Here is a 57671-nt window from a genome sequence, read left to right on the forward strand (position 1 = left end):
TAAAAAATAAATCTGAATACCATCTCTTAACCAATAATCTTTTCGCGGATTAGTGAGTAGGGTGTTTTCTAGGTAATTATTTAAAGCTGTTTTGAGGAGCTTTAATTCGTATTGAAAATTGTCAGGAAAAGGACGAATAAAGTTTGGTAATTGATTTAAACCATACAATGGATCTTTCTTGTAATCATTTTTGGTAATTAAAAGACGTTCGTGCGGATAACTTCCTAAATGGGTTGTAAGGAACCGCGTAATTTTATCGGTAATGAGGGCTTTTTCTTCAGGAGCAACACCATCGGTTGATAAGTTTGAATATATGGTAAAATCATCGGTTTGTACAAATTTAAAATCCGATAATTTAGTAAGTATCAAATGGGTGTTCACGCGGTCTTTTCCATGTAAGTAAAAGGTTTGCATGGCCTTAGTTTGTTTAATATCTAAGGTGTTGAGTTCGGATACCAACTGATAATTCAACGGAAATTCAATTTGAAAGGTCAAGTCGGCTTTCGGTATGTATAAATCATCAAGATTCTTATTGCTATAATACTGCCATTCTCCGTCGTAAACAGCAGGTGTGATATACCAGTATTTCAGATTGAAATCTTTTTCCGGACTAATACCATAACCTGTAAAGCTATCGTCTGGAAGCACCACATTGTAATGTAATGAAAGGTCGTAAAAATGCTGTGGTAATAGTGGTGTTTTTAAATCGACTTTGATTACATCAGGATGTTCCTTTAAGGTTGTAAATGGTAGTGCGTTAGTGTTATCATCTTCTAATTTGGTAATGATGGTAAAACCACGTTGTTCACTCTTGGCAAAATGAAACTTATCATTAAACTCTTCGGTAAAGCGTTTGGCTAAAGGAGTACTTTTTGTAGAATAGGCATTATTCCAATCGTTGAGATATATTGTAGTTAAGGTATCATTACTTGTATTTTGGTAGGTAATACGCTGACTAATTGTTATGGTTTTGGTATACACATCCACTGTAGCACTGAGGTCAATTTTGTTTTGACCAGACAGCACTAAGCTCCAAAAAAAGAGATGAATACTTAAAACACGACTCAGTTTCAATGCGCAACTATGAATTTTAATGGTTTAAACTGAAATTTTGAACTTGTAATATAATAGATGCCGTTTGCAAATTGCGAGGCATCTAAAGATATTAACGAATTATTAACGTCAACAGTTTTAACCAATTGCCCAATGTTATTAAATATATGTAATGTTAGGTTATTAATGAGGTTTGCTTTGGTTTGAATTTGAAGCTGGTCATTGACGATTGTTGGTCCTAAAATAGCAACGGATTGTTCGTTGTTAATTTCAGTAATACTAAGCGATTGATTGGTTTGTAGTTCTAAAATTACAGGAAGATGATCGCTAAAATCGTGAAGAGCATCTCTAATTTCAAAGGTATAATCGGTACCAGCACAATTATTCGAATTAATGGCATTATTAAAACAATTGGAGTTTAAGTTGTTACCATAGACTTTATAGCTATCTGGAATAAAAAATAATTCAGGATTATCAATCATATGAGTCGAGGTCATAATAAAGTCGAAACGATCGTCAAATCCGCCAGTACTTCCGCCAAAACCCGATGCTGTTCTGGTAGATTGTGTAAATACGTCGATATAGTCAGGGTTGGTATGCCAGCTTCCAATGCGGTTTGCAGGATCTTCAAATTTGATAACATTTTCAGTGTCAATTAGCTTTTGAAAAGCAGGTTCATTACTCGTATAGACATTAAAATCACCTGCTAAGATAATATTGCTATCAACATCAAACGTATTTAAATAGGATGTTAAGTCTTCAACCATTTCCAAACGGAATGCTTGATTGTCTTCTCCTTGTGACGCTTTTAAATGACAAACAATAACGTCTAAAATCACGGGATTGGTCTCTTGATTTACAGCATTGAGTTTAAGTGTATAATGGTTAAAGTCTCTAAAAATTGTAGTGACAATAGCCTGGCTTTCTAAAATAAACTTAGAGCTATCATAAAAAAGAAGCTGTTGTAAATCATTTTGATTACCTGCCGTATCATCAGATGTGTTTAATTGAAATGCAGCACTTTGATAATCCGAATTTAAAAACTGTAATACACTTAAAATGGAGTTGGCGCCATTTTCATTGTTTAATTCACAAACCATAAATAAATCGGGTCTGTAATCATCCAGAACAAGTTGTAATTTCTCCAGACGATTAGGAACAGCATTCTCTAACGGAAAATTAAGTAAGTTGTAAAACATGAGTTTTAAGTTTTCTTGCGCTGTTAGCGACTGAAACATAAAAACGCACGCAAAAGCGGTTAGCGTTAATTTCTTAATCATAGCGGTAATCTTGAAATTATGTTAATATGTGCGCGTTATGCGACTTAGAAATTAGGGCTTAAGCCGTATTCCTTATAGAATTTATCAAGTATGGTGATAACTTCTTCAGCTGTATCAACAACATGTATTAAATCTAAATCCTTAGCACTAATATTTGAAAATCTGTCAAGAAGTGTACTTTTTACCCAATCCATTAAGCCTTCCCAAAACTCTGTACCAACAAGTATGATTGGAAATTTTTCAATTTTATTAGTTTGAATCAATGTGATAGCTTCAAATAATTCATCTAAAGTACCAAAGCCTCCAGGCATGACAACAAATCCTTGTGAGTATTTTACAAACATGACTTTTCTAACGAAGAAATAATCAAAATCTAAGCTCTTATCATTGTCAATATACGGATTATCATGTTGCTCAAAAGGCAATTCAATATTAAGTCCTACCGAAGTTCCTCCTGCAATATGTGCTCCTTTGTTACCAGCTTCCATAATTCCAGGACCTCCACCAGTGATGACACCATAACCATGATCGACAATTTTAGTAGCGACTTCTTCAGCTAATTTATAATATTTGTGATCAGGCTTTGTTCTAGCAGAACCAAAAATGGAAACGCATGGACCAATTTTACTCAGTTTTTCATAGCCATTTACAAATTCACCCATAATCTTGAAAATTGCCCAAGAGTCGTTAGTTTTTATTTCATTCCAGCCTTTATGGTTTTGTTCTTTTCTCATATATAATATTGTATTTTAAAACTTGTCAAAGTCACAAAAATAAGTGAAATAGAACTAAAAATGATGAATTATATTCTATTAGTTGGCAGACTTATAAACAAAAAAGCAATCCTAATTGGATTGCTTTTTATGATTTAAGTGTTATTGTCGTCTATAATGGTTTACGACCTGATATAATGTTATAGAGGATTACGATAATGGCAATTACTAATAAAATATGAATTAAACTACTTGTTCCTAATCCTGGTATAATGTTTAATAATCCTAGTAACCAAGCAATAATACATATTACAGCTACCAGCCAAAGAATACTTTTCATAATAGTTTGATTTTAAAGTTATACTCTAATATAGTCAAGTATTAAATCATAAAAAAATTTTTTGATTGATAGAACAAACAAATTAATTGATAAAGGACAAATTTGAGCTTTTGTCGGAAAAAGTAGATTGTTATGATAGCTCTTTCTTTAAGAATCGCGCTGTATGGCTTTTCTTGTCCTTAATAACGTCTTCAGGTGTTCCTTTGGCCACAACTTTTCCTCCGCCTTGTCCGCCTTCGTATCCAATATCGATGATGTAATCACACATTTTAATTACATCAAGGTTATGTTCTATGATAAGCACTGTATTACCTTTGTCAACTAACTTATTTAAGACAAGCATAAGCACTCTAATATCTTCAAAATGTAAACCAGTAGTAGGTTCATCTAAAATGTAAAAGGTGTTTCCTGTATCGCGTTTACTTAATTCTGTAGCCAGTTTAATACGTTGCGCTTCTCCGCCTGAAAGAGTCGTGCTTTGTTGACCAAGAGTAATGTAGCCTAAACCAACATCTTTAATGGTTTTTAATTTTTTATGAATCTTCGGAATGTGCTCAAAAAAGTCTACAGCTTCAGATATTGTCATATCTAAAACATCGCTTATCGATTTTCCTTTGTAACGAATTTCTAAGGTTTCTCTGTTAAATCGTTTACCTTGGCAGGTTTCACATTCGACATATACGTCTGGAAGAAAATTCATTTCAATAACGCGCAATCCGCCACCTTGACAAGTTTCACAGCGTCCGCCTTTAACGTTAAAACTAAAGCGACCAGGCTTATAACCTCGAATCATCGCTTCAGGAATTTTTGCAAACAGACTTCGGATTTCACTAAAAGTACCAGTGTAAGTTGCAGGATTACTTCGTGGAGTTCTTCCAATTGGCGACTGGTTAATATCAATCACTTTATCACAATGCTCTAAACCTTTAATACTTTTGTAAGGCATCGGTTTTTTAACGCCATTAAAATAGTAGGCATTCATGATTGGATAGAGTGTTTCGTTGATAAGTGTTGATTTACCACTTCCCGAAACACCAGTAACACCTATCATTTTTCCCAGCGGAAATTCTACAGCTACATTTTTTAAGTTGTTTCCTGTACAGCCTTTGAGTGTTATGGTTTTACCATTTCCTTTTCGACGTGTCTCAGGTACCGGAATTTTTTTCTTTCCGTTTAGATAGTCTGCTGTTAAAGTATCGTGTTTTAATAATGCTTCAGGTTTGCCAACACTTATAATTTCGCCTCCGTATTTTCCGGCTTTCGGACCAATATCAATCACATAATCGGCACGTTCTATCATATCTTTATCATGTTCAACTACAATAACCGAATTTCCAATATCTCGAAGTGAAATAAGCGAATTGATTAATTTTTCATTGTCGCGCTGATGCAATCCAATGCTGGGTTCGTCTAGAATATAAAGTACACCAACCAATTGTGATCCAATTTGAGTCGCCAGTCTGATACGTTGTGCTTCACCACCAGATAAAGATTTAGAACTTCGGTTAAGTGATAAATAATCTAAACCAACATCTAATAAAAACTGAAGTCTCGTTTTAATCTCTTTGATAATTTCTTCAGCGATTTTAAGTTGCTTGTCACTTAGCTTATTTTTGATGGTATTGAACCAATCGGCTAAATCTACAATATCTTTATTGGCCAATTCAGCGATGTTTAAATCGTTAACTTTAAAGTTTAATGATTCTTTTCGTAACCTTGAGCCTTCACATGTTGGGCATTTCACCTTATCCATGTAGGCTTTAGCCCAACGTTTAAGCGATGTCGTTTCGGCATTCTTATATTGGCTGTCAATAAAATTGGCCACGCCTTCAAAATCAATTTTATAATCGCGCGTCACACCTAAGGTTTTGCTTTCTACTGAAAACTTATCGTTGCCACCATACAAAATCATGTGTTTGGCATCTTCAGGGATGGATTTATACGGATCATTAAGGCTGAAATCAAAACGTTGCGCAATGGTTTCAAACTGTTTGAAAATCCAACTGTTTTTTTGTTCACCATGAGGCGCTAAAGCACCAGCTTTTATAGATAATGAATCGTCTGGGATAATTTTTTTCTCATTCACCTGATACAGCGTTCCAATTCCATTACAAGTAGGGCAAGCACCTTTAGGAGAATTGAATGAAAAGTTATTGGGCTCAGGATTTGGGTAGGAAATACCAGAAGAAGGGCACATTAAATTTCGGCTAAAATAACGTGTTTCATTCGTGTCGTGATCCAAGACCATTAGCACATCATCACCATGATACATGGCTGTATTTATAGTTTCTGAGAGACGCTTATCATGGTCGGCAGTATCTTCAATTTTAAGTCGGTCAATAACAATTTCAATATCGTGAGTTTTGTAACGGTCAAGTTTCATGCCTTTAACCAAATCACGAATGTCACCATCGGTTCTAACTTTTACAAAACCTTGTTTTGCAATTTGCTCAAAAAGTTCGCGATAATGTCCTTTACGTGAACGAATAACAGGAGAGAGGATATTTATTTTTTTGCCGTTATAGCTGTTTTTGATAAGTTCTTTGATTTGTTCGTCATTGTAACTTACCATTTTTTCTCCGGTGTTGTAGCTATAAGCATCACTGGCGCGAGCGTAGAGTAAACGTAAGAAATCATAAATTTCGGTAATAGTACCTACAGTAGACCTTGGAGATTTGCTGGTTGTTTTTTGTTCAATTGCAATTACAGGAGAAAGCCCATCAATTTTATCAACATCTGGTCGTTCTAATCCGCCTAAAAACTGACGCGCATAGGCAGAAAAAGTTTCGATGTAGCGACGTTGCCCTTCAGCATAAATTGTATCAAAGGCTAGAGATGATTTTCCGCTTCCCGATAACCCGGTAATCACAACCAGCTGTTCACGTGGGATGGAAACATCAATATTTTTTAGGTTATGCACTCTGGCACCTTTGACCTCAATAGCGTCTTCGAATTTGTTCATAAATCGTACTCCATTTCTTGTTTGGATAGCAAAGTTGCAAAGGTACAATTTTTAGTTGTTAATTTAGAGTGAAGATTACAAGCGAAAACGATATTAGATGGATTCAATTTTAAGGCTTACAAACAAAAAACGTGTTGAATTTTCAACACGTTTTATTTAATATTTAGTTATTTAAGATGGTTATTTTGATAACTCTCCAGCGTCAATAGCTTTTTGGTAATTGGCTTTTACTGTTGTTAAGTAGTTGAAAAATTTACTACCATCTTGTTTCTTTAAGATGACATAGGTTGTACCATCATCTTTTGTTTTTATTGCTTCAACAACCACTTTATTGCCATAAACACTATTGTAGTTGGCAACTTTTCCACGTTTTATTAAAATATTTTGTTTCGGAAAGTTGATATGATTAAATGATTGGGCATAAGGTTCACTTATTTCCAAAACATCACCAACTTTCGGTTCGTTTTGAGCTGTAGCGACAAAACAAAATCCTAAAAAAAAGGCTGCAAAAAATAGGTTTTTCATAATTAAAGACGTTTAAATTCAGAATATTACAAATTTATAAAAAAAACGGTTCAATCAAAAGCAATTGGATTAACTCGTACACATGAAGTATCTACTTGCTGCATAGGATTATTTAAAAATGCTACTGCCATTTGAAAAAAGCAAGCATTCATCGGACAATGACCTTCGGAAGGAAATATAACATGAATAGAATGTTTTAACGATTTTGCCACTTGTTTTCCATTTGAAGGAGGTGTAATTGGATCCCATTCACCACTGATTAAAAGTGTAGGAATTTCTGAAATTACAGCTTTCATTTTGGTGTAGGAAGTATCTTTTGAAGGCCAAAATTTTAAAACATCAGGATCTGAAGCAAATAAGCTGACGCCATTGGCGAGGTATGGATATTTTTTTTCGTCATTGGAAACTAGTGTTTTGTTTTTAAAAGCACCTTCATCTTTAAGGTTTACAGACCAATAAGCAGCAACATTAATAACTCCTAATCGGGATGCAAAAGCTAAAATGCCATTTTGAATGGCTTCAACATTATTGGTGCTAAATGCCATTATAAAAGATGGAACATTGGCAATCGTATTTCTATTGTATAGCATTTGCTGGATAAGTAAAAGAAAATCTTGCTTATTGATAACAAAATCATTGTTTTGAATTGAAAAGGTTTGTCCTTTAGTGTCTAAATTTTCACAAACCGATTTAAAGTTTTTTCTTAAGTTAGGATATTTGGCTTTGCAATTGGTGTCACTATTACAGGATTCAAAAAGTTGCTCTAGTGAACGATTTAAATTGGTGTAAATATTTTCATAAAGCCTTGTTTCAGGAGAGAATAAGCCAGAAAGAATAGAAGACCGTATACTTGTAGGATACATTTCCATATATTTCAATCCTAATCGTGTTCCATACGAACCACCAAAAATATTGAGTTGTTTATATCCTAAATGCTGCCTTAACGCTTCCAAATCTCTGGCACTTTGATAAGAACCAAAAGCCGTTTTAAAGTTGGTGTTGTTTAGTGATTTGATGCAATCAGAACTAAGCTTTAAAAGTGCTTCATCTTCTTTGTCTAGGGCTATATCTGAGGCCATGACTTCTAAAAATGTCAAACTTAAACCCGAACAAATCTCATCAGAAAACCCTATACCGCGTTGATCATACATAATAAAATCACGATCTGGATCTATAGCTAGCCCAGCAAACACATTGGCATAAGGTAATACACTTCCACCAGGACCTCCTTGAAGAAATATTAAGGGATCTTCTTTGCGGTTTTCAGATTTTGATTGAATCACGGCATAAGCAATTCTGGTGTTTCCATCGTTCTTATTATCCCAATTATTAGGAACTTCAACGTAGCCGCAACGGTCATGTGCGATAGTAATGGGATTTTCTAAGCTACAATTATGCTGTTCCTGAGATTGACAGATTCCTATCACCAAACTAGTGATGACTAATAAGGTGTATTTGAGTTTCATTTTAAAGCGATTTATTGGTAGGAAACACAAGCGTAAATTTTGAGAGGCTATCTCATAAAATTAGTAAATATTAAGCATTATTAGTATACTTGTTTTACTAAAACATCAATTAATCAATTTATATATGCAATTACTAGGAATCGGTTCAAGAATTAACCACAGCGAATTTGGAAAAGGGGTTGTTACTAATGTAACCTCAAAACATTATTGGGTCACATTTATGGACAATGGATTAGAAACTATAGATATTGACAGTGAGTTTGACGTTATTGAAGCCTGCGAAGATGAAGTTGATACCGTTAGTTTTGCTGAAGTAGAAAGCAGTCTTGTTCATATTTTAAAACGTTGGAGTGATGTGACTGAAATAGTTCCTATTGCTGAAAAATGGAAAGGCGGAAAGCTTATTTTGGAACCTGTTGATACAAATCTTCAAGGCAAAGAATTACCAATAGATAATTTCTTTCATAAAATAACAATGGTGCGCGACCGACTGCGAGTTATGGAACAAAAGATTAATTCGAGCAAAAACTTGGATGAGCAAGAAAAGATAGATTTGCAACAATATATCACCCGAAGTTATGGGAGTTTAACCACGTTTAATGTACTGTTTAAATTGAAATCGCAACAATTTGTTGGGCAGAGAAGTTAGTGTTTTACATTGCGGTAATAAATAGAAATCTTGAACTCAGGATTAGTTCTTTAGAAAATTATTTATTTTTAAAATATGCCCTTCTGATGAGCAACCCGTAAATTATAAGAGGTAGTATCAAGCATATAATGACCGATGTTGTTATATAATTGCTTCCGATGCTATCAAAGCTTCTGAGGAAATCGGCCGACGTATCAAACAGACTATTTGAAAACGCTGAAAAATCTGCAATTAGTACAAGTGTCAGTAGACTTAGTGTTAAAAAACTGATTTTAAAGTAATGCTTGCCTTTAATTTTGTCTATAAGGATTGTCCATGATAAAGGGATAATAATAAACCAAATAATGATATTAATTTCTTTATAACTAAATCCTGTAAGATTAGCTAAACCCATGAGGCAATCGTACGTAAGGTTAAATAGCTCTTTCATACAAAGCGTTTGTTACTATTTAGAACGATTAAAATACGACCTCCAATTTGGAATCATCACTTTCATTGATTGCTGTCTGTTCAGTTTTTATATCCTCAATTTCCAGTCCCATAAACAAGAATTTATGAAAGCTAGGAAGTTGGGCGCCTGTACTAGTCGTTATCCAATCACTCCACGAGGCTTCTAATCCGTTAATGGGTAAAATATCTACCCACATTTGAAAACTTTTAGGTGTTCCGTTGGCGTCAAAATGCCAGAGATAAGAATCGCCAGGTGTGGAACCTCCATTAGTATAAGTCACTAAAAGCGCTTCTTTGTTCGCTTCAGTTTTAACTAATCTACGTTCGACACCAGGATCAAATACTTTGTAAGGTGCTACCAGCCAAAAACTGTCGTTATTAAAAAGGTCTATTGCTTTTTGAATATAGTTTGCTTTATCATCTTCAGTATATTCGTTTTCAGAAATATAAACACGCGCATCCTTAGGATTAGCTAAATTTAATGCTACTCGAATATTTTTCCAGTAGACTTCACAAGTATTATTTGCTTTATTCCATTTAAAATGGTGTCGTTTTTTAAAAGTGAATTCAATATAATCGGTTGCTTTATAAGCCTCATAATCCAGCTGGTTTAGCATTTGAATGGCTAATTGATCGGCTGCTTCACCTTGAGTTCCTAGAGGTAAATCTTCATCGTACTTGAGATACATAAACGCAAAGAATAGAAGTGTAGGTAAGGTGAAGAAAACGATGATTCCTCCAATGATTTTTAAGATTTTTTTTGGCTTTGGCACTTTCAATTATTTTGTTTCAAAGGTAGGGAAAAATGTGGTGTATTTCTGAAGCAAATTCAGAATGAAACTTCGTTAGTTTAATTTTGATTTAACGCCTTTTGCTAAATATAATGCAGCTTCTTTATGGTATCTAAACCATAATTCGGGTTCAATAAGTTCTAATTCTGAAAGCGCAATATGTCCATTGTTATCTTCAAAAATATCAACTCTGGCATAAATTGGTAATTCGATACAAGCTAAAACGGCAGCTTCAGCAAAAGTAATTTCATGAGCTGTAGGTGTATAGTCTTGAATACTTCCGCCAAAATCATCTTGAACTCTAAAATCACCTGTCTTAGCTGTTTTTAAAATTGCATGCGTAAAAGTTCCGTTGAACACCATCATAGAAATTTCGCCTTTGGCAACAATATTATGCTGAAAGGGTTGTAGCATCATGGCTTCTTCTTGTATTAACTCCTGAAAAATGGGTTCGTAAGTGTTTAAATTTTCTAAATTTAGTTTATAGGTATGTCGTGCCGCTCCAGAAATACAAGGTTTTAAAACGGTTTCGTCCCAATTGAGTATGTGATGCAATTGCTCAAGTGTGACCTTTGCGCCTTGTTCTATAAAATGACTTTCAGCTATATGAATCCCTTTGTTTTGTAAATCTAAAAGGTAATGTTTATCGATGTTCCACCGGATTATCGCTTCAGAATTTAAGAGTAAGGTTTGTTGTGATACCATTTCTAACCATTCTGAAAATTCATTAAACCGATCAAAATAATCCCAGGTTGTTCTAAATAATACGGCTTTGGTAGATGACCAGTTAAAAAACTGATCATCCCAAGCAAGTCTCAATGTTTTGAGTCCGATTTGTTCTAAAGCATGATAGACTAAACGATCTTCATAGTAAACGTTGTGTTTGTAAGCGTCGGTTTTAGAATCATTGAGATAGCGGCTATCTGTCAAGATCACCACGTCATATTGTGTATTCAAATTAGTTGTCGTTTTTATAGCCTTTAGGTCGCATTGATCGTATTGGTGCTTCAGGTTCAGGCATGAGTTCAAATTCGTTATTTCTAAGTTGTTTCATCGCTTCTTCAACAGCACGTTCGAGTTGAGGGTCTCTACCTTCAGTAACTAGTTTTGGGTGTTGAATCACTTCTATATCTGGTGCAATACCTTCACCTTCAACTGCCCAATTACCGTCAATGTCATAAAACCCACCACGTGGTGCTACCATTCGTCCGCCATCAATAAAACGCGGTGTGTCCCAAGTACCTACGAGTCCGCCCCAAGTTCGGGTACCGACTAAGGTTCCAATATTAGCCATTTTAAACATATATGGTAATAAGTCACCTCCAGATCCGGCGCGCTCATTAATAATCATCACTTTAGGTCCCCAAATTCCAGCCATAGGTGTGGTCCAAGGTCTGTTGGTTTCAGTTTTACTATTAAAATATCCGAAGAGTTTACGATTCATAATATCAATCATATAATCTGCGGCAGAACCTCCACCATTATTGCGTTCGTCAATAATAGCGCCTTTTTTATCTTGTTGTGAAAAATAGTAGCGGTTAAATGAAGTAAAACCACCGCCACCCGTATTGGGTACATAGACGTAAGCTAATTTTCCGTTAGATAATTCATCGACTTTCCGACGATTGCTTTCAACCCATTCTACATAACGTAAATTACGCTCACTGCTCACAGGTTTAATTAAAACTGTTTGCGCACCATCCATTGAAGGTTTGCTGTTAAAAGTGATATTAATTTCACGACCTGCAGTTTGTTCTAACAATTGATATGGATTAGTAGTTGTGGTTAGTTTTTGACCATTGATAGCCACAATGTAATCGCCTTCGTTTATATTAATTCCTGGTTGTGCAAGCGGAGCATTAGTGCCAGGATTCCAACGTTCACCAGTGTATATTTTCGCGATTTGATAATTGCCATTTACTGATTTGATATCGGCACCCAATAATCCCACAGGAACAAAATCTACATTTGGCATATCGCCACCAGACACATAGGAATGCCCAACTGCAACTTCACCACTCATAATATCAACCACATAATTTAAATCGGTTCTGTGTCGTACATGGTCAATCCAAGGCGCATACCATTTATAAACATCGTCCCAAGGTGCGCCATGTACATTATCAACATATAAGAAGTCACGCATAAAACGCCAGCCTTCTTTAAAAATTTGGTGGTATTCTTCTTGGGGATTGATTTTTATTTTAAGGTTTGTATCAATTTTATCTTTAGAGAAATTAGGTTTTCCTTTGGTTGAAGAAATAGCCCATTGTCCGTTTTTATTAATTAAAGCCGATTTTCGGTCTTCGGAAATAATTAAATTTGAAATCCCCTCAACAAATACTTCGGCTTCATCTTTTTCGGTATCAAAATCATGAATTTTGAGTCCGTCATCACCAACTTCAGCCACAAAGACATGTCCTTGCGGTGCTTTGGCAAGACCCACATAATTGCCATTAGGAAGGCTTAAAGGAACGGCTCTATCAAAGAGTCCTTTGGCATCAATAGTAACCGTTACACTTGAGGTTTGGTCATCTTTTTTGTCTTTAGACTTATCTTTATCAGCATCATCTTTGTCCTCTTTCTTTGCTTCGGAAGCTTCTTCATCAGATTTAATATGATTGGGTGCTTTGTCTTTTGAATTTAACACAACGGCATATAAGCTACGCGTTGTTTCTGGATCATAAGAACTCATATCTAACCAGCCCGTTGCTAATCCGTAATCTGTACTAGCTAAGGTGTAAAGGTATTTTCCTGAAGCATCCCAAACCGGACTAATCGCATCGGCTATAGGATCGGTAATCGCTGTGATTTTTTTAGAATCTATATGGTAGGCATAAATAGATTTAAAACTAGAATTATTTTGCTTGGCGTAGGCAATCCATTTGCTATCTGGGGACCAGACAGGATTCATGGATCGTGTTGGATGTGCATAACCTTCGGTATCCACTTTGATTGCTTTTTTAGACTCTAAGTGAATGACCCAAATATTGAAGTCGGTATCGGTATAGGCTAAATGTTTTCCGTCAGGAGACCAATCTGGTTGAAAATAAAAGGTGTTATTAGGGAGTTTGATAGACGATTGATTTTGTCCATCCTGATCAGCAATGACCAATTGGTATTCACCACTTTGATCAGAAAACCAGGCAATTTTATCACCTTTAGGTGACCAAATTGGAGCTCTGTCTGCAACACCAGAAGTATGGGTTAGATTTCTCCAAGTACCATTTTCTTTAGGAATTGTAAAAATGTCGCCACGATGTTCAAAGATGGCGCGCTTCCCGTTTGGCGATATATTAGGATTTGATAATTGTCTGCCTGAAACATTTTCCCATCGGGTACGAGAAAAATTCAAATCGGCTTTAACTTCAATTTGTAATGTTTTTATACTACCATCAGCAGGATTTAACGTGTGTAATAATCCGCCTTGTTCGTATACAATCTTATCCTTACTAGCATCTAAACTTTTGACATCAAATTTTTTATGAAAGGTAAGTTGTTTTTCAGTTTTTGTTTTAGGATCGAAGGACCAAATATTACTGGTGTAATCACGTTCAGAAAGATAATAGACCGTTCCGTTGAGCCAAACAGGATAAAGGTGACGCTCTTTATCAGCTTGAGGCGTGGTTATGAGTTCTTTCGTTTTTAAATCTACAATCCATATTGGCATGGCTTGGCCACCACGATAATTTCGCCATTCGGCATCCCAAGAGGTAATAGGCGTATAGGCGATGTGTTTACCATCGGCAGAAATTTCACCATAAGCCGCACGTGGAATATTGACAGCTTCAGGTAAACCTCCTTTAGTAGATACGGTAAAAAATTTATTGGTTTGTGTTGGTTTTGCTTCGCGATTGGAACGGAATAATATAGTGCCTTCAGGTGTCCAGCCTTCTACAAAATCACCTGCAGAATGATAAGTTAAACGCTTAGGTTCTCCACCTTCACTAGGAATGATAAAAACGTCAAAATTCCCATCATATTGAGCTGAAAATGCAATCCATTTACCGTCGTTAGAGAAATGCGGATTCAATTCGTAACCATCGTCGCTTGTAAGTCTAATAGCAGTGCCACCGTTGACCGAAGCTTTCCAGAGGTCGTTGGCATAAACAAAAACAACATCGTTGCCGTGTAAAGTAGGTTGGCGTAATAATTTGGTTTGCGCAGAGGCAATAATAGAAAATAAGCCCAGAGCGGCTCCTATTAATCGTTTCATATTTTGGTTGGATTGATTATCTTCTAAAGATACAAAATAGATGAAATGATTTTTTTAAAGATGTGTTAAAATGAAATTCTCAACGTCAATCAGGATTAATCATAATATTCCAAAGTAAAGAAGCTACCATCATCTAAGTTATATTTTGTGACGTAATTATCAGTATCATATTCAAAAGTATACGCATAGGTTGTGCTGTCTGATATAAGATTTAGACAATTATTATTGGAAAGGTAAAAACCAGGAAGACTAATAGCATCCCAAGAAAACAATCGTTCGGTTACTTGTTTATCGTCATCCCATTGAGTAATGCTGTTATGGTATTCATATACCACTTCGTTGATTGCTGAGTCGTAAGATATTTCATTAAAGGTGATAAGATTTCCATCAGAATTATGCGCATACTCTTGAACAAAATGAATATTGCCATTGAGGTTGTACGTTTTATAGGATTTCAGTAAGTGTCCTGAAAATGTATACTCAAAAGTCTGCTCCATATAAGTATCTCCTGAATCTGTGAAAATAGTTCTCGTTCCGGTAGCGTTATTTGATGTAAATTCAAGAAACTGTAATTCAGAGTTTACGATTTCATCTCCCGATTGCTCTCGCTTAAGTATGTTTGAGATTTTGTCATTTTGATAGCTTATAAAAGTGCTGTCATTGGCTTCTTCATTAATAAAAGCAATATCACTATGAACGATTAACTCCAAACGATTTGATGCGTCGTAAACATATTTTTCTGAATAGCCATTACTCCATGAAATCTGTTTTAATTGCTTGGTAACCGTTGGGTCAGTTTGATCATTAGGATTGTCGCTATCTGAAGAACAAGCCAAAATCATTAATGCCATTAAAATTCCTAGGGTGAATTGTGATAGTTTCATTTATTCAAATTTGTCTTGATTGAAATTGTATTTTTTACAAATATAATTTTTTGATTGATTTAGCAGTCCTGAAAGTAGATTTAAAAGCCAACAGCTTTATCGTCACCTCGATAGTCGGCACCTCCTTCTAAAGTTCCATTTTCTAATATAAGAATCGCATCTACTTTACCAATGACTGGTGTGCGTTTTTCATTGATGGTATAGCCTTTGGCTTTGAGTTGTTCCAGTAATATAGCATCAAAACGTTTAGGTTCAATTCTAATTTCTTCAGGTAGCCATTGGTGGTGAAAACGAGGCGCGTCAACAGCTTCTTGCATGGTCATTTTATATTCATGGACATTTAAAATTGTTTGTAAAACTGAGGTGATTATGGTAGAGCCTCCAGGGGTTCCAACAACCATATAAAGATCGCCGTTTTTTTCAACAATCGTTGGTGTCATTGCGCTTAACATTCGTTTTTGTGGTGCGATGGCGTTGGCTTTTCCGCCAAGGAGCCCATACACATTAGGAACACCAGGTTTACTACTAAAATCGTCCATTTCATTATTGAGAAAAAAGCCTAATTCGTCCACAAAAAGCTTAGAGCCATAAGCGCCGTTTATAGTTGTAGTAACGGCAACGGCATTACCAAATTGATCGACTATGGAATAATGCGTCGTTTCTTCATGTTCTTGATACTGAACACCTTCTTTTATGGTCATGGTGTAATTAGGTAGTGTCCCATACGTTATCGCTTCAGAAGGGATTGCCTTTTCAAATGAAAAGTTAGCCATTCGGTTTTGTAAATAGGTGCTGTCTAGTAAATCGGTTATTGGAATGTTCACAAAATCGGGATCACCTAAATAATAGCTCCGATCAGCATAAGCTTGTTTTTCGGCTTCAACCATTATTTGAATAGCTTCCAGCGAATTTTGACCGTATTGCCCAACATCATAAGGTTCAATCATTTTCATAATTTGCGCAAGGCAAAGTCCGCCAGAAGAAGGAGGTGACATTGAAATAATTTTAAGCTCATCATAATTGAAACTAATCGGTTCACGCCATTGAGCTTCGTATTGCACTAAATCTTCAATAGTAACAATTCCACCTTTTCTGTTTAAATAATCAACAAGTTGCGTTGCTGTTTGTCCGGTATAAAATTCGTCACGACCATGTTCAGCAATACGTTTTAAGGTTTCGGCGAGAGCAGTGTTTTTAAAGGTTGAATGGGCTGCAATCTGTTTGTTAATAAGCGTTTGTTTGCCGTTTACAGCTGTAATGATACTATCATATTTCTGAAAACGCTTGTGTTGTTTTTCGGTGACTATAAATCCGTTTTGAGCAAGTTCAATAACGGGTTGTAATAGCGTTTTAATAGGCAAACTTCCAAATTTTTCATGAGCAGCAAAAATACCAGCAACGGTTCCTGGAACACCAACGGCGTAGGCACCTACGGTACTTTTATTAGGAATTACATGACCAAGAGAGTCCAAATACATGTCTTTACTTGCGGCCAAAGGTGCTTTTTCACGATAGTCGAGCGCGCCAGTTTCACCAGTATTGAGGCGATATATCATAAAACCACCACCGCCTAAATTTCCAGCATAGGGATAAGTGACAGCCAAGGCCATTTCTGTAGCAAACATTGCGTCAAAAGCATTGCCACCTTGTTCGAGAATGGCACTTCCAATTTTAGAGGCTTCTTCACGTGCCGAAACAACCATGGCATGCTGAGTTGTGAGTCCGCGTTTCGATTCAACATTTTTCTTGCAGGATAAGATGCTTAAACCGATTATGATTAATAGATAGTTAATCTTCATGAGCTAATTGAATTTCAAGGTCTTGTAAGGTTATTTTTGAAAAGGCGATTAATTCTTTAAAAAATGCGGTGAATTCAGTGTCAAATTCGGTGTAAAATTCTTTGAGTTCTACTGTGGCTGTATCCATACCAGATTTATTCTGTGTTCTTCTATTCATTCCATCTAAAACCTTTTGAATACCTTCAATTTTCGCATAACTCAACAACCAGTTTCCGGCAATCATATGCGGCATCATTTTTTGAATCCGTACAGGAAGAATTTCAAAATGCTTTCCGAGTAAATCATAGAAACTATCAATATATTCAGCAAGAGGAATTTCAGAATAATTAGCCCAATTTTTTGCAAGAAAATGGTCGTATAAAATATCGACAATTACACCACTGTAATGCCCGTAATTTTTGTGTAAACGTTTGGTGCTTTGTCTTACTATTGGATGCGCATCGGTAAAGGTGTCGATTTGACGATGGAGCAGGATGCCTTTTTGAATTCCGATAGGAAATTTTTTGTAACGCTTTCCTCGAATTCCATCAGCAATAAAATTACCAATTGTGATTTGATCGTCGTTGTTAGATAGATAAATATGGGCTAAAAAATTCATTGGTGTAATTTACGAATTGTGAGTTAAGAATTACAGTTTTGAAATAGTATATTTGCACAAAATATGAACATCTTATGACACTTATAAAATCAATTTCAGGAATACGAGGAACCATTGGTGGTCAGGTTGGAGAGAATTTAACTCCAATTGACGCTGTGAAATTTGCATCAGCTTATGGTGTGTGGATTAAGCAACAACGCAACAAAGATAATTACAGAGTTGTTGTTGGGAGAGATGCTCGAATTTCGGGAGAAATGATTCAGAATTTAGTCATGAACACCTTAGTTGGTTTAGGAATTCATGTGATTGACTTAGGCTTATCTACAACACCAACCGTTGAAATCGCTGTGCCTATGGAGCATGCCGATGGCGGAATTATTTTAACCGCAAGTCACAATCCGAAACAATGGAATGCCCTCAAACTTTTAAATGCAAAGGGCGAATTTTTAAACGGAGAAGAAGGTGCAAAAATTTTAGATATAGCTGAAAGCACTGACATGGCGTTTGCCGATGTGGATCGTTTAGGGAAGATTACCGTGAACGATGCGTATATTGATATGCACATTGATGAAGTTCTAGCATTGGATTTGGTTAATAAAGCTGCTATTGAAAAAGCGAACTTTAAAGTGGTTGTTGATGGTGTGAATTCTACGGGAGGTATTGCAATTCCTCTGCTTTTAGAACGATTAGGTGTGCATCCTATTAAATTATATTGTGATCCAACAGGTCATTTTCCTCATAATCCAGAGCCGTTAAAAGAACATTTAACCGATTTATCTAAAGCGGTTATTGATGAGCAAGCCGATTTCGGTATTGTTGTCGATCCTGATGTTGACCGATTAGCGTTTATGGATGAGAAGGGCGAGATGTTTGGTGAGGAATATACTTTGGTTGCTTGTGCCGATTATGTATTGAGTAAAACACCAGGAAATACAGTAAGTAATATGAGTTCTACTCGAGCGCTTCGAGATGTTACTGAAAAACATGGCGGCACTTATGAAGCAAGTGCTGTAGGCGAAGTAAATGTGGTTAATCTCATGAAAAAAAACAAAGCCATCATTGGAGGTGAAGGAAATGGCGGCATTATTTATCCGGAATCACACTACGGAAGAGATGCTTTGGTTGGCGTTGCATTATTTTTGAGTTTATTGGCAGAAGGACATAAGAGTGTCAGTGAATTAAGAGCGTCCTATCCTAATTATTTTATGAGTAAAAAGAAAATTGAGCTCACTCCTGAATTAGACGTTGACGCGCTTTTAAAAGCAATGGAAGCAAAGTATGCACATGAAGAATTAACAACGATAGATGGTGTTAAAATAGACTTTGCAAACTCTTGGGTGCATTTAAGAAAAAGTAATACTGAACCTATTATTAGAATTTATACCGAAGCGCCTAGTCAGCAAGATGCCGATGATTTGGCAGATCGCATCATTTCAGAAATAAAAGTAATTGCAAATATTTAGTATCTTTAAATACTACATTAGACTATTGAGTAGGTTTATTGGTAAACAATTAAAACGATCGTATAATAAATAAACAGTTTTATGATTTCTACAGAAGTTTCAATGACTAAGCCTTCAGAACTTGAATTGTATTTTAATCAATTCAGAAAGCATATCATTGGTATCGATCAGGAATTTGATTCTCCTTTTGGAACTCAAAAAATTATTTATACGGATTGGACAGCTTCCGGAAGACTATACCGACCAATAGAGGAGAAAATATGTAATGAGTTTGGACCATTCGTTGCTAATACGCATACCGAAACTACAGTTTCAGGAACTGCGATGACCAAAGCTTATCATGAAGCAAAGCATATTATCAAAGCACATGTCAATTGCGATGATGACGATGTGCTTATTGTTTCGGGTAATGGGATGACGGGTGTGATTAACAAATTTCAAAGAATCTTAGGGTTAAAAGTTCCTGAGAATTTAAGAAAGTACACCACTGTACCTGATGAGATTCGTCCTGTTGTTTTTGTGACACATATGGAGCACCATTCTAATCAAACCTCATGGCTAGAAACGATTGCTAAGGTAGAAGTTATTCCTCCTGATGACAATGGGTTGTTCAGTTTAAAAAACCTTGAAGTTCTCCTCGAAAAATATAAAGATTGTACCTTAAAAATCGCCTCAGTAGTTGGTGGTTCAAATGTGACAGGCTTGGAAACACCATATCATGATATTGCAGAATTAATGCATAAAAATGGAGGTGTATGTTTTGTGGATTTTGCCTGCTCGGCGCCTTATGTTGCTATTGATATGCATCCAGAAAACGAATTGCAAAACTTGGATGCTATTTTCTTTTCGCCACATAAATTTTTGGGCGGACCAGGCACTTCGGGCGTGTTGATTTTTAATAAAAAGTTATACAAAAATATGATTCCAGATTGTCCTGGAGGTGGTACAGTAAGCTGGACGAATCCTTGGGGCGAACATAAATACATAGATAATATTGAAGATCGCGAAGATGGTGGAACTCCTGGCTTTCTTCAAACTATAAAAACAGCTTTATCGATTAAGTTGAAAACACAGATGGGTGTTGACAATATTTTAAAACGTGAGCATGAGTTGGTGTCTTATATTTTTAAAGCATTAGATCCTGTTGACAATATTAACATTCTTGCAGGTCAGCACCAGGATCGTCTTGGTGTCATTTCATTTTATATTGATGATTTGCATTATAACCTTGGTGTTAAATTATTGAATGATCGCTTCGGAATTCAAACCAGAGGTGGTTGTAGTTGTGCGGGTACTTACGGGCATTTTTTATTGCATGTAGATCAACGTATGAGTCACGAACTTACCAGTGAAATTTCTATAGGTGATTTGGTACGAAAGCCAGGCTGGATTCGAATGTCAATTCACCCAACAACAACTAATGAAGAGATTGTATTTGTATGTGATAGTATAAAAGCCTTAGCAAAAAACCATAAAGAGTGGTCAAAAGCGTATAACTATCAAAGCGCCACAAATGAGTTTATACATGAATCATTAAGCGCTTCTCAGCCTGATTCTAGTGATGAATTAATTAAGGCTTGGTTTAGTTTGTAGCAATCTATTTATAGTCTTCTGGACCTTTGTCTTTATGTTTCCATCGTTTGTGCGTCCATAAATAATATTCAGGAGCTTCACGGATTTGATTTTCAACAAGTTTTAAAAAGTGTTCTGTGATTTTATAATCTTCTAATTCTTTAGGATGTTCTGCCAGCGTCACAAATGACGTTTCATAATAGCCACGTTTGAGGCGTTTAACGCCAAAAAATACCACAGACATATCTAGTTTTTTTGCCAGCATTTCGGCACCTGTATGAACGGGAACTCTAATGTTCATAAATTCGGTCCACAGAAAAGCCTTCCAAGGTCTCGGTGTTTGATCTGAAACAAATCCGTTGATAGTTGTAATACCTTGTTCTTTTAATTTTATAAGTTCCGGAATGGTTTCTTTCGTGGTGATTAAATGGCTGTTGTATTTAGCTCTAATACGTTTGACTAAACGGTCAAAATATTTGTTTTCAATTCGTTTATAAATGGCATTTCCTCTGGATTTCACATAGGTTTGTAATATGAAAATCCATTCCCAGCTTCCGTAATGTGCGCACATGAGAACAATGCTTCTGTTTTTGTTTTCTAGCTCTTGAATGAGTTCTACATTAGTGAAGGTAAAACGTTTTTTCATTTCAGCTTCAGAAATCGATAAAGATTTTATGGCTTCAACCATCATATCACATAGATGATGGTAGAATTTTTTTGTGATTTGTTTGATTTCTTGGTCGTCTTTTTCAGGAAACACAAGTTTTAGATTCGATAAGACGGTCTTTTTCCGATAGCCAAATAAGCGATAAATGAGAAGGTATAAAACATCAGAAAACGCATATAATAACCGAAAAGGTAGTATAGAAACAAACCATAAAAATGGATAAACTAAAATGTAAATTATAAATTGCATCAAGAAGTATTAGATTTGCACCGACAAATATAATTATAATAAAAACGTTTAAAAGTCTATGGGGAGTTTAAGTTTATTTACCATTATCATTATTGCGGCTAATGTATTGATATCCTACAAAGGATTTAACGATTATGGCTTTTTTGAACGTTATAAATTTAATGTTGGTAGTATTCAGCGAGGAGAACAGATTCGGATATTTAGTTCTGCGTTTTTACATGCAAATCCGCAGCACTTATTATTCAATATGATTACGCTGTATTTTTTTGCCGATCGCGTTATCTATGAATTAGGAGAGTTTAATTTTTTAATCGTTTATATAGGTAGTTTAATTTTGGGAAGCTTATTATCATTTTATTTTCATAAGAACGAATATCAATATAGTGCTGTAGGAGCGAGTGGAGCTGTGATGGGTGTGTTGTATTCGGCTATTTTAATAGATCCAATGATGCAAATAAACTTTATTATTCCCGGATTTGTATTTGGAATAGGCTATTTATTATATTCTATCTACGGCATGCGAAAGCGCCTAGGTAATATTGGGCATGATGCGCATTTTGGTGGTGCCATTGGAGGTTATGCGATTACCTTAATTTTGAAACCATCTTTATTTGAAACCGAATTGCTTATGGTTAGTTTATTGGCCGTTCCAATTGTGATATTATTTGTGTTACATAAAATGGGAAAAATTTAAACCTTTAGAGTATAAAAAAACCTTCATTCTATACAGAACAAAGGTTTCTATTTTGAATGGCTTGAATTACTAATCTAGCAATTCTGCTATTTTTGCTTCTAATGCAGGACCTCTCAGGTTTTTAGCAATAATGGTTCCGTTTTCATCTAAAATAAAAGTCGCCGGAATCGATCTAATATTGTAAGCTCTGGCTACAGGATCATTAAAATAATTGAGGTTAGACACCTGATGCCAAGTTAATTTGTCTTTTTCTATGGCTTGTAACCAAGCAGCTTTTGGATCTTTTTGTCTAGAATTACCATCAAGAGAAACACCAACAATTTCTAATCCTTTATCATGGTATTTATTATAGACTTTAACAACATTTGGATTCTCTCGTCTGCAGGGTCCACACCAGGCAGCCCAAAAATCGACGATAGTAACTTTACCTAAAACGCTTTTGAGATTCAGTGATTTTCCGTCTGGAGTAGGCGCTGTAAAATCTGGAGCTGTTTTGCCTATTTCGGTAGCACTCATTCGCTCTCTGGTTGCTTTTATACCTTGAAGCTTCACATTGACAGCAGTGCCAAATTTTGTAGATTTTAAATTGGCATCTAAGTTATCGTAAAGACTTGCTATATTATTGATGTCGGCCTCTTTATTATTTAGCATATTGTCTAGTATGACTAAAGAATATAAACTATTGTTATGGCTTTTAACGAATGCTTCTGGTTGTGCTTTAACTTCGTTGGTCAATTTGGTGTATTCAACAGCTAAACTACTTTTGAGGTCTTTATCATCGGTGGCACGAATTTTACTATTCAACTCGGTGATTTTAGTGCTGTATGACTTGATATTAGTGTTATAAGCCATTAATTCTTCATTGGCTTTAGTCCCTTTAATTTCAGAATTGGCTAAATCATCTTTATCAACATCGATGGTGATTTCTTTGTTTTCAACAATAAGTGCCAGATTGCCTTTGGTACTGTTAATGCTTAATAACCATAGTTTTGGTGTGTCTACTTTGCCTTCAAAAGTAAAGCGTTCGTTCATAATAATGGCCGTATCTTTATTAATTTTTCTGCCACGTTCATCCGTTTCCTGAAGGTAAGCTCTAATGCCATTATAAATTCCGGGAGCTTCACCAGTTATTAAATAGGTGTCTCTCAAGACTTCTTTAGAACTTCCGTCTGTTTTACATGCATTAAGTAAAACACCAATTAATAAAATTGCAATTATCCTGTTCATGATTTATAAGTTTTATTCTGCAAATATAATAAGTTAGACTACAAAAAATCAAACTCAAAAAATATTAAAGTCACATGAAACCTTAAAGAAATCACATATTTGGTTTTAAAAAAGTAAAATTGCAATACTTTTGTAAAAAATAATGTGCATGACTCAACAGGATACTATTGTAGCGTTAGCAACTGCCTCAGGAAGTGGCGCAATTGCCGTCGTCAGACTCTCAGGGAGTTCGGCCATTTCAATTGTAGACACTTGTTTTAGATCTGTTGTAAAAGGTAAAACCTTGGCAGCACAAGCCACTCATACTATTCATCTGGGGCATATAGTTGAGAACGATCGTGTATTTGATGAAGTGCTAGTCTCGGTATTTAAAAACCCAAATTCGTATACAGGCGAAGATGTGGTCGAAATTTCTTGTCATGGCAGTTTGTACATTCAACAAGAAATGATTCAATTATTTCTTCGGAACGGTTGCCGAATGGCTGATGCAGGAGAGTTTACCTTACGTGCTTTTTTAAACGGAAAATTAGACTTATCACAAGCTGAAGCTGTCGCCGATTTGATTGCTAGTGATAATGAAGCCTCACATCAAGTTGCGATGCAGCAAATGCGTGGCGGATTTTCTTCGGAAATTGCTAAACTCAGAGAAGAACTTCTCAATTTTGCGTCACTCATAGAGCTAGAATTAGATTTTGCTGAAGAAGATGTTGAATTTGCAGACCGCTCTCAGTTCAAAGAACTGGTTGAAAGAATCACCTTTGTGTTGAAACGTTTAATTGATTCGTTTGCTGTTGGTAATGTCATCAAAAACGGCATCCCTGTGGCCATCGTTGGTGAGCCAAATGTAGGTAAATCTACTTTGCTAAACGCTTTGCTCAATGAAGAGCGTGCCATTGTTTCAGAAATTGCAGGAACAACCAGAGATACGATTGAAGATGAAATATCGATAGGAGGCATAGGCTTTCGGTTTATAGACACCGCAGGCATCAGAGAAACTAAAGATGTGGTGGAGAGTATTGGTATTAAAAAAACCTTTGAAAAGATTGACCAGGCACAAGTGGTTATTTATTTGTTTGATAGTGTTAAGTCTATTTCAGATTTAAAAACCATTACGATTGAAATTGAAAAAATCAGAAATAAATATCCGCAAAAACCACTTATTGTCATTGCTAATAAAATAGATAAGGTCGATGATATTTCAATTTCTAAACTACACTCTGAAATTCCAGATATTAAATTATTATCAGCAAAAACAGGCTTTGGTGTTGAACAGTTAACCAATGCATTACTCGATTTAATCAATACAGGTGCGCTAAGAAATAATGAAACTATCGTCACCAACTCACGACATTATGATGCCTTGTTGAAAGCTTTTGAGGAAATTCAGAAAGTCAAACACGGACTTGAAACTGGGCTTTCAGGAGATTTATTAGCTATCGATATTCGTCAAGCCTTATATCACTTTGGGGAGATCACAGGAGAGATTACTAATGATGATTTGTTGGGTAATATTTTTGCTAATTTCTGTATCGGGAAGTAACTGTATTCGAACCTATTTTTTTAATCAAGCTCAGAAAAGCTTTTCTTAACTAAAGTCAATGAAATCTATTTTGTGAGCCAATAATTTTGCATAAAATCAAATGTGCAGAATTATGAGAAAAATAGCTAAAATATCTGGAATTGCTTATGTAATGATTTTTATAGCTGGGTTTTATTCCAACTTCGCGGTACTTGAAAGTCTCGTGGATAGTAACAATCCAACTATTACCACTGCAAATTTTATAAGTAATCATTCTCAATTTGGTATCGGACTGCTTGGTTTTGTGGTGATGCTTTTTTTTGATGTCCTTTTGGTTTGGTCACTTACTGGTTTAACGAAATCCGTAAATAGAAAAATAACTTATATAGCTTCTTTATTTAGGTTATTACACGCGCTTTTTTTTGGTATTGCTTTATTTAAGTTATGGAGTATTTACCTGTTGACATCTAATGCTAGTATTTCAGATATCTTAAAACATAGCGTAGTAAATTTATTAATAGATTTTGATACGTTTTGGACTATTGGATTATTATTCTTTGGTATTCATTTAATTATTTTGGGTTATCTAGTATTGAAATCAGTAGATATACCTAAAGCTTTAGGATTTTTGCTACTACTTGCTGCTATTGGTTATATTCTAGATGGTACGGCTAAATTATTCATGTCTAATTATATTGATTATAAGGATGTTTTTGAAATCATCGTGGTTATGCCATCAGTTATTGGTGAGTTTTCGTTTACCATTTGGTTATTAGTGATTGGGTTTAAAAAGCAAACGACACAACAAATTTCAAAAATGGTGTAACTTAAAGCTACTTTTTCCGTCGTAGTTCTATACGGTTATCTTTTCTTAAGATACCTTAAGATTATTATCTATTTAACAGTCTAATTTTGATGGAGTAAAAATGATTATTTAAAGACATTAGCTATAAGAATTGCTATAATTATAGAAGAGCTTATGAATACTAGACAAATGAAAAATTCTTTAAAGCAACCAAGACCCAATAAATCCTACAGAGAAAAATCAATAAAAGAAATAATGGATAATGCATACAAGATAGCTAAGAACTCAGGGTTTTACATCCCTTTTAGAAATTGCGATAGGTATGGTTTAAAAGGAACTCAAGACAATCTTGATTAACATCTTTATAATCAACCAAAACACGACTACTATGAAATTAAAACTACTAAAAAGAAGCCTGTTTTTTGTCTTTACTATTGTAACAATACAAGACACATATTCACAAACTTTAGAGACCCAAATAGATAGTGTGTTAGCTACCGTATTTAAAAATAAGAATGAGCCAGGAGCTGTGTTTTTAGTAGCAAAAAACGGTAAATCAATCTACAGAAAAGCATTTGGTAAATCCAACATTGAACTCGATGTAGATATGTTGCCAGAGAATGTTTTCCAAATAGGTTCTATGACCAAACAATTTACAGCTATTGCTGTCATGATGCTCGAGGAACAAAATAAATTAAATGTAAATGATACTGTTTCAAAATTTATTCCAGAGTACCCTAATGGAAACAATATTACCCTACATCATCTATTGACACATACGTCTGGTATCAAGGATTTTACTAAGATGAAATCCATTATGAGTATTGCTAAAGAAGATCTTACACCAAAAGAGCTAGTTGACTTTTTAAAAGATGAACCTGCAGTGTTTAAGCCAGGTGAAAAATTTGAGTATAATAATTCTGGTTATGTCATTTTGGGATATGTCATTGAGTTAATAACAGGAAACACGTATGAAGATTTTATAGAAACAAACATCTTCGAAAAACTGGCAATGAACAATTCTCGTTATGCAAATGATAGAGAGATTGTAAAGAATAGAGCCTATGGCTATCATAACAGAGGAGATTTTACAAACAAGATGTATGTGAGTTTAAATATTCCGTATGCTTCAGGTTCTTTAATGTCAACCGTTGACGATATGTTAAAATGGCAAGAAGCTATTGACAATAATCTGCTAGTTTCTCAGCGTACAATTGATAAGGTATTTAGAAAAAATTCATTAAATACTGGAGAGCAATTTGACTATGGTTATGGTTGGCATTTAAAAGCTATTGAAGGTGTGCCAACGAGAGAGCATGGCGGCAGTATATTTGGCTTTAAATCTATGGGTATTTATGTGCCAAGTTTAGACATTTATGTTATAGGCTTTAGCAATTGTGATTGTAACTCACCTACAAAAGCCGCCAGAACTATTGCAGCATTAGCAATCCCTAATTTTAATAAGAAATGAATCTTTAAACCGCTTTTCAAACAAATAGTTATGCTTTTCAGATAAACGATACTGTTATATATCATCTTAATTTAAAAACAAACAAAGACTATTATATCATCAATCAAAAAACGAACAGATATGCCACATTTTATTATAGACTGCTCAGAGCAAATCATAAAAATCACAACCCCAGAAGTGATTCTTCAAAAGGTGTATGATACTGCTAAATCAACAAATTTATTCACTCCTGAAGAAATCAAAGTACGCATTAATCCGTATCCATATTATACAACAGGAACGACTAAAGACAACTTTATACATGTGTTTGCCAACATTATGCAAGGGCGAAGTATTGAGCAAAAAACCAATTTGTCAAAGCAAATTGTGACAGCACTTAAAACTATGTTTCCCCAAGTCCCTGTTATTTCTATAAACATTAGAGATTTTGAGAAGGCAACCTATTGTAATAAAGACATGATTTAGAAACATCAAGACTATCGTAGAAAAAAAACATCAGGACTATTAAAAATGAAACCTACGGAAAATAAACTACTAAAACTGCCTAAAACCAATAAGTCACTAGTGCAAATTATGCAGCAGGCTTATAAAATTGCGAGTCAAAGGGTTTTTATATACCGTTGAATAAGGATAACTGGACGAGTTCCGATGAATATGTTTAATATACTAACAACCAAAAAAATGAACACTTTAAAAATTAATAATCTAGAGCTTACCTATAAGAACGGTCATCAAGCAATTAGAAATATTTCTTTAGAAATAAAGAATGGGATGTTTGGTTTATTAGGTCCCAATGGTGCTGGTAAATCATCACTAATGAAAACAATAGTAGGTTTACAAAAACCTTCTTCTGGTACTATAGAGTTTAATGATATTGACGTTGTAAGCCAAACGGAATACATCAAAAAAAATTTAGGTTTTTTGCCTCAGGATTTTGGTGTGTATCCTAAAGTTAATGCCTATGATTTGTTAAATCATATTGCTGTTTTAAAAGGTATTAATAATAAAGTAGAGCGCAAAAATCAGATTCAATATTTATTAGAAAAAGTAAATCTGTGGCACTTTAAAGATAAAGAAGTGCATACGTTTTCTGGTGGAATGAAACAACGTTTTGGCGTGGCACAAGCCTTATTAGGAAATCCTAAAATTATTATAGTTGATGAGCCTACAGCAGGTCTTGATCCCGAAGAACGTAACCGCTTTAATACATTACTTAGTGATATAAGTAATGAGGTTATTGTCATATTATCTACACACTTAGTAGAAGATGTAAAGAATCTTTGTTCTGAAATGACCATTATGAATAAAGGTCAGATTCTAAAAACAGGTAGACCTAAAGCATTGATTACAGAATTGCAAGGTAAAATTTGGTCCAAATCAATAAACAATGAAGAATTGGAATTTTACCTAACCAATTTCAATGTTATAAGTCAGCAATTAATAGAGCGACAATTACAAATCACCGTTTTTTCACCTGAACAACCTGAAGGGTTTTATTCCATAGAGCCTTTACTTGAGCATGTTTACTTTAATGTACTTTCTCAAAACAATTAGTATGAATGCGATATTTAAATTTCAATTACAACACAGCAGTAATCATTGGGTTTTAAGCTTAACAGGTGTCATATTAGTATTTGTAGGATTGTTTTGTGGTTACAAATTTAATCTTACTGCTGGCGAAGGTATTTTTCTAAACGCACCATATACTATTGGTTTTATGATGGCTTTGTTGAGCCTTTCAATTATATTTTTTGCCATTTTATATGCGCTAGAACTATTGTTTAAAGAGTGGGATACAAAATTCGATATCATGTTATTTTCCTATCCTGTATCTCTAAAGCAATATTTAGTTGGTAAGTTCTCTTATTTTACTTTAAAAACTCTATTAAGTTTCCTAGTCCTAATTATAGGATTTGTCATTGGTCAAAATTTACGAACTGGTAGCGAAATGCAAACAGGATTCCACCTGTGGTCATACATTTACCCATTTTTGATTTTTGGTGTCACCAACGGCTTATTTGTATGTAGTTTTTTATTTATGATTGCTTACACCACACGTAAAAAGTTGTTAGTTGTTGTTGGTGGATTATTACTGTATGTACTTTACATGGTATTATTACTTTTTTCTAATTCCCCATTCATGGCAGGAAGTATTCCGCAATCCATAGAAATGCAACAACTCTCATCAATCATAGATCCATTTGGCGCTTCTGCTTACTTTTTTGAAGCCAGACATTTTACTGTAGAGCAAAAAAATCAGCATGTGATTCCACTTTCAGGATTTTTGGCTCTAAACCGAATGATTTATATCATATTATCACTAGTCTTTTTGGTAGTGGCTAATCGGTATTATGCATTTGCCAAAACAATAAGTAAAAAAGAGTTAAAGAAAAAAAGGCTAAACGTTTCAGATTCAATCAAAACACTAACAGAAGCAATAATACCTAAGCTTAATTTTAGTGCTGCATCGGGAATTAAATCTATGCTTTCCTATGCCAAGGTGGATTTAATTTATTTGTTTAAAAGTGTCACCATTGTTGCCGTTTCAATACTCATTGTATTTTTTGTGGGTATGGAAATGTATGCAGAAATAGATAAAGGCATACGTTTGCCTGAGCAATATGCAAGTTCAGGTCTCCTGGCGACTTCAATTTCTCAAAGTTTTCATTTAATAGGCGCTTTGATCTTAGTTTATTTTGTGAACGATTTATATTATAGAAGTCGAACAACTCATTTTTACTTAATAGAAAAAAGTACGTTTTTTTCAAAAACCAAGTTAAAAGGGCATCTTATTTCGATAAGTGTTTTGATCGTTTTTCTTACAATAATTCTTATTGTATTAGCGCTTGTATTTCAAATGTGTTATGGATATACATCTGTTGATTGGATGGCGTATTTAGGAGTTGTGGTTTTTAATACCCTACCGCTTATTTTATTTGCTGCTTTTTTATTGTTGCTTAATAGTATTATAAATAACAAATATGTTGCTTTAGGTGTTTCAATATTAGCGGTACTTGTTTTTGCAAAACCGTTATTGAAAATGATTTTGCCATATCCATTATTTCATGTTTTCTCAGGATTTAAAGGTCTTTATAGTGATTTAAATGGCTATGGTGTTTATCTATTAGCGTTTATTAACCGATTGTGTTTTGGAATAGGTTTAGTCGGACTACTATGGATTTTAAATTCCTATTATAAGACCAAACATTGGGCTACATTGAAATCAGTTTTGGTAGCTGTATTTGGTGGCTTAGCTGTTTTTAGTGGTGTTTACTTTATGGAAGGTTATACGTCAAAAAATGAAGATACAATGCTCGCTGAAGCTGTTAATTATGAGAAAAACTTCCGTCACTACCAACATATACCACAACCAACAATTACAGATGTTGATACTAAAATAGACTTATTTCCGACAAAAAATGCTTATCAAATTGAAGGAAATTATGTGTTGCAAAATCTATCTGAAGAACCAATGGAAAATATTCTGTTCAATTTTCATTCAGATTTAACAATACAAGAGGCGACATTCAAAATTCATGATGACAATATAGTACTAGATGAGCATGTTTCAGAAATCAAACTAAGTCAGCCATTGTTGCCAAATGAGATTGCCACTTTAGCATTTAAAATATCTTATCAATGGTTTCCTGTAAATGGGCATCAATCGTTTAATGCGATTGTTGGTAATGGATCATTTATGCGGATTAGCAACTATTTTCCTTCTGTTGGGTATCAAAAGGATAGAGAAATTAAAGATGAACAAAAACGCCTGGAAAATCAACTTGGTGAACCAACAGGATTAAAACCACTCGAAATGCCTGAGGTTTTTAAAAATGACTTTATTGATTTAAAGATGACGGTTTCCACAGAGGCCAGTCAAACACCTGTAGGGACAGGTGATATGATTAAAACTTGGACAGAAGCCAATAGAGCTTATGCGCAATTTAGAGCCAACAATATCCCTTTTAGATTTGCGGTATCGTCTGCTAATTATCAAAAAATATCTAGAAATCACAGAGGTATAACTATTGAGGTTTTATATGATAAAAAACATCCCGAAAATGTTGATCGATTATTAAATAATGCTGCTCTAAGTTTAGATTATTGTATAGATAATTTTGGTCCTTACCCTTTTGAAAAAGCCAGTTTTGTTGAGGTTTCATCATTCACAAGTGGGTTTGCGGCTACAGCATATCCATCTGCAATTTTTATGACTGAGCAGATGATTTTTCATTCCAATATAGACAGCGATCCAAATAAGGATGTTATAAATGAATTAGCAGGACATGAACTTTCTCACCTATGGTGGGGAAGTAGTCAAATAAATCCAGATGAACGGGAAGGTGCTTCGATGCTTACCGAAACCTTAGCGATGTATACCGAAATGATGATTTATAAAAAGATGTATGGTAAAGAACGCATGATGGAGCGTGTTCAAATTCACCAACAAATTTATGATAACGAAAAAGGACTTTATGGCAATCCACCATTATATAAAGTGCCTTATGGAGCAACGCACATTGCTTATTCTAAAGGAACTGTAGCTATGGTGAAATTAAGTGAATTATTAGGAGAACATAAGGTGAATGAGGCACTCCGGAATTTTTTGGCTAATAATAAATATCCTAAAAAACCAAGCTCATTAGATTTGCTTGAGGAATTTTATAACGTAATGCCTAATGTTAGCTTTAAATCGAAAATAGATGATTTGTTTAAGGAAGGCAAAGAATAAATCACTGTAAAACATTATTTGATATGAAAACAAAAATGAAATTGTTAGTAATAATAGGATGCTTTGCTTTTACAGTGTCATGTTTGGCAAGTCATAAATTGTCAATTCAGGATTCAGAGCCCACTGATATTTTAATCAAAACAGATGATGTCACTATTGGTGGCACACTGATGCTACCAACGCATCTTCAAACAATGTCATTAGTCATTATGAGCTCTGGAAGCGGACCACAAGATCGCGATGAAACTTTAGAAGGATTTAAAATTTTTAAAGATATAGCAAATCACTTAGCCTCAAAAGGCATAGCATCTTTTCGCTATGATGATAGAGGTGTAGGTGATAGTACAGGCGATTTCGTTAATTCTACAATTGAAGATCATTCAAGTGATTTAGAAAATATTATGAACTATTTTAAATCTTCAAAACAGCATTCATTTAAAAGTTTCATATTGTTAGGCCATAGTCAAGGAGGAATTCTTGCAGGAAAAGTGGCTGTTGGGAATACGTCTGTGGAAAAGGTAATTTTAATGGGAGCGCCAGCAGTGCCATTAATTGAAGTCGTGACTTATCAAGTAAGGCAAGATTATAAAAATACAAATTTGCCTAAACGTTATATCGAGGCTGATGTTTCTGCACATAACAAGTTGATGCGAGCTATTAAAGATGATAAGCATATTGATAAGGCTTACGATGTGTTTAAAGCAACTACTAAAAGCATTCTAATTGAAATGTCGGCAAACGAAAGTATTGATAAAGAAAAGTTAGAGCAGCAAGCTATTGCAAAAGCTGATGAATATAAAATCATTTATGGCTTACCATCTTTAACGTCCTTTCTATATTACGATCCTTCAAAAGATGTTGAGCGATTAAATGTGCCAGTGTTAAGTCTCTTTGGTGGCTTGGATTTTCAAGTTCCGATACATCAAAATAAAGACAGAATGGAAAACGCGCTCCTTAAATCAGGAACAGATTATCAGTTTATAACCTTTGATGAAGCAAATCATTTCTTTCAAAAGGCTAAAACTGGTCAACGTGATGAGTATGCTAAACTTGATAAGAAATTCGTGAATGATTTTTTATATAGCATATCAAATTGGATAATCGGAAATCAATAAGTTTTTAAAATGAAAGAAAATATAGATTACATCGACAAATTTGAATATCCTCAGGTAATAACAGTCTGGGAAGCCTCTGTAAGAGCAACACACCATTTTTTAAAGGAAGAAGATATTGCCTATTTCAAACCTTTAATTTTAAATACATATCTGGATGCTGTTGAATTGCGATGTTATAGAGGTGAGAACCATAAAATATTAGGGTTTATGGGTGTGTCTGATGGAAATTTAGAGATGTTGTTTATTCATCCAGAACACAGAGGTCAACGTATTGGTCAAACTTTATTGGATTATGCCATTAATCATTTTAAGGTTACCAAAGTCGATGTCAACGAACAGAATGTAGCTGCTCTAGGGTTTTATAAACATTGCGGATTTGTAATAAAGGGAAGATCGGAAACGGATGCCTCTGGAAAACCGTATCCCATTTTACATATGGAATTAATATCAAGTGTTGAAAATGATAAACATTAGAAAAGCGGTTTCTAAAGATGTAAAAGCATTATTCGCTTTCATAAAAAATTGGGAGTACAAATCACGCATAAATCATTTGCTAAATGGCATATAGAATAAAATCATCAACTAAAAAAAGCATATTATGAGTAATAAATTTCAATTAGAAACTCTAAAAATAAAACATCATTTATTTCTAATATTAGCTGGTGTCCTAACTGTTTTATGTGTTGCTTGCCAACCTGATAAAACAGCGACAACCCCATCTGATTTACTGAAAAACCGCATAGACAATTATTTAAAGCAAAGTGAGGCTAACGGATTTTCAGGAGCTATCCTGGTAGTTAAAAATGATTCCATTATTCTCAATCAAGGTTACGGATTCGCTAACAAAGAAAAGTATATTCCTAACAGTCCCAATACAGTTTATGACATTTGCTCAGTGTCAAAGCAGTTTACAGGTGCTGCTATTATGAAATTAGTTCAAGACAATACATTGAAGTTAGAGGATTCTATAAGTAGCTTCTTCGATAATTTACCAAAAGATAAAAAAGACATTACCATTCATCAGTTATTAACCCATTCTGCTGGTTTTGGTCATGGTAATACCGATGATTTCGACCTCACGCCAATGGACGTATATTTTTCCGACTTGTTTGAATCGGAGTTGTTATTTACTCCAGGCTCCGACTATTCATATTCAAATTCTGGTTATAGCATTTTGGGACGGATTATTGAGTTAGTTTCAGGACAAGACTATGAAACATATCTCAATGAAAAATTATTCCAGCCATCAGGAATGAAGCACACAGGTTATTTATTACCAGATTGGGAGAACTCAACTGTTGCCGATGAATATTTGCTTAATGTTTCTAACGAAGGGTCTCATATCGCACAGTATAAGCAAGATGGTGCAATAGCAAGAACCGTATTGGCAAATGGAGGCATACATTCTACAAATAATGATATGTACAAATGGTATCAATCATTACAATCAAATAAAATTTTATCCCAGGAATCATTTGAAATACTTACAAAACCCCATGTGGCCGAATATGAAGACGAGTCGAGTCACTATGCTTACGGTTGGGCTATTTTTACATCTGAAAGAGGTACTAAAGTCATCACACATAATGGATTTAATGGGGTTTCGTATAATGAATTTGTATGGTTTCCAGAGGAAGATGCACTTATATTATTGGCATCTAATGCCTATGTTAGACCAATAGGAAGAATAACACTGGAAATTGAAAATATAATATTTGATTCAACTTACGTACCCAACGAATTACTAAAATATATGGTAAGTGAACTTTACAAATTTACTGAAGCATATCAAGGTTCGGTTAACGATTTAGAAAAACAACTAAAACTAACATATGAAGAGGTTATTGATTCACCCAGACATTTAAATCGTTTAGGAGGTGTTTACTACCGAAAAGGAATGATGGAAAAAGCAATTGGTATTTATAAACTTAACATACAATTATTTCCTGATGATGGAAATAGTTGGGATTCTTTAGGAGACACCTATTTTAAAGCTGATGAAAAAGCTAATGCTATTAATGCTTTTACAAGAGCGTTAGAATTAAAACCAGAAAATGACGATTGTTTCTGGTGTGATAATTCTCAGGAAAAACTTGAAATATTAAAGCATAATTAATTACATTTTACTCAAACATTAAGCCTCTATGAACGCTCCTGAAATCCAACAGGTTGGATTTTATAACCAACAATTTTTGACATTACCATCATATTTTTAAAACTTAAGTGTAAAATTTGAAGAAAGAAAACTCAATTCAATTGATCTTATGAAGACCTTAATCATTGCTCTATTATTTATAGCAATTCCACCTCAAAAATCTCAAGAACAATGCAAAAAATTAATTCAGTTGGGTGTTGATGCTCTTAATCGGCAAGAGTATACAAAATCACTAGAAATTTTAATTGACGTTCAAGCTATTGCCTCCAGTAATGGCTGGCAAGAAGAACTGTTTTTTGCACTAAACAATATTGGCGCAAATTATTATCAACTTTCAGATTATGGAGAAGCTTTAAATCATTATTTACAAGCTTATGATGTTGCTGTTAACTATTTAAATGACCAAAAAGAAATGGTTGTTTTGAATAATGTTGGTATCCTGTATTTTAATGATGAAAACTATGAAGAAGCTAAAACCTACTTTTTAAAAGCGTTCCAAATCGCTTCAAAAACTAATGAAACGGATAAAATTGGACTTTATGCTGTAAATTTAGGGTTAACTCTAAACCTTTTAGGTGATCTTGATAAGGCTCACGAGTATCTCGAAATGACCCAAAACCATGTGTCTGATAAAGATTTGCAATTGCAAGCACAATATGCAATTGCTGAAAACCTCTATCTAAAAACGAATTATAATGAGTCTGCAGATGTATTAACCCATATTATATCCGATTTAAAAGCGCATAGACTTTTTGAACATGTTTCGGGATCGTTTTTACTACTGTCACAAATCAGTCTTAAAAATAATGACTTAATAGCAGCATTAGACTATGCCTTAAAAGCAAAAAACAATTATACAAGTATTGAATCAAGTATCGATATTTTTGATCAGCTTTCAGATATTAAATACAGATTGAATGAATTTTCAGAAGCGAGAACTTATAAAGATTCTGTACTATTTTTTAAAGACAGCTTATTCAAAAAAATAAGAGAAGACCAATTTGAAAGCAGTCGCGTTAAGTTTGACATAAAGCGCTACGAGAATGAAATTATTGAAGAACAGATCAAACTTAAACAAGAACGCAAAACATTTTATGTGATATTAATTGCAATCGCATTAATGATTTTAACATCACTTTGGTCGCTTAAAACGTATAGCACTAAGGCTAAACAAAAGCGAATCATTTCCGAAAGAAATCAAAAGATTAAAATGTTAGAACTTGAAAATGAATTGGAAACTAATAATAGAAAACTGACATCAAAAGCATTAAATACGGCTAGTAGAAATGAATTATTGCAAGAGATTATTCAAACGATTAGTAGTTATCCTGATTTACTAAATAATACAAACCTGAAAAAATTAGTTCAGCAACTTAAAAAGCATTTGAATGATCATTCTGGCTGGCAGGATTTTTTGTTTCATTTCGAAAAGGCAAACTACGGATTTCTAAAAGCACTAAAAGAAAAGCATCCGTCATTAAATACCAATGATATTCGTTTTATATGCTATTTGTATATGGATTTATCGACTAAAGAAATCGCTTCAATATTTAACATCACGGCTGATGCCTGTAGAAAACGGAAACAAAGAGTAGCCAAAAAAATGGATTTGCAAGATACCTCTAAAATATATGACTACCTCTCTGGTTTTTAGTCTACTAAATCAATAAAACTATTTTAGGCTCCCAAATGTCCCACTATTTATCATAGGATGTCCCACTTTTTCGTGTCATTTTTTCTGTTAGTTCTAAGTGAATTTCCACCTTAGCAGGACTAATATTTAATTAATAAACACATGAAAATTAAAATTACACTACTGGTTTTAGTTGCCTTATTATGTACAACTAAAATGTCACACGCCCAGTTAGAGTCTATTGGCTCTTCCGACTATGGCAGAATTTTTAATATCACCTATGATCCTAATATTCAGGATAAATTGTATGCAACGTCGTTGTTTAACCATATTTTGGTGTCCCACAATAACGGAGTAGATTGGGAGGTGTTATTCTCGATGTCGGTACACGATGTCACCACATTTAAGGACTTAAAAATGACCAATAATAATACGGCTTTAAGTTTTATTAAGTTTAAACAGTCTTCTCCAGACAATACCATTATTATTTTTGACTTAGCCACAAATTCAGTTATTGATGAAATTGAAATCCCTTATAGTTCTCCTGATCGTTTTATAAAATCATATAGTATTTATAGCGGAAATTCTGATGTTATTTTGATGAATACTAAGTTAGATTATAGTACAGCTGAACACACGTATTATACACAAGATGGAGGTGAAAACTGGAATTTGGTATACTCAAAATCTGATAATGATGAAGTAGCTATTAATAGTGTGGCTATTAGCCCTTATAATCCAAATCATTTATTTTTAGGGCGAGGTCTTGGTCCTTCAGGTGTAGATGGAGGCTTATTTATGTCTACAGATGGCGGACAAACATGGGTAGACAAATTACCGGGAATCGTTGTGGCGCCTATTGCTTTTAATCCGAATGATCCCAATGATATTTTGTTAGGTACAGGAATTAGTTTTGGAAGTGTTGCCGAAAATTTATACCGTTCTTCCGATGCTGGTGATACTTGGGAAATTGTTCCTATGTCTTGGACCAATGAACAATTAGATGATATAACTGTCATAGGGTTTAATCCAAACGTGCCTAATCAAATTATTGTTTTAGAAGAGAACGAAATCGTCATTTCTAACGATAACGGAACCACTTGGCAGAATCATATTCATGACTCCGATAATGTTCATGGCTACTATTATGGTACTCACTTGTCTTTTAATCCATTTAATAATAACGAAGTGTTTATTAATAGTGATTACCATCCGCAGTTTTCTAGTGATGGTGGTGTTACTTTGACCTGGTCAAAAAATAATTACTATCTGTCTACAGGTTCTTTAGGGCTTTTTCCAAATGGTAATGAACATCTGTATTATGGGGTGCAATATGGGTTTGTACACAAAGATTTAACAACTAACGTAGAAGAAGATTTTGATATCCTTCCAATTAACTGGTACAATCAAAGTGATGCGCCAACATTATATGTTGATGCGTTTGTTGAAGGACGAGTTTTTACATTTAGTGGTGGTTGGTTTGGTTCTAACCTAAATATTAGCGAGGATCACGGACAAACAAAACATCAAATTTTAAATACCTATATGAACTATTTTGATGCGGTTGCAACAGATTCATTTGACCAAAATACAATTTGGGTGTCGTTTTCAAATACGTCTGGATATTCAGAGCTTTACAGTGTAGATGTGAATGATTTTGATGCCATGGAGACCACAAATATTCCATTGCCAAATAATGGTGTTGTTAGAGGCATACATTTTGACCCTCAAAATCAGGGGCATGTTGTAATCACAGTGGGTACCAGAGTTTATAAAACGGAAGATTATGGTGCAACTTGGACGTTATCAAGTGGTTTAGAACAACTCAATCCAGGTTTAGATCTTATCTTGCATATAGATAACAATCCCTTAAATCCGCAACAATTAGCAATCGCATCTAATAAGGGGATTTTTACATCGGTAGATGGCGGATCAACATGGAGTCAGATTTATACTGAATTAGTTCATCAAATATTTTTTTCTGATGTGACTGATGGTTATATGGTTGGAACGGTTCATACTTCAGGAGTGTCTGATTATGCGATTGTTTATACGGTTAATGGTGGACAAAACTGGACACGTATTGAAAATGATGCGCTGATGTCTATTGGTTCTAATAATTCACAAGTGAAATTTAACACATCTAATGAAGCCGATATTTATATTGCATCTATAGATTTAGGTTTGGTGAAATACACTTTAGATCTTCAGGCACTTAGCATAGATGAATCAGAATATAGTGAGGATTTTATTAGTGTCTTTCCTAATCCAGCTAAAGATAGTGTCACCATAACTTCTTCAAAAGAAACCATTGAATCCTTAGCACTTTATGACTTAACAGGTAAAATGATTCATAAATCCTTCGGAAAAAATCAGGTTGATGTTTCAGCTTTACCAAAAGGTGTTTATTTGTTGACCATTGAGGTTCATTCTGGTCAATTGTTTTCTAAAAAAATAGTAAAAATGTAAATCTTACATTTCATAGATAGTAGCTGCTATGTAGCTAAATAGTTAAGAGTTAAACGAAATCCCTAATTACTTACTAACACTAATCTGAGAGGCCAGGTATTATTATCTGGCTTCTCTCTTTAATTAAAAACTATACTCTATTTTTGAGTGATTCGTTTTCTAATTCTACTCAAAGATTCTGGTTTGACACCTAAATAACTGGCCAAATGGTATTGTGGTACACGTTGAACCAAATCAGGTCTGGTTTCTAAAAGGTTTTTATAGCGTGATTCTGGACTCGAAGTCATAAATTTGGCTAGTATTTCTTGTTGCTCACCAAAATCGTTCTCCATAGACATGCGGCATAATGTTTCATATGTTGGAACACGCTTAAATAATTCTTGCTCTTTATCATAGTTTAACACTGCAAGTTTACAATCTTCAACACATTCAAAATAATGATTCGCAGGAGTTTTGTTTTGATAGCTTTGCAATGAAGCCACAGATTCATCTTCTACATAAAACTCTGTTGTACGCTCTTCACCATCAATGATATAATACTTTCTTACACAGCCTTTAATAACAAAATAAGAATCTCTTGAGATCTGTCCTTCTCTCAAAATGACATCGCCTTTTTTGTATGTTTTGATAGGAATACAATCTGTAAAAGCTTGACATTCTTCCGCAGTCAAAGTAAGATATCTTGAAATTAGTTTTACAATGTCATTTTCCATGAGAAGGAGTGTGTAGCTTATATAGCTCTCTAAAATAAAAAGGTTTGAGCATAAACCCAAACCTTCAAATCAAAAAAACTAATATTCAATTATAAAACATCAAATAATTGTGTAATTGGCTTACGAACTTTTGCCAAGCCAATAGTATGATCGTCCTCATGTCTATAACCTATTGGTGCTATGACAGCGGCATTTAAGCCTTGTTTGTTGAGTCTTAAAATGCGATTGTAGGCTTCTGGCTCAAAACCTTCCATTGGACAAGCATCAATTTTTAATTCGGCACAGGCATTTAAAAGATTTCCAAGTGCTAAATAGGTTTGTGATTTCAGCCAGCTTGTTATTTCTTCTGGTGTTTTTTCCTTCAATTTTTCTTTTATAAAATCACCATAGCCATTTAGTCGGTTGATATCTAATTGTCGTGTGTTGGCCGTTTGTTTGATAAATGCGTCAATAGCTTCTGAATGTGCTTCAGTATAATTACAGAATACAAATAGGTGAGAGGCATCGGTTATCTGACTTTGATTCCAGGAAACAGGTTTGAGTTGCTCTCTGATGTCAGGGTTTTCAATAATCAAAACCTTATAAAGTTGTAATCCGTAAGATGACACCGATAATTGTATCGCTTCCTTTAATTTTTGAAGATCATCGGTTGCTACTTTTTTTGTTGTATCAAATTTTTTAGTAGCATAGCGCCATTGTAAGTGTTTTATTAGTTCCATTTTTATTGTGTTTTTAGTTTGTAGTTTCTCATCATAAATTCGGTTTTAAAACCCATTTTTTCGTACATGGATTTTGCCATTTTAGAGGCTTGTAAAGTAGCTACATCGCAGTCTTGTTCTATAGCTTCGTTAAGAAGATGATACATGATTTGAGTGGCATAGCCTTTACCGCGCATATTGGGTAAAATTCCCAAGCTATGAATACCAAAAGTGTTCTGTGTTTGGTGACTTATAACCGTTCCTACTAGCTCTGCTTGATCATAGATTAAGTAGTAATTAATATTATGGTATGTTTTATTAATAGTTTGCTCTGAAACGAAATACCCAAATGATTTTTTAAAGGTCTTACTCCATAATTTCGCATCATTGGCATTGGTAACGAGTTGGAATGTTAGTGTTTTAGATGTTTTTAGTTTTTCAGTAAGCGACAAACTCATTCCATACTGTAAGGAAACTTCATTAAATCCGTAGTAATCAAAAATGGTATTTGAATTGGAGTTTAGATCAAAATAAGAAAAAGTAAAGCCGCTTAATTCAGATTTTAAAAGCAATTTAATGTCATTTAGAATCTCTGGATTGTGTTCGCATTTCAACCAGATTTTGTTTGGCCATTCCGATTGAGGCACAAAACAGTAACCTAAGTGTTGATCTTCATTATAGGTGTTAAAAGCTTGCGTGGCATTTTTCCATAAAGAAATGAGGTTTACGATATTTGATTGTATTGTTGTCATCGTTTATTATTTTGTATTAATGAGTATGATGCCTATTAGCATGGCGATTGCTCCAAAAAGCCGCTTTGATGTTAAAGGTTCCACAGGTAGATTGAGCCAGCCATATTTTCCTGCAATCATTGAAAAAATGAGTTGCCCGCAAAGTCCGAGAGCAATCATTCTGGAGATGCCAAGCTTCGGAATGGTATAGAAGTAAATACTAATGCCTATGACACTAAATAATCCGCCTATAAACCATAAATACCAAGGTATTTGTGTAGTGATCATAGGTTGAACAGTTCCTTTGTTAAGTATAAAAAGCAATATCACTCCGAAGACTACACTACTTAAAGAGGTCGCAACTACGGCCAGAATGGGTTGTTTTAGCAGACTACCAAGTTGAGAGTTAAATCCCGCTTGAATCGCCAGAAAGGCGCCACCAGTTAAAGCTAATATTTGTAATAAGAGTCTCATCGTTTTAGATTAATCCCATTTGTTGGTTGTTGATACAGCATATTTACCAGCTCCAGTAAAGAATAAAGCAAAACCAAACATCATATAGATGAAAATGGGACCAATAGCCCAACCTCCAAATTCATTTAACTTTAGCAAGTTTGGGAGTTGTACCATAACAATCGCCACCAGACAATTAAAAGCAAAAACAAGTCCGGCGAGCTTTGTCCTAAATCCGATAATAATCAAAGCAGGTGCAATAATTTCACCAACATAAATACCGTATCCAAAAAATGCAGGAAGGTCATATTGTGTTAGGAGGTTTTTGATAAAATCAATACCATTTATGAATTTGGTAATGCCATAAATGAGCATTGTAAATGCGACACTGATTCGTAAAATAAGTATTCCAATGTGTTGTTTAGTGTTCATAGTATTAAAATTTAAAAGTTATATTTTATAAAGACCCCAAAGTTTTCAAGGCTGTTCTTTCCTTTTGTAAACTGATCTAGATTTACGGCAATACCTGCAATTAATTGCGCTTTTTTTAGTCCGATACGTAATTGTTGAATTCCTCTGTCCAGTTCTTTAAAATTTGTATTGACAACAGCAAATAGATTGATATAGCCTTGAAATGCGTTGCTTAACGTTGGGGTATAATTCAAGATTAAATTTTGTTCTAATGTAAATCCGTTTTGATAGGTACTACCAATAGCATAAGTCAGTTTGAATTGTGTTTTGGTATACTGATATTGCGTGGTAAGACTTGTAAATGTTCCTGGGTTTTTGATTCCGAAAGCGGCATTGACTTTAAAATGTGAATTCAAATTGTAAGACAACATATTTCTGATAAAAAAAATATTGTTGGTGTCATGCGTATATTCAGAATCAAATAAAACGACATTGTTGATAGACCATGACGCATCAAATTGGTAACCTACAAAATGCTGATAAGCAGCCGATCGATTACCAAGTACTATTTCAGGAGAAACATTAATATTTTGTGCATGAGATGCTAATCCGCCAAAAATAATAAATACAAAAACTTGAAAAAATCGTAACATAACCCATTTGTTATTATATGGGTCAAAATTAGAAGCAGTAGAGAAGAAAAAACTTAAGCTATCTTAAGAAGCGAATTTAAGAGTGTTTTTTTCGTAAATAGCTTAGAAATTCTGGAGTAACCCCAAGGTAAGAAGCTATGATGTATTGCGGAACGCGCTGTTCTATATCTCTATAGGTTTTTCTAAAGCTTATATAACGCTCATAAGCATCATCACTCATACTATCGATGACACGTTCTTGAACAGCAACATAAGCGCTTTGTATTTTTAAACGGAAGAAATTGGAAATTTCAGGGACTTCAATAAATAAGGTTTCTAATACAATTCTTGGTAATTGAACGAGCGTCGTTTTCTCTAAGGCTTGTACATACATGCGAGATTTTTTCCGACTTAAATAACTGTACAAATCGTTGATCCACCATTCTTCAATTCCTAGTTGTAATGTATGTTCTTGTGCATTTTCATCCAAATAATAACTACGCATACAACCTTGTGCTATAAAATTCATGGTGTTAGCTGTTTGTCCGGGTTCTATTAAAAATTCTTTTTTGTTTAAGTCTTTAAAAACAAGTATAGAGGACAACTTTTCGATGCCAGCTTCATCAAGTGTAACATCTTTGTTGATATGATTAATAAGTGATTGTATGTATTGCAGATTTTGATTCATAACTTCTTATAATTAACGCTTTTTAACTGTTATATCTTCATTAAAAAAATCAAAATCATATAAAGAATTATTGTTTTCAATGGCAGCTTTAAAAGGAGAAGGAGTTATCGTTAGTTCTGTAGGAAACCAATTAGTTCTTGTTTTATAATTTGGTAATAAGAATAATCCTTCTTGAGTTCCGTTGGTTCCAAAATGTTTTGTGTCGCCTTTCCAAAAATCAGAATTCAATTCTTTCTTCAATATAGTATTAGTGTCTTCAATGGATGATGTTGGCAACCCTATTTCATTAACACAGATGACATCTTCAAAGCTAAAAGAATGAGAGGATTGGTTTTTTAAATCATGTCTTACAATAAACTCTGCAACGTTACCACTTCCATCATAAAAATAAAAAGAATCTGCGTTCCAAGTTTCAAAACGTTGTGTTTTTCTCCCTTTATCAATGTCAATGAGATCAACTTTTTCCTCCATAAAACTTAATGCTTCTATGAATTTATTAGAAGGGATTAAAAAGCAGTAGTGGTACTTATAATCTTCATTAGATTTTAAAAATGTCAATTTACTCCAGCCAATTTTTAATGTAAAGCGATCAGGTTTATCTTCAATTATTTTTACTCCAAGTAATTTAGAATAAAATTTTTTTGCTGTATCTAATTGGTTTGTAAATAAAGCTAATTCTTTAATCTTCATTTAAATTTAATTCTAAAATCAAATTTACGAATTTCATTTGCTTTTAATTATTTAGATAATATTTGTCTCAAATTTGTGCTTTCTATAGATGAGAATCTATCAATATTTGTAAGTCCTTTTCTGTATCGGTAAATAGAGTTGAAAACAATTACATACGTCTTACCAAACCTGTCTCTCTGTTGTTTATAGAATCGTTGATACACCAATTTATTATTAATTTTTAAATTTGACCTTATAAAATAAACATTTGATCAATCAAAAATCTATAGCAGTACTTCCTTTCGTCAATATGAGTAGTGATATTGAAAACGAATACTTCTGCGACGGATTGACAGAAGAAATTATAAACGCCTTAGCAAAAATCAAACAACTTTCTGTTACTTCCCGTACATCTTCATTTTATTTTAAAAACAAGTCAGTAACAGCAAAGGAAATAAGAGAAAAATTAGAGGTAGCTACCTTTATTGAAGGTAGTGTAAGAACTTCAAAGAAGAAAATGCGTATTACAGTGCAAATGATTGATACTGTAGACGATTTTCATTTCTGGTCAGAAACCTTTGATAGAAACCCAGAAAACATTTTTGAAATTCAAGATGAAATTAGTCTGTTTATTGCTGAAAAATTACGTGAACATGTAGGTCATATTGAGATAGAAGATAAGCTAGTAGCGCCTATTGATGTGCCTGTAGTTATCTATAGAGAATACCTGAAAGGAAGGTATTACATCATGAAGTTGGATTATAAAAATTCAATTAAGGGTATCAATATCTTAAAAGACGTAATACTTAAATCACCCAATTTTCCCAATCCCTATTTAGATATACATCTAGCCTATGTTAATATGGGGACTATGGGACTTTTACCTGCATTTGAAGCTTACGAGAAGGCCCAGCCTTATTTGTCAAAGGCATTAGAGTTAGACTCAAACTCATCAAGGTCACAATTGAATTTGGCTTTGATAGAATGCTGGCAAAATTGGAATCTTAAGAAAGCTTACGAGCACGCTCATAAGGCTTTGGAGATGCAGCAAGCAGACGATATTTACTTAACCATTTCTAATTTTTTGACAGTAGAAGGGAAATTAGATGCAGCACATAATTACCTTGAAAAAGCATTACAATTAGATCCGTATGCCGCTATCAATCATCATTATAAAGGGTTTTTGTATTACTTAAAAGAAGAATACACTACAGCAATACCTTTCTTAAAAAAAGCTTTGGAGCTAGACCCTAAATTACCCTTTCCGCCAATTTACATCGGGATTTGTTTATTACTATCAGGCAAATCAAATGAAGCTTTGACGTACTTTGGTTCACTTGAAGGAGTTTCTGTGAAAGACCTTACCAAATTAGGAGGTGAAACCATGTGTTATGCAAAGCTCAATGAAACGGAAAAGTGTAATGATGGATTAAAAGAACTAGAAACGTATTTATCAACAGCCCTTGTAGATAAGGCATTAACATTTTTAATATTAGTTAATGCGTTATTAGGTAATGATGAAAAGGTGGTTGATTTAATAACGCAAGCATACAATAATCATTTACCATTAATTTTAGTATTAAATCCATCACCAATTCTTAAGCCTTTAAAAACTCACAAAGGATTTAAAGATATTATGCTTAAAGCTATTCCAGATAACGACAACTACAAACAAAAGAAAAAGTACAAACAAGCACTATTAAATAAAGACGAAATAGAGAAGTACACAAAGGAACTTGAACAGATTATGATGGATTATAAATTGTACTTAAATCCAGACTTGTCATTAAAAGATTTAGCCTCTTACTTAGAACTGCCAACCAATTACGTTTCTCAATTATTAAACCTAGGGTTTCAAAAAAACTTCTCTGAATATGTGAATACTTTTAGAGTTGAGGAATTTAAAGAACGAGTACTTTTAGAAGAAAATAAAAGTTTAACCATTATGGCAGTGGCATACGATAGTGGTTTTAACTCTAAAACAGTATTTAATACGTTTTTCAAGAAATTAGTAGGAATGACACCAAACGATTATCGTAAAAGCTTGTAGACACTTTTTTATTCTTATACTTTGTTAAGAAATTAAGCGAAGCTTTTCAATAAGTAGCGTCAAATAGTTAAATTTGAGTACAGTCGAAAAAGCATCTTGAAATTGGAGAACTCACATCAACTCATTATTGATAATGTTAGCAGGTTTATTGATTTAACCGAGCTTGAAAAACAGAAGTATATGTCTTTGCTTACAGACATAAAAGTAAAAAAGAAAACCTTTTTAATGCAGGCAGGCGACATTACTACATACGAGTATTTTATAACAAAAGGATGCTTAAAGGTATATACGCTGGATGAAGGTGGCGCGCCTCACATCTCTATGTTTGCTGTTGAAGATTATTGGACAGGTGACATGGCTAGTTTTATGACCATAGAGCCCACACGTTATTTTATTAAAGCTACTGAAGATTCTGAATTATTAGGAATTTCTAGAGCTAATTATGATTTGCTGTTTCAGGAAATACCAAAATTTGAACGGTTTTATCGCATACTATATCAAAGGTCACTCATAAGCTACATAAGGCGTTCTAACCATAGCATATCCTTAACCGCAGAAGAACGATACATTGCTTTTAAAAGGAAATATCCTAACATTATTAATAGAATTACCCAAAAAGACTTGGCAGCATATATTGGCATTACACCAGAGTTTATGAGTAAAATTATCTCTAAAGTCAACAGAATGTAAAAGTCTTAAACTAGTTCATTTTTTTTCATGTCTTCCTATCGGAATTTTGAAGCATGAAAAAAGTAATCATCATCACATCATTTTTAACAATTGGGTTTGCCAACTATTTACAAGCTCAATTTACACAAGTAGAACTGTTTTCTGGTTTAGATAAGACAGATTTTACATTATACTCTAGCTACACTCTTAATAAGAGCGAAACTCTAAGTGTTAATACGCTCGCGTTTTTTCAGAAATTTAGAGATGACGAAAACCAAAGCTTTGATGAGACAGGTGTGCAACCAACGTTATTCTGGAACATTAATAAAACTATTGCTATTGGACCATCTTTATATTACAACAGTTTCTCTGGATATTCTGAACGATTGTCAGCAAAGTTCACACTACAACATTCACGAGTCGTATTTGTAATTATTCCTACGCTAGCGTATTCTGAACAAAAGGATGCTAGCTATGCCGAAGCATTTGCACAATTTCAATTCAATAAACCCATAAACGATAAAATCACTCTTTGGTTCAACGGACAGTTTTTAACCGTTTGGGATGAATTTAAAACACATTCAAGAAGTTTTCAGCAATTGAGAACTGGCGTATCATTTAACGGACATCAGTTTGGTATTGGTATTGGTTTTGACCAATATGGGCAATCACCTATAGAACAATCATCTTTCGGTGTGTATTACCGAAACACTTTATAAACAATTTTAAATCTTAAATAGTATGAAACATTTAGTACAAAAACTTTTAAAAACGCATCCAAATATTGGATTTAGCATTGCACGATTAACACTTGGTTTAGTCATGTTTCCGCATGGTGCACAGAAACTATTAAGTCTTTTTGGTGGTTATGGTTATACGGCAACTATGGAATCATTTACAACTCAAATGGGATTACCAAGTATTGTAGCATTCTCAATAATTATGATTGAATTCTTTGGCTCAATATCACTAATTCTTGGACTCTTCAGCAGGTTTTGGGCATTAGCACTTGCAGGAATGTTCATAGGCATCATTTATATGACGCAATTAGAAAATGGCTTTTTTATGAATTGGTATGGTAATCAAGCAGGTGAAGGTTACGAATATTCACTTCTAATTATCGGTCTTGCTTTAACCATAATAGTTAATGGTAGCGGAAAATGGTCGCTAGATAATTTAATCTTAAAAAAACAATAATTATGAAAACAATAATCACAATCGCAGGGAGTAATAGTCAAAAATCCATCAATAAAAATTTATTGGTGTACACATCAGGCCTATTAAAAGATGTAGATATTATTTCAATTGATTTAAACGATTATGTATTGCCTATTTATGGGCTTGATTATGAAGCTGAAAATGGCATCCCTACTGCTATTAAAAAATTGGATAAGTTACTTAATACTGCGGATGGATTTATAATATCTCTTGCAGAACACAACGGATCCTATGCAGCAGTGTTTAAAAACACTATAGACTGGTTGTCTCGTGTAAATATGAAAATATGGAGAGAAAAACCAATGCTGTTAATGGCAACCTCGCCAGGAGGTAGAGGTGGAGCAACGGTATTAGAATCGGCAAGTGCCTACTTTCCGTTTATGGGAGCTAATATCACAGACACATTTTCATTGCCTAATTTCTACGATAATTTCAAAGACGGTAAGGTAATAGACACTAATCTCGAAAAGGAAATGAAAGAGAAAGTGCGTAACTATTCTTTTGAACTCTGAACATTATAACGTTAGGAAAAATAACACAAAGAGAATAGTTTACAAAATTAATCACAACACTGATGAGCCTATATTGAGTCAACCTATCCAACTCTGTTGATATAGTTAATGTAATTTTACGTGTTTTCTTTAACTTTAATTTTTTAATTTTATGGTTATCGATGACACGTGATTTTATACATATCAATGACTTTATTATTTTGGTTGAAGAAGCTTATTCTACTAAAATAGAAGTTGACTCGTGTCGTTTTGATGAACCCATAGTAGGCGTTGCATTTTACGGTTCTGGTAATGTAAACTTAGCGGTAAAATACGGTCAAGACCAAAAAGATTTTGAATACACCAAAGGACTTTCCCTATCATTTTATGCAGACGAACACGTAGAATTTGAACATACTGTAAGCCCAAATAAGAGTTTAAAATGCATCGTTGTAGCGACTAAGCTGAGTAATCTAGAACAACTACCAAATGAAGAGGGTGAATTGTTTTCCGATTTATTACACGAATTGGTAAAGCCTAAAGACAGCTACGTGGAGGGACCTTGTTTCTATATGACACCCGAGATGGAGAGTATCTTGGAAGCCTTTTTCACAAATAACTATTCTGGCAAGACTAAAATGATGTTTTTTAGAAGCCAAATTACAGCTTTGTTATCCCACTTTTTTGGTCAACTTGCTATAAAACAAGAAGAAGCTTCAAAACCACAACATAGGAAACAATTAAATAAGGCAAAAGATATACTATTAGAAAATTTAGATAATCCTCCCTCTCTTTCGGAGCTTTCTAAAGCCATTGGATTTAATACTACCAGACTCAAAAGAGAGTTTAAGGCCATTTTTGGTGTGCCAGTATTCAAATATCTTCAAAATGAAAGGCTTGCTTCAGCGCATAAACTTATTAGTGACAAAGAAGCTACGGTACAAGAGGCTGCATGGCAAGTTGGTTATGATAGCCTGAGTTCTTTCTCTAATGCTTTTGTAAAAAAATTCGGCTATCGTCCTAGTCAAATTAAATAAACTTCTATTCGAATCAAGTTACTAAAAGCTTGAATACCTTATTTATCGTTTGATGCGCTTTTCGAACAAATCATACTTCTTTTAGAATAAGTACCTGATTAGGAATGACTATAGATTTGTGTCATAATTTAAAAACAAAGATTATGATAACCAACAGATTATTTAGTATTGCTCTTGGCGTATTAGTCTGGGCTTTAGGGGTTAGCTTTTACTTGCTTTCCTTTAATTTTCCTCTAATTGACAACATAGAGTTGCAATCTAACATAGTACTAGTCTTAGCGATTATCCCAAGCGCTTGTTTAGGAACGTATTTGTTTTATCTAAAGCGACGAATGAAACCAAGCGCATTAGCACTAACTTTTGTTCTCATGGCTACTTTATTGGATATTTTGATTACAGTACCCGTATTTATTATACCTGCTGGAGGCAGTTATTCAGAATTTTTTGGTGATCCCATGTTTTACATCATTGTCGTGGAGTTCTATTACATCGTACAATACTTCGGAACATATATGCTTAAAAAAGTAGCACCATGATAAGCGTAGTAAAATTAATCATAATAGTAATTCTTAGTGTTACGTTGGAGTTAAATGAATCAATAGCGATAACGGAAGAGAATGAATATTTTGCTTCTGTGATGACAAGAACAAAGGATTTTAAAAAGGCGAGAGCTTTTGTAATTCTAACCAATAAGTGCAACGTATGTCATCATAAACGCAATAGACGTAGAGTGTTTACTGAAAAAAACATGAATGGTTGGGCAAATGATGTGTACAAGGAGGTATTCATAAAAAAAAGAATGCCTAAGGGTAAAAAAATAAAACTCACCTCCAAAGAGTATCAAGACTTATTAACCTGGATATCATCCACAAAAAGCAATCAAAATGGAAATAAACTTTAAAATTATCGTATTAATGCTAAGCATCTTATTTACAGGGTTAACGGCAGGTTTATGTTTTACCTGGTCTAACGCTATAACACCAGGCATTGGCAAATTGGATGACTTAGGGTTCTTGCAATCATTTCAAGCAATGAACCGTGCTATTATCAACCCTAGTTTTCTCATCGTTTTTTTGGGACCAGTATTGCTCTTATTCATTAATGCCTTTTTACATCGTAATACACATCCAACAACATTCTGGTCATTTATGGTGGCTGCAATTTTGTTTTTCTTGGGTATTGGTCTTATCACAGTTTTTAAAAATGTTCCGCTCAATGAGGTACTTGATAAAACTGTATTAGATAATCTTTCGGCAGTTGAACTTAAAGAATTGAGAACCAAATTTGAGCAACCCTGGAACCGTTGGCACATGCAACGAACTATTGCCTCATTTACCTCATTTGCTCTATTGTTAATAGGACTTATTTATACAAAATAAACAACTTAAAAATTATAAACATTTAAAATTTAAAATCATGAAATCAGAAAACATTTTAGTTATTGGAGGGACTGGAAAAACCGGTCGTAGAGTTGCTGAAAATTTAACACAATCCGGACACAACGTAAGAGTTGTTGGCAGAAAAACAAATCCAGCTTTTGATTGGGAGAATCCTGAAAGCTATGATGCTGCTTTAAAAAATATGGATAGAGCATACATTGTATATTATCCAGATTTGGCAGTGCCAGGTTCAAGAGATGCAATAACCGCATTATCAGAAAAAGCTTTAAAGGCTGGTTTAAAAAAAGTGGTTTTACTTTCTGGAAAAGGTGAAACTGAAGCTGAAGCTTGTGAAGACATCGTTGCCAATTCAGGCTTAAATTATACGTTGGTGAGAGCCTCATGGTTTAATCAAAATTTTAGTGAAGGTGCATTTTTGGATTTTGTACAGAATGGCGTTGTGGCATTGCCTATGCCAGAAGCAAGAATTCCATTTGTGGATGCAGATGATATCGCAGACGTTGTTTCAAAAGTCCTACTAGATGATAGTTATAACGGACAAACCATAACTGTTACTGGACCTCAAAAAAGAACGTTTAAAGAAGTCGTCGGAATTATGGCAGAGGCGTCCAACAAGCATATACAATTTGTGCCAATTACTATTGACGAATTTAAGGAAGGTATGAAAAAAGCAGGATTACCTGATTCTTATGTATGGTTATTCGGGTATTTATTCCAAGAAGTGTTAGGAAATCCAGATAATCAAGAAGTCTCTGATGATGTTGCCAAAGTGTTAGGCAGACCAGCAAAGGATTTTGAAGTCTTCGCGAAAGAAACCGCTGCAACTGGTATTTGGAGTTAAAATAAAAATTTTAAAAAATGAAAAAAACAATTTGCTTATTACTGTTTGTTCTTGGCATTTCTATTCAAGTAATTAGCCAAGAACTATTATTAAGCCCACAAAATAATCCTGCCAATATCAATCTGCTTAAGTCAGAAACATCAAAAATGTCTTGGTTTATGGTAAAGGATTCAATTGAAATTAACATTGGAGACATTTTTACTAAAATTAAGAAAGGAAAAGGTAGTGTGACTGTTATAACTACTGTAGTCATAAAACAATCAGCTGGTACTTGGGTAGATAGTACTATAGTTGGAACGAAAAACTTAAAGCCTATTTATCATTCTTCATACAATCAACAAAGAGATATGGTTTTAAAATTCGGTAAAAACATAACAGGTTATTATTTAGATAAGCAAACCAACACCAAAACTAAAATATCGGAAGAAGTTAAAAAATCATTTTTTGATAGTAATTTTTACCCACAACTATTAAGACTTTTACCTTTAAATAACGGCTATTTTAAAACTATTGCAATTTTTGACTACAATCCAAAATCAAACATTGGTGTTATAACTGCAACAATAAAAAGTACCGAAGAAACAACCATAAAACACCATGGGAAATTAAAACAAGTATGGAAGGTTGAAACTACAGACGAGATTTCAAACAACTCAGCTATAATTACGTATTACATTGATATGATAACCAGAAAAATTCTAAAACAAGAGCTTGATATAGCTGGTAGAAAAATGATTATGAGATTGGATGAATAGAGAAATTAAATCGAAAACTATTGCCAATATTATTCCTATTATTTGGGAGATGGCTATTTGAAGAATACGATACGCCATGCATGTTCATTGAGGTTTTAAAAGACTCGTAATGATTATAAACTTAGTTCTGATTCTTAAAGTAGAACTTTTTAATTCTGTAGTCTACTTAATTTTATCAAAAATTAAATGAAAATGTAGAAATGAACACTAAAAAGTATTAAGAACTTATAGAAAATCTACAATTCATCATTTTAAATCAACAGCTCAGTTATTTGGATTCCGAAACATCTATATTTTATAGAAAATTTGCAGCTTAATTTAAAAGAGCATCAATCATAAACGAATAATTATGAAATCAATTAAAATGAAAAATCGATTTATTCTACTATTTGCTTTGGTAATTCTTAGTGCTTGTAATGAGAAAGCTAAATCAGGTATAACCCAACAACCAACACTAGCCGATTACGCTATTGGAGAAACATGGGTATGGAAGTATAAAGGCGTAACCACCGAAGGAGAGGTTAGATCTGAAGGGATAGACACTCGAGAAATAATAGAAGTTAATGGTGAGTTGCATATAACTATCGGTAAGGATACGATTCCTGTTTCAGAAATGGTAAAACCTGAAGAAAGTAAGACACCAAAGTACGATTGGCCACTTAAAGAAGGAAAAAAGTGGGTTTATGAAGAAAACTGGACAAGTCAGGATGGTACAACAGGAAAGCAACAAATGAACGCTGAAGTATTATCCTATAAAGAAGAAACGGTAGAAGCTGGAACTTTTATGGCGTACACCATTCACTATAATGGTAAGATCACAAATTCTAGAGGTTATAATGCGGTCGTAGATGAAGTCTGGTTATATGCACCTGAGGTTAAAAACTTTATTAAGCTAACGCAAAAGCAAGATGATTTTGTGTATAACGAAGAACTCGTTGCGTATTCTGATAAGCCATTAAAAAGTAAAGTCCAATTAGAGAATCAAATCATTGGAAAAGTGAAGTTTCTGGAAGAGCCGGAGCACTATAGTACTATAGCAAATAAAATGTCCGAATATAAAATACCTGCTCTCTCGCTTGCCGTTATTAATGATGGAAAAATAGAATGGGCAAGTATGTATCAAAATCCAAGTTTTTCAGGTCAAAATTTAAATGACAATAGCATTTTTCAAGCAGCATCTTTATCGAAACCCGTAACTTTTTTTGCGGCCTTACGAATTCATACTGCAGGAGAAATAAACTTAGATGAGCATATAGAAAAATACTTAGAAAGTTACCAATTGCCACAAGGCAAACAAACATCTGAAAATCCAGTAACTTTTCGTAATATCTTTGCGCATACTTCTGGAATTACTTCTGGTGGTTATCAAGGCTATGCCAAAGACCTTGCTATGCCAAGTGATGTTGAGGTTTTAAAGGGTAGTGAAGGTGTTAATTCACCTGCCATAGAAGTCATTTCAGTACCTAATGAAATGTTAGCGTATTCGGGTGGTGGCTATACCTTAGCTGAAGTGGCACTTCAGGATATTTTTAATGAAGAGTTTTCTGCAATAATGAACAAATGGATCCTTCAACCTATTGGTATGGAGAATTCTGAATTCACACAACCATTGCAACTATCAGATTCAAGTAAAGTCGCTAAAGGCTATACGTCAAATGGAGTTGTTCTAGAAGGCGGCTGGAGAAACCATCCAGAACAGGCAGCAGCCGGACTTTGGAGTAATGCTACTGATATGGCTCAATTTTTAATTGAAATCTATAAAGGCTATCAAGGTCAAAGTTCAGTTTTTTCAAAGTCAGAAATTCAATCGATACTCAGTCAAGAACGTGATGGTCATATTTATGGGTTAATAGTAGATAAGTCAGATACAGGTTTTGCCATCACCCACTATGGTGGTAATGCAGGATATCGTACAGGTATGACCATAGATCTTAATACGGGAAATGGATTGGTGTATTTAATCAATTCCGATAATGGTGGTGCTTTAGGTAATGAATTGCTATTATCAGCTTCTCAATTGTACAATTGGAATCACTTTAAACGCACATCTGTTAAACGAAATCAATCAGATACAGCATTATTAAAACAACTTACAGGGAAATATAAATGGAATAATCAAGTGGAGCTTTCGGTAACATTTAAAGAAACGAATAATCAACTTTTACTTCACTTTCCAAATGGTGATATATATAATCTTATTTCAGTGGAAGGCGAAGATGTAAGTTTTATCAATCCTAACACTGGAATCAATGTCAAATTTTTAAAATCGAGCGATTTTAATTCATTTGTCTTGTACGGACAAACAGCCGTTAAGCTCAAATGATAGGTGTTAATTCATCTCAATTATTGAAGTTCGTTCGGATTCATAAAGTAGAACTTTAAATTCTGTCTGCTACATTAATTTTGAAATAAATAAGAATATTATAATCAATGGAAAAAATGAAAACTAAAAAAGGCGTCAAACTAGGCATAGGGATTATACTTGGGACTGTAGTTGGTTATTTAACCTCAAATATGCAACTATGGTTTGTTTTAGTTATTGCCATTGGAGCAGCGCTTGAATATGGCACTCAAAAAAAGCCAAAATAGAAATAGTTAATATTATTAGTTGCTGAAATTCTTACTCTAATCCAATAATAGTTTTCTGCTTTTTTAAAAGGATAAATACTACCCCAAAAAGAAATTTAGAAATAAGCAAAATAGTGGATTTTACCTATTGAGTAACAGCGTTATTAGTTTTTAAACAGATATAGTATAAGACGTTATTGATCATCAACAATTCATCATTCTAAATCAACAGTTCGGTTATTTAGCTTCATAATCACCTGTTTTTTATAGGAAATTTGCACTCAATTAAAAACATCATCAATCAAAATCATCAATCAAAAAACGAACAATTATGACATCAATTAAAATGAAAACAATCAAAAAACAAATTTTTTTAAGAATCGCCTGTGTGGCCTTTGCATTCGTAACTAGTTTAACATACGCACAAAACACAAATCAAGAAGCAACAACACAAAGAGAGGGTTTCATCTTCGAATTTGTAGTTGGTGGAGGCCTTATAAGTCTCGAAGATAGTGCTGGTATTCAAACATTCGATAAATCTCAAGGAACCTTCGTTTTTCCAGATTTAAAGTTTGGTCACATGTTAAATGAAAAACTCGCCATTACAGTCTCTTTACCAGGGAATATATACGAATTTCAAGATAATGACAGGCACTTTGGAGGGTTTATTCCATCACTACAGTATTGGATAAAAGATCGCTGGTGGATTCATGGAGGTATTGGCCTAGCCATTGATGCGCCAGCACTATATGATATTAAAGACGATGTAAACGACGATTGGAACTTTGGTTGTGCTGTTATGGCAAGTACAGGTTACGAAATTTACAAAAAGAACAACTTTGCGCTTAACGTTCAATCTAAATTAGTGTTGGGTCGTGCGTCTTTAGATGGAGATGCGCATAGAGATGCAGTAATCTTTAATGTTGGGTTAGGGTTTAGTTGGTTATAAGCCCTTTTCTAAAACATGAATATTATAATATACGAGTCAATAAATGAATCTAGTAATAATAAAGTATAAGAAAATGAAAAAAACGTATTATTTATTGACTCTTTTAGTGTTAATAGTATTTAGTTCGTGTAATACTAAAATCAAAGAGGCAAAGGGAGAAAACTTAATAGTACAAATAGACGAGATTTGGGCAACTGAACAGCTTCCAATTAGATCGAGAGATTCCCTAATTTCTATATATGGCGTTGACCATAATTTAGTGAAAGTACAAGATTCAATTATTGATAAAAATCACGTCATTAACGAGAAAAAAGTAAAGACTATTCTAGAAAAACATGGTTGGCCAACTAAGAATATGATTGGAGAACGTGGTAATTGGACAATTTGTAATGTTATACAACATTCAGATAATGAAGTTAGAATACAATACCTTCCAATGATGAGACAGGCTGTAAAAGACAAAAAATTAGAACCACGTTTTTTAGTTAGAGCAGAAGACAGAATTGCAACTGAAAGAGGGGATTTACAAATCTATGGCGGACAAATGAAATACTACCCAGAAACTAAAAGTTTTAATCTTTGGCCAGTTTTTGACCCAGAAAATATAGATGAACGAAGAACAGCAATAGGGTTAGATTCTATTGCTATATTTCTAAAAAACAGATTTAATTTTGAATGGAACCTTGAAGAACAGATAAAAAGAACAAATGAATTTAAATTAGCAAAACAAAATGATAACAAGCAATAAAAGTCGCTTTAAAACTGCAACGGTTGTAGTTATTCTATTCGTAATAGGTACGCTTCTAAATATCCCATTTAGTAGAGAATTAAAACGATTAAAAATTGAGGCAGGTGATGCAAATGTAAAGCTGTCAGATTCCATATTTATTGATGTTATACAAACAGGGCTTTATGGTCTTATTTTAGGTGTAATTTTGGTTTTTGTTGGTTTATGGATTTCAAAGAAAGCAGAATTGGGTGCGCCAGTAATTGAAAGTTTTTTTTTAAATCAAAAAAACAGAACACAACCTCATTTTTTCAAAACACTATTATATCCTTTAGCTTTTAGTATAGTCTTAGCATTGATAATACTTTTGGTTCATAAACTAATCAGAGATTACTTTCCTGTAACAAGTATTATTGAAAGACCAGCCAAACCGTTTTATGCTATTGTGTCTTTTTCAGCAGGAATTACGGAAGA

Annotated in this window: 56 protein-coding genes (2 of these 56 cut by a window edge); 32 read left to right on the top strand and 24 right to left on the bottom strand. The window is 34.0% G+C overall.

Features of this window, described 5'->3' with window-relative positions; all coding sequences use genetic code 11:
- The 7 genes from N4270_RS06915 to N4270_RS06945 form a co-directional block, all read right to left on the bottom strand.
- Positions 1–1074, bottom strand: the beginning of a protein-coding gene (locus tag N4270_RS06915; RefSeq protein WP_260096280.1) for a metalloprotease. 1764 nt of this gene lie to the left of the window's left edge; only the first 1074 of its 2838 coding nucleotides appear in the window; its start codon is at positions 1072–1074; the stop codon falls past the left edge of the window.
- The gene (locus N4270_RS06920; protein WP_260096281.1) at positions 1071–2252 is read right to left on the bottom strand and encodes a T9SS type A sorting domain-containing protein; all 1182 of its coding nucleotides are present in this window, start codon (positions 2250–2252) and stop codon (positions 1071–1073) included. Before N4270_RS06920 ends, N4270_RS06915 begins: the two co-directional genes overlap by 4 nt.
- Positions 2253–2377: 125 nt before the next feature.
- The gene (locus N4270_RS06925; RefSeq protein WP_260096283.1) at positions 2378–3067 is read right to left on the bottom strand and encodes a TIGR00730 family Rossman fold protein; all 690 of its coding nucleotides are present in this window, start codon (positions 3065–3067) and stop codon (positions 2378–2380) included.
- 151 nt (positions 3068–3218) lie between these two features.
- On the bottom strand, positions 3219–3386 hold the full coding sequence (locus N4270_RS06930) for a lmo0937 family membrane protein (RefSeq protein WP_260096285.1): 168 nt from the start codon (positions 3384–3386) through the stop codon (positions 3219–3221).
- A 130-nt stretch (positions 3387–3516) separates the two neighbouring features.
- Positions 3517–6348 carry an excinuclease ABC subunit UvrA gene (uvrA, locus tag N4270_RS06935; RefSeq protein ID WP_260096287.1) on the bottom strand — a complete coding sequence of 944 codons (2832 nt, stop codon included), beginning with the start codon at positions 6346–6348 and terminating at the stop codon, positions 3517–3519.
- Between the two features lie 180 nt (positions 6349–6528).
- Positions 6529–6873: a hypothetical protein gene (locus N4270_RS06940; protein WP_260096289.1), complete on the bottom strand. Its 345-nt coding sequence runs from the start codon at positions 6871–6873 to the stop codon at positions 6529–6531.
- Between the two features lie 50 nt (positions 6874–6923).
- Complete coding sequence (locus N4270_RS06945) at positions 6924–8339, bottom strand: alpha/beta hydrolase (protein ID WP_260096291.1); 1416 nt, start codon at positions 8337–8339, stop codon at positions 6924–6926.
- Positions 8340–8463: 124 nt separating this feature from the next.
- On the opposite strand from N4270_RS06945, the gene N4270_RS06950 reads away from it, so the two are divergent.
- Positions 8464–8988, top strand: a complete 525-nt coding sequence (locus N4270_RS06950; RefSeq protein WP_260096293.1) for a hypothetical protein — start codon at positions 8464–8466, stop codon at positions 8986–8988.
- Positions 8989–9046: 58 nt separating this feature from the next.
- Here the strand turns inward: N4270_RS06950 and N4270_RS06955 are convergent, their stop codons facing one another.
- The 7 genes from N4270_RS06955 to N4270_RS06985 form a co-directional block, all read right to left on the bottom strand.
- Positions 9047–9418, bottom strand: coding sequence for a hypothetical protein (locus tag N4270_RS06955; RefSeq protein WP_260096294.1), 372 nt, complete (start codon positions 9416–9418; stop codon positions 9047–9049).
- 28 nt (positions 9419–9446) lie between these two features.
- Positions 9447–10211, bottom strand: coding sequence for a hypothetical protein (locus N4270_RS06960; RefSeq protein ID WP_260096296.1), 765 nt, complete (start codon positions 10209–10211; stop codon positions 9447–9449).
- 72 nt (positions 10212–10283) lie between these two features.
- Positions 10284–11186, bottom strand: a complete 903-nt coding sequence (locus N4270_RS06965; protein ID WP_260096298.1) for a RimK family alpha-L-glutamate ligase — start codon at positions 11184–11186, stop codon at positions 10284–10286.
- A gap of 1 nt (position 11187) precedes the next feature.
- A complete protein-coding gene (locus tag N4270_RS06970; RefSeq protein ID WP_260096300.1) occupies positions 11188–14445 on the bottom strand; it encodes a S41 family peptidase in 3258 nt (1085 codons plus the stop codon).
- 95 nt (positions 14446–14540) lie between these two features.
- Positions 14541–15329 carry a hypothetical protein gene (locus tag N4270_RS06975; protein ID WP_260096301.1) on the bottom strand — a complete coding sequence of 263 codons (789 nt, stop codon included), beginning with the start codon at positions 15327–15329 and terminating at the stop codon, positions 14541–14543.
- Between the two features lie 80 nt (positions 15330–15409).
- Entirely contained in the window at positions 15410–17128 is a 1719-nt protein-coding gene (ggt, locus tag N4270_RS06980; RefSeq protein WP_260096303.1) for a gamma-glutamyltransferase, read from the bottom strand.
- Positions 17118–17726: an acyl carrier protein phosphodiesterase gene (locus tag N4270_RS06985; protein ID WP_260096305.1), complete on the bottom strand. Its 609-nt coding sequence runs from the start codon at positions 17724–17726 to the stop codon at positions 17118–17120. Before N4270_RS06985 ends, ggt begins: the two co-directional genes overlap by 11 nt.
- A 74-nt stretch (positions 17727–17800) precedes the next feature.
- On the opposite strand from N4270_RS06985, the gene glmM reads away from it, so the two are divergent.
- Both glmM and N4270_RS06995 read left to right on the top strand, forming a co-directional pair.
- On the top strand, positions 17801–19189 hold the full coding sequence (glmM, locus tag N4270_RS06990; RefSeq protein ID WP_260096307.1) for a phosphoglucosamine mutase: 1389 nt from the start codon (positions 17801–17803) through the stop codon (positions 19187–19189).
- A gap of 81 nt (positions 19190–19270) precedes the next feature.
- Positions 19271–20782 carry an aminotransferase class V-fold PLP-dependent enzyme gene (locus tag N4270_RS06995; protein ID WP_260096308.1) on the top strand — a complete coding sequence of 504 codons (1512 nt, stop codon included), beginning with the start codon at positions 19271–19273 and terminating at the stop codon, positions 20780–20782.
- Positions 20783–20786: 4 nt separating this feature from the next.
- Here the strand turns inward: N4270_RS06995 and N4270_RS07000 are convergent, their stop codons facing one another.
- Complete coding sequence (locus N4270_RS07000) at positions 20787–21677, bottom strand: lysophospholipid acyltransferase family protein (RefSeq protein ID WP_260096310.1); 891 nt, start codon at positions 21675–21677, stop codon at positions 20787–20789.
- 58 nt (positions 21678–21735) lie between these two features.
- On the opposite strand from N4270_RS07000, the gene N4270_RS07005 reads away from it, so the two are divergent.
- Positions 21736–22371 carry a rhomboid family intramembrane serine protease gene (locus N4270_RS07005; protein WP_260096312.1) on the top strand — a complete coding sequence of 212 codons (636 nt, stop codon included), beginning with the start codon at positions 21736–21738 and terminating at the stop codon, positions 22369–22371.
- A gap of 69 nt (positions 22372–22440) precedes the next feature.
- Here N4270_RS07005 and N4270_RS07010 read toward each other — a convergent pair whose 3' ends face one another.
- Positions 22441–23598 carry a TlpA disulfide reductase family protein gene (locus N4270_RS07010; RefSeq protein WP_260096313.1) on the bottom strand — a complete coding sequence of 386 codons (1158 nt, stop codon included), beginning with the start codon at positions 23596–23598 and terminating at the stop codon, positions 22441–22443.
- 148 nt (positions 23599–23746) lie between these two features.
- Between N4270_RS07010 and mnmE the strand changes: the two genes are divergently transcribed.
- The 12 genes from mnmE (at position 23747) to N4270_RS07070 (ending at position 39497) form a co-directional block, all read left to right on the top strand.
- Positions 23747–25138 (top strand): tRNA uridine-5-carboxymethylaminomethyl(34) synthesis GTPase MnmE, encoded by a 1392-nt coding sequence (mnmE, locus tag N4270_RS07015; protein ID WP_260096314.1) that lies wholly within the window; start codon positions 23747–23749, stop codon positions 25136–25138.
- Between the two features lie 112 nt (positions 25139–25250).
- Positions 25251–25943, top strand: coding sequence for a DUF4386 domain-containing protein (locus N4270_RS07020; protein ID WP_260096315.1), 693 nt, complete (start codon positions 25251–25253; stop codon positions 25941–25943).
- Positions 25944–26111: 168 nt separating this feature from the next.
- Positions 26112–26279, top strand: coding sequence for a hypothetical protein (locus N4270_RS07025; RefSeq protein WP_260096316.1), 168 nt, complete (start codon positions 26112–26114; stop codon positions 26277–26279).
- Positions 26280–26310: 31 nt separating this feature from the next.
- On the top strand, positions 26311–27393 hold the full coding sequence (locus N4270_RS07030; RefSeq protein WP_260096317.1) for a serine hydrolase: 1083 nt from the start codon (positions 26311–26313) through the stop codon (positions 27391–27393).
- A 120-nt stretch (positions 27394–27513) separates the two neighbouring features.
- On the top strand, positions 27514–27858 hold the full coding sequence (locus tag N4270_RS07035; RefSeq protein ID WP_260096318.1) for a 5-carboxymethyl-2-hydroxymuconate Delta-isomerase: 345 nt from the start codon (positions 27514–27516) through the stop codon (positions 27856–27858).
- A 216-nt stretch (positions 27859–28074) separates the two neighbouring features.
- Positions 28075–28947 (top strand): ABC transporter ATP-binding protein, encoded by an 873-nt coding sequence (locus N4270_RS07040; protein WP_260096319.1) that lies wholly within the window; start codon positions 28075–28077, stop codon positions 28945–28947.
- A gap of 1 nt (position 28948) precedes the next feature.
- Positions 28949–32125, top strand: coding sequence for a M1 family aminopeptidase (locus N4270_RS07045; protein ID WP_260096320.1), 3177 nt, complete (start codon positions 28949–28951; stop codon positions 32123–32125).
- 23 nt (positions 32126–32148) lie between these two features.
- Entirely contained in the window at positions 32149–33240 is a 1092-nt protein-coding gene (locus N4270_RS07050; RefSeq protein WP_260096321.1) for a S9 family peptidase, read from the top strand.
- A 9-nt stretch (positions 33241–33249) separates the two neighbouring features.
- On the top strand, positions 33250–33714 hold the full coding sequence (locus tag N4270_RS07055) for a GNAT family N-acetyltransferase (protein WP_260096322.1): 465 nt from the start codon (positions 33250–33252) through the stop codon (positions 33712–33714).
- Between the two features lie 124 nt (positions 33715–33838).
- Positions 33839–35356, top strand: a complete 1518-nt coding sequence (locus tag N4270_RS07060) for a serine hydrolase (protein WP_260096323.1) — start codon at positions 33839–33841, stop codon at positions 35354–35356.
- A gap of 148 nt (positions 35357–35504) precedes the next feature.
- Entirely contained in the window at positions 35505–37049 is a 1545-nt protein-coding gene (locus tag N4270_RS07065) for a tetratricopeptide repeat protein (RefSeq protein ID WP_260096324.1), read from the top strand.
- A gap of 141 nt (positions 37050–37190) precedes the next feature.
- Positions 37191–39497 (top strand): T9SS type A sorting domain-containing protein, encoded by a 2307-nt coding sequence (locus N4270_RS07070; RefSeq protein ID WP_260096325.1) that lies wholly within the window; start codon positions 37191–37193, stop codon positions 39495–39497.
- A 137-nt stretch (positions 39498–39634) separates the two neighbouring features.
- On the opposite strand, the gene N4270_RS07075 is transcribed toward N4270_RS07070, so the two are convergent.
- The 8 genes from N4270_RS07075 to N4270_RS07110 all read right to left on the bottom strand — a co-directional run bounded on the left by N4270_RS07075 (position 39635) and on the right by N4270_RS07110 (position 44513).
- The gene (locus N4270_RS07075) at positions 39635–40210 is read right to left on the bottom strand and encodes a Crp/Fnr family transcriptional regulator (protein WP_260096326.1); all 576 of its coding nucleotides are present in this window, start codon (positions 40208–40210) and stop codon (positions 39635–39637) included.
- Between the two features lie 89 nt (positions 40211–40299).
- Complete coding sequence (locus tag N4270_RS07080; RefSeq protein WP_260096327.1) at positions 40300–40929, bottom strand: NAD(P)H-dependent oxidoreductase; 630 nt, start codon at positions 40927–40929, stop codon at positions 40300–40302.
- Between the two features lie 2 nt (positions 40930–40931).
- Positions 40932–41660 (bottom strand): GNAT family N-acetyltransferase, encoded by a 729-nt coding sequence (locus tag N4270_RS07085; protein WP_260096328.1) that lies wholly within the window; start codon positions 41658–41660, stop codon positions 40932–40934.
- Positions 41661–41666: 6 nt separating this feature from the next.
- Entirely contained in the window at positions 41667–42113 is a 447-nt protein-coding gene (locus N4270_RS07090; protein WP_260096329.1) for a DMT family transporter, read from the bottom strand.
- 9 nt (positions 42114–42122) lie between these two features.
- A complete protein-coding gene (locus tag N4270_RS07095; RefSeq protein ID WP_260096330.1) occupies positions 42123–42524 on the bottom strand; it encodes a DoxX family protein in 402 nt (133 codons plus the stop codon).
- 11 nt (positions 42525–42535) lie between these two features.
- On the bottom strand, positions 42536–43156 hold the full coding sequence (locus N4270_RS07100) for a hypothetical protein (protein ID WP_260096331.1): 621 nt from the start codon (positions 43154–43156) through the stop codon (positions 42536–42538).
- A 76-nt stretch (positions 43157–43232) separates the two neighbouring features.
- Positions 43233–43823: a Crp/Fnr family transcriptional regulator gene (locus N4270_RS07105; RefSeq protein WP_260096332.1), complete on the bottom strand. Its 591-nt coding sequence runs from the start codon at positions 43821–43823 to the stop codon at positions 43233–43235.
- Between the two features lie 12 nt (positions 43824–43835).
- Positions 43836–44513 (bottom strand): VOC family protein, encoded by a 678-nt coding sequence (locus N4270_RS07110; RefSeq protein ID WP_260096333.1) that lies wholly within the window; start codon positions 44511–44513, stop codon positions 43836–43838.
- Positions 44514–44760: 247 nt separating this feature from the next.
- On the opposite strand from N4270_RS07110, the gene N4270_RS07115 reads away from it, so the two are divergent.
- The 16 genes from N4270_RS07115 to N4270_RS07190 all read left to right on the top strand — a co-directional run.
- Entirely contained in the window at positions 44761–46542 is a 1782-nt protein-coding gene (locus tag N4270_RS07115) for a helix-turn-helix domain-containing protein (protein ID WP_260096334.1), read from the top strand.
- A gap of 102 nt (positions 46543–46644) precedes the next feature.
- Complete coding sequence (locus tag N4270_RS07120; RefSeq protein ID WP_260096335.1) at positions 46645–47232, top strand: Crp/Fnr family transcriptional regulator; 588 nt, start codon at positions 46645–46647, stop codon at positions 47230–47232.
- A gap of 53 nt (positions 47233–47285) precedes the next feature.
- Positions 47286–47930 carry a hypothetical protein gene (locus N4270_RS07125; protein ID WP_260096336.1) on the top strand — a complete coding sequence of 215 codons (645 nt, stop codon included), beginning with the start codon at positions 47286–47288 and terminating at the stop codon, positions 47928–47930.
- Positions 47931–47952: 22 nt separating this feature from the next.
- Complete coding sequence (locus N4270_RS07130; protein ID WP_260096337.1) at positions 47953–48408, top strand: DoxX family protein; 456 nt, start codon at positions 47953–47955, stop codon at positions 48406–48408.
- Positions 48409–48410: 2 nt separating this feature from the next.
- Complete coding sequence (locus N4270_RS07135; RefSeq protein WP_260096338.1) at positions 48411–48941, top strand: NADPH-dependent FMN reductase; 531 nt, start codon at positions 48411–48413, stop codon at positions 48939–48941.
- A gap of 161 nt (positions 48942–49102) precedes the next feature.
- Positions 49103–49957, top strand: a complete 855-nt coding sequence (locus tag N4270_RS07140; RefSeq protein ID WP_260096339.1) for an AraC family transcriptional regulator — start codon at positions 49103–49105, stop codon at positions 49955–49957.
- Positions 49958–50100: 143 nt separating this feature from the next.
- Complete coding sequence (locus N4270_RS07145; protein WP_260096340.1) at positions 50101–50493, top strand: hypothetical protein; 393 nt, start codon at positions 50101–50103, stop codon at positions 50491–50493.
- The gene (locus N4270_RS07150; RefSeq protein ID WP_260096341.1) at positions 50490–50858 is read left to right on the top strand and encodes a hypothetical protein; all 369 of its coding nucleotides are present in this window, start codon (positions 50490–50492) and stop codon (positions 50856–50858) included. The genes N4270_RS07145 and N4270_RS07150 overlap by 4 nt, the downstream gene beginning before the upstream one ends.
- The gene (locus N4270_RS07155) at positions 50842–51336 is read left to right on the top strand and encodes a DUF1772 domain-containing protein (RefSeq protein WP_260096342.1); all 495 of its coding nucleotides are present in this window, start codon (positions 50842–50844) and stop codon (positions 51334–51336) included. The genes N4270_RS07150 and N4270_RS07155 overlap by 17 nt, the downstream gene beginning before the upstream one ends.
- Before the next feature lie 37 nt (positions 51337–51373).
- A complete protein-coding gene (locus N4270_RS07160; protein ID WP_260096343.1) occupies positions 51374–52198 on the top strand; it encodes an NmrA family NAD(P)-binding protein in 825 nt (274 codons plus the stop codon).
- A gap of 17 nt (positions 52199–52215) precedes the next feature.
- On the top strand, positions 52216–52953 hold the full coding sequence (locus N4270_RS07165) for a hypothetical protein (protein WP_260096344.1): 738 nt from the start codon (positions 52216–52218) through the stop codon (positions 52951–52953).
- A gap of 349 nt (positions 52954–53302) precedes the next feature.
- Positions 53303–55276 carry a serine hydrolase gene (locus tag N4270_RS07170; RefSeq protein WP_260096345.1) on the top strand — a complete coding sequence of 658 codons (1974 nt, stop codon included), beginning with the start codon at positions 53303–53305 and terminating at the stop codon, positions 55274–55276.
- Positions 55277–55383: 107 nt separating this feature from the next.
- Positions 55384–55542, top strand: a complete 159-nt coding sequence (locus N4270_RS07175; protein ID WP_260096346.1) for a hypothetical protein — start codon at positions 55384–55386, stop codon at positions 55540–55542.
- A 310-nt stretch (positions 55543–55852) separates the two neighbouring features.
- The gene (locus N4270_RS07180; protein WP_260096347.1) at positions 55853–56470 is read left to right on the top strand and encodes a hypothetical protein; all 618 of its coding nucleotides are present in this window, start codon (positions 55853–55855) and stop codon (positions 56468–56470) included.
- A 73-nt stretch (positions 56471–56543) separates the two neighbouring features.
- Positions 56544–57218: a DUF6624 domain-containing protein gene (locus N4270_RS07185; protein ID WP_260096348.1), complete on the top strand. Its 675-nt coding sequence runs from the start codon at positions 56544–56546 to the stop codon at positions 57216–57218.
- On the top strand, positions 57202–57671 hold the 5' portion of the coding sequence (locus N4270_RS07190) for a CPBP family intramembrane glutamic endopeptidase (protein ID WP_260096349.1). It continues 316 nt past the right edge of the window; the window shows 470 of its 786 coding nt (coding positions 1–470); the start codon lies at positions 57202–57204; its stop codon lies off the right edge, out of view. The genes N4270_RS07185 and N4270_RS07190 overlap by 17 nt, the downstream gene beginning before the upstream one ends.

Origin of the sequence: Psychroserpens sp. SPM9, from assembly GCF_025153525.1 — a bacterium.
GTDB lineage: Bacteria > Bacteroidota > Bacteroidia > Flavobacteriales > Flavobacteriaceae > Psychroserpens.

What these genes read in the sequence shown, in the direction of transcription:
- N4270_RS07180 (WP_260096347.1), top strand. Translation starts at nt 55,853, where the DNA reads ATGACATCAATTAAAATGAAAACAATCAAAAAACAAATTTTTTTAAGA.
- glmM (WP_260096307.1), top strand. Translation starts at nt 17,801, where the DNA reads ATGACACTTATAAAATCAATTTCAGGAATACGAGGAACCATTGGTGGT.
- N4270_RS07100 (WP_260096331.1), bottom strand. Translation starts at nt 43,156, where the DNA reads ATGTTACGATTTTTTCAAGTTTTTGTATTTATTATTTTTGGCGGATTA.
- N4270_RS07055 (WP_260096322.1), top strand. Translation starts at nt 33,250, where the DNA reads ATGAAAGAAAATATAGATTACATCGACAAATTTGAATATCCTCAGGTA.
- N4270_RS07145 (WP_260096340.1), top strand. Translation starts at nt 50,101, where the DNA reads ATGATAACCAACAGATTATTTAGTATTGCTCTTGGCGTATTAGTCTGG.
- N4270_RS07125 (WP_260096336.1), top strand. Translation starts at nt 47,286, where the DNA reads ATGAAAAAAGTAATCATCATCACATCATTTTTAACAATTGGGTTTGCC.
- N4270_RS07075 (WP_260096326.1), bottom strand. Translation starts at nt 40,210, where the DNA reads ATGGAAAATGACATTGTAAAACTAATTTCAAGATATCTTACTTTGACT.
- N4270_RS07085 (WP_260096328.1), bottom strand. Translation starts at nt 41,660, where the DNA reads ATGACAACAATACAATCAAATATCGTAAACCTCATTTCTTTATGGAAA.
- N4270_RS06995 (WP_260096308.1), top strand. Translation starts at nt 19,271, where the DNA reads ATGATTTCTACAGAAGTTTCAATGACTAAGCCTTCAGAACTTGAATTG.
- N4270_RS07155 (WP_260096342.1), top strand. Translation starts at nt 50,842, where the DNA reads ATGGAAATAAACTTTAAAATTATCGTATTAATGCTAAGCATCTTATTT.
- N4270_RS07160 (WP_260096343.1), top strand. Translation starts at nt 51,374, where the DNA reads ATGAAATCAGAAAACATTTTAGTTATTGGAGGGACTGGAAAAACCGGT.
- N4270_RS07060 (WP_260096323.1), top strand. Translation starts at nt 33,839, where the DNA reads ATGAGTAATAAATTTCAATTAGAAACTCTAAAAATAAAACATCATTTA.
- N4270_RS07105 (WP_260096332.1), bottom strand. Translation starts at nt 43,823, where the DNA reads ATGAATCAAAATCTGCAATACATACAATCACTTATTAATCATATCAAC.
- N4270_RS07165 (WP_260096344.1), top strand. Translation starts at nt 52,216, where the DNA reads ATGAAAAAAACAATTTGCTTATTACTGTTTGTTCTTGGCATTTCTATT.
- N4270_RS06950 (WP_260096293.1), top strand. Translation starts at nt 8,464, where the DNA reads ATGCAATTACTAGGAATCGGTTCAAGAATTAACCACAGCGAATTTGGA.
- N4270_RS07110 (WP_260096333.1), bottom strand. Translation starts at nt 44,513, where the DNA reads ATGAAGATTAAAGAATTAGCTTTATTTACAAACCAATTAGATACAGCA.
- N4270_RS07035 (WP_260096318.1), top strand. Translation starts at nt 27,514, where the DNA reads ATGCCACATTTTATTATAGACTGCTCAGAGCAAATCATAAAAATCACA.
- N4270_RS07005 (WP_260096312.1), top strand. Translation starts at nt 21,736, where the DNA reads ATGGGGAGTTTAAGTTTATTTACCATTATCATTATTGCGGCTAATGTA.
- N4270_RS07045 (WP_260096320.1), top strand. Translation starts at nt 28,949, where the DNA reads ATGAATGCGATATTTAAATTTCAATTACAACACAGCAGTAATCATTGG.
- N4270_RS07000 (WP_260096310.1), bottom strand. Translation starts at nt 21,677, where the DNA reads ATGCAATTTATAATTTACATTTTAGTTTATCCATTTTTATGGTTTGTT.
- ggt (WP_260096303.1), bottom strand. Translation starts at nt 17,128, where the DNA reads ATGAAGATTAACTATCTATTAATCATAATCGGTTTAAGCATCTTATCC.
- N4270_RS06955 (WP_260096294.1), bottom strand. Translation starts at nt 9,418, where the DNA reads ATGAAAGAGCTATTTAACCTTACGTACGATTGCCTCATGGGTTTAGCT.
- N4270_RS07050 (WP_260096321.1), top strand. Translation starts at nt 32,149, where the DNA reads ATGAAAACAAAAATGAAATTGTTAGTAATAATAGGATGCTTTGCTTTT.
- N4270_RS07010 (WP_260096313.1), bottom strand. Translation starts at nt 23,598, where the DNA reads ATGAACAGGATAATTGCAATTTTATTAATTGGTGTTTTACTTAATGCA.
- N4270_RS06975 (WP_260096301.1), bottom strand. Translation starts at nt 15,329, where the DNA reads ATGAAACTATCACAATTCACCCTAGGAATTTTAATGGCATTAATGATT.
- N4270_RS06985 (WP_260096305.1), bottom strand. Translation starts at nt 17,726, where the DNA reads ATGAATTTTTTAGCCCATATTTATCTATCTAACAACGACGATCAAATC.
- N4270_RS06930 (WP_260096285.1), bottom strand. Translation starts at nt 3,386, where the DNA reads ATGAAAAGTATTCTTTGGCTGGTAGCTGTAATATGTATTATTGCTTGG.
- N4270_RS07135 (WP_260096338.1), top strand. Translation starts at nt 48,411, where the DNA reads ATGAAAACAATAATCACAATCGCAGGGAGTAATAGTCAAAAATCCATC.
- N4270_RS07080 (WP_260096327.1), bottom strand. Translation starts at nt 40,929, where the DNA reads ATGGAACTAATAAAACACTTACAATGGCGCTATGCTACTAAAAAATTT.
- N4270_RS07140 (WP_260096339.1), top strand. Translation starts at nt 49,103, where the DNA reads ATGACACGTGATTTTATACATATCAATGACTTTATTATTTTGGTTGAA.
- N4270_RS07090 (WP_260096329.1), bottom strand. Translation starts at nt 42,113, where the DNA reads ATGAGACTCTTATTACAAATATTAGCTTTAACTGGTGGCGCCTTTCTG.
- N4270_RS07070 (WP_260096325.1), top strand. Translation starts at nt 37,191, where the DNA reads ATGAAAATTAAAATTACACTACTGGTTTTAGTTGCCTTATTATGTACA.
- uvrA (WP_260096287.1), bottom strand. Translation starts at nt 6,348, where the DNA reads ATGAACAAATTCGAAGACGCTATTGAGGTCAAAGGTGCCAGAGTGCAT.
- N4270_RS07130 (WP_260096337.1), top strand. Translation starts at nt 47,953, where the DNA reads ATGAAACATTTAGTACAAAAACTTTTAAAAACGCATCCAAATATTGGA.
- N4270_RS06945 (WP_260096291.1), bottom strand. Translation starts at nt 8,339, where the DNA reads ATGAAACTCAAATACACCTTATTAGTCATCACTAGTTTGGTGATAGGA.
- N4270_RS07025 (WP_260096316.1), top strand. Translation starts at nt 26,112, where the DNA reads ATGAAAAATTCTTTAAAGCAACCAAGACCCAATAAATCCTACAGAGAA.
- N4270_RS07095 (WP_260096330.1), bottom strand. Translation starts at nt 42,524, where the DNA reads ATGAACACTAAACAACACATTGGAATACTTATTTTACGAATCAGTGTC.
- N4270_RS07175 (WP_260096346.1), top strand. Translation starts at nt 55,384, where the DNA reads ATGGAAAAAATGAAAACTAAAAAAGGCGTCAAACTAGGCATAGGGATT.
- N4270_RS07020 (WP_260096315.1), top strand. Translation starts at nt 25,251, where the DNA reads ATGAGAAAAATAGCTAAAATATCTGGAATTGCTTATGTAATGATTTTT.
- N4270_RS06940 (WP_260096289.1), bottom strand. Translation starts at nt 6,873, where the DNA reads ATGAAAAACCTATTTTTTGCAGCCTTTTTTTTAGGATTTTGTTTTGTC.
- N4270_RS07170 (WP_260096345.1), top strand. Translation starts at nt 53,303, where the DNA reads ATGAAATCAATTAAAATGAAAAATCGATTTATTCTACTATTTGCTTTG.
- N4270_RS07185 (WP_260096348.1), top strand. Translation starts at nt 56,544, where the DNA reads ATGAAAAAAACGTATTATTTATTGACTCTTTTAGTGTTAATAGTATTT.
- N4270_RS06970 (WP_260096300.1), bottom strand. Translation starts at nt 14,445, where the DNA reads ATGAAACGATTAATAGGAGCCGCTCTGGGCTTATTTTCTATTATTGCC.
- mnmE (WP_260096314.1), top strand. Translation starts at nt 23,747, where the DNA reads ATGACTCAACAGGATACTATTGTAGCGTTAGCAACTGCCTCAGGAAGT.
- N4270_RS06925 (WP_260096283.1), bottom strand. Translation starts at nt 3,067, where the DNA reads ATGAGAAAAGAACAAAACCATAAAGGCTGGAATGAAATAAAAACTAAC.
- N4270_RS07150 (WP_260096341.1), top strand. Translation starts at nt 50,490, where the DNA reads ATGATAAGCGTAGTAAAATTAATCATAATAGTAATTCTTAGTGTTACG.
- N4270_RS07065 (WP_260096324.1), top strand. Translation starts at nt 35,505, where the DNA reads ATGAAGACCTTAATCATTGCTCTATTATTTATAGCAATTCCACCTCAA.
- N4270_RS06920 (WP_260096281.1), bottom strand. Translation starts at nt 2,252, where the DNA reads ATGTTTTACAACTTACTTAATTTTCCGTTAGAGAATGCTGTTCCTAAT.
- N4270_RS07040 (WP_260096319.1), top strand. Translation starts at nt 28,075, where the DNA reads ATGAACACTTTAAAAATTAATAATCTAGAGCTTACCTATAAGAACGGT.
- N4270_RS07030 (WP_260096317.1), top strand. Translation starts at nt 26,311, where the DNA reads ATGAAATTAAAACTACTAAAAAGAAGCCTGTTTTTTGTCTTTACTATT.